Genomic DNA, 55,139 nt, shown 5'->3' with positions numbered 1-55,139 from the left:
AATAGCCCCATGCGCCTGCTCATCATCGAAGACAATCCCGACATCGTGGCCAACCTCTACGGCTTTCTTGAACCCAAGGGCTACATCCTCGACTCGGCCGCCAACGGCTACGCCGGCCTGGCCCTGGCCGCCCAGCACACCTATGATGCCGTGGTCCTCGACGTCATGCTGCCCGGACTGACAGGCCTGGAGATCTGTCAAAAACTCCGCAGCGAACTCAACAGCACCATTCCGGTGCTGATGCTGACCGCGCGCGACACGCTGCAAGACAAGGTCGCCGGCTTCGACAGCGGCGCCGACGATTACCTGGTCAAGCCATTTTCCCTGGTCGAACTCGACATCCGCCTGAAAGCCTTGCTGCGCCGCGCCAACGGCGCCGTCGGCAGCGCCGCCATCCTGCGCGTGGGCGAGCTGAGCTTTAACACCGGCACCTACCAGGCCAGCCGCGCCGGCCAGCCCCTGGCCCTGACCAAAACCGGCTACACCATCCTCAAATGCCTGATGCGCGAGGCGCCCAAGGTCGTGCCGCGCCACGTCATCGAACAAGCTATCTGGGGCGACGACCGTCCCGACAGCGACGCCTTGCGCACCCACATCCATGCCCTGCGCCAAGCCCTCGACAAACCCTTTCCCGCCGCCATGCTGCGCACGGTGCCGGGCCTCGGCTTCAAACTGGTCAATCCCGATGAAGCCGCGTAACTCCCTGCGGCGCCGGATCGCCGTGGCCTACCTGCTGTTCGCGCTGGGCTCGTCGCTCTTTCTCGCGGCCATCGCCATCGCGGCGGTGGAGGGGATCGAAGTCCACCTGGTCGACAACCGCCTGGCCGAGGCCGCCGCCTGGGCAGCGCCGCGCCACGCCGGCGGCTTGCCGGTCGGCATGCCTGCCGGCCTGAGTTTCCACCATGGCGCAGCGATTCCCGAGCCACTGCGCCATCTCCCCGAAGGTGTCGGCGACGTGCACGTCGACGGCATCGGCCTGCATGTACTTTCCGGCAAGGATGCAAGCGGCGATTACGTGGTGGTCGATCATGAAAGCGATTACGAAAAGATCGAACTGGTGGTCTATTCGATGTTTGGCCTCGGCTTCATCGGCATCATGCTGTTTTCGCTATTCCTGGGCGGTTTCATCGGACGCCGCTTCGTCACCCCGATCACGACCCTGGCCACTGCCGTGCGCGACAGTTCCTCCGAATTGCCGCTGCTGGACCGTAACGACGAACTCGGCACCCTGGCGCGCGCCTTCGCCGCCCATACCAGCGAACTGCGCATCTACCTCGAACGCGAGCGCCTGTTCACGGGCGACGTCAGCCACGAACTGCGCACGCCGCTGACCGTGATTACCGGCGCCGCCGAAATCATCATCGCCCAGCACGACGCCAGGCCCGCCACCGCCGCCGCGGCCGAACGCATCCTGCGCGCCGCCAACGAAGCCTCCGCCTGCGTCAACGTCTTGCTGACCCTGGCGCGTTCGCGCGACCGCATCGCCCACCCCGTCACCAGCATCGACCAGATCGCGCGCGCCGAAACCGCGCGTTCCCAGCCGCTGGTCGCGGGCCGGCCGGTGGCGCTGCGTTTCCTCGGCGGCCCCGCCTTCGCCATCGCCGCGCCGCCCGAGCTGCTGGTGGCGGCCGTGGGTAACCTGATCCGCAATGCCTGCCAGTACACGCTGCAGGGCGAGGTGTCGGTACGCCTCGGTGAAGGCCTGGTGCGGGTGGAAGATACCGGCCCCGGCCTGCCGCTCGCCGTGCGCGCCACCTTCGACCAGGAGCAAAGCGCGGCGCCCGGCGCCGGGTCGGCCGGTTCCGGCCTGGGCCTGGCCCTGGTGCGGCGCATCTGCGAATATCTCGGTGCCACCTTGCTTTTTAGTGAACGCGATGGCGGCGGCAGCGTTTTCGAGATACGCTTCAGCGATGCTTTAACAAATTCTTAACGCCCGCTTGACGCCGGCTTGATGTTCTCAACTGTATCTTCAATAGCGTGCCGTCCTGACGGATGGTGCCGCTCACCTGGAGACATTGTTGAAATTGAACACCGCACCGCGCATCCACGCTCCCCTGCTCATCCTGGGCACCTCGGTTTTCCTGCTCCTCGTATATAACGGCAACTTCTGGCGCACCTTCATCGGTGCGACCGGCGGCATCAGCCTGGCGCACCTGCCGCTGCACCTGGGCAGCTTTGCCTTGCTGGCGCTCCTGTTCAACGCCTGCCTGAACGTCATCAATTTCCGCTTCATCGTCAAACCCTTGCTGGTCGCCCTGTTCATGGCGAGCTCGGCCACTTACTACTTCATGAACGAGTATGGCACCGCCATCGACAAGTCGATGATCCAGAACCTGCTCGAAACCGATGTCCACGAAGCGGCCGAACTGTTGAACTGGAAAATGCTGGTGACCATCACCTTGCTCGGGATTATCCCGTCGCTGCTGGTCTGCCGCGCCAGGATCGCCTTTTGCGCCGGCAAGCGCGGGCTGGTCTTGCAGGTGGCCAATATCAGCGGCTCGCTCCTGCTCGCTGCGGGCTTGCTGTTCCTGTTCTTCAAAAGCCTGGCGCCGGCCCTGCGCGAGCACCGCGAACTGCGCTATCTGCTGGCGCCGACGAATTACATCCAGGCCATCAATGGCTACGTCAAACAGCAGCGCGCCCAATCGCTGGTGATCGCGCCACTGGGCATGGACGCCACCAAACGCGTGACGGGCAGCGGCAACCGCCAGCGCTCGGTTACCCTGATCATCGTCGGCGAGACCGCGCGCGCCGCCAATTTCTCGCTCAACGGCTATGCCCGCGCCACCAATCCCGAACTGTCGGCCCAGCCCGATCTGCTCAATTTCACCGATGTGCAATCGTGCGGCACGGCCACGGCGGTCTCGGTGCCCTGCGTGTTCTCCGCCCTGGGACGCGACAACTATTCCGACGACAAGGCGCACGCGCAGCAGGGCTTGCTCGATGTACTCTCGCATGCCGGCTTCAGCGTGCTCTGGCGCGACAATAATTCCGGCTGCAAGGGCGCCTGCGACCGGGTCGACTACGAAGACCTGTCCAAGCCGGAACCGGGCAACCGCTGGTGCGTCGACGATGAATGCTTCGACGAACGCCTGCTCGACGGCTTGCCCGAGCTGATCCGCAAGGCGCACCAGGACATGGTCATCGTGCTGCACCAGAAGGGGAGCCACGGGCCGGCCTACTGGAAACGCGCACCGGCCGCCTTCCAGCGCTTCGGCCCCGTGTGCCAGACCAACCAGCTCGAATCGTGCTCGCGCGAATCGATCGTGGCCGCTTACGACAACTCGATCCTGTACACCGACCATTTCCTCAACCAGGCCATCGAATTGCTCAAGGCCAGCGCCGAAACGGAACAGGTCAACACCGCCATGCTCTATTTTTCCGACCACGGCGAGTCGCTCGGCGAACACAATATGTATCTGCATGGTGCACCGTATGTGATTTCTCCCGCCGAGCAGCGCGAAGTGCCCTTGATGCTGTGGCTATCGGACGGGTTCCGCTCGCGCTTTCATATCGACCAGCGCTGCCTGGCGGCCCGCACCGGCCAGTCGTTCTCGCATGACAATGTGTTCCACTCGGTACTGGGCATGCACCGCATCAGCACGGCGGTCTACAATCCCGGCCTCGATATCTTCGGCCCGTGCACCCATGAGACATAAACGGCTTTGCTGTGCGCTGGCCGGCAGCGCCTTCGCCATCGCGTGGATCAACGCCTTCACCGATCTCGACCTGATGCTGGCGCGCGCCATGTTCGACCCGGCCAGCGCCACCTTCCCGTGGCGCCATGCGTGGTTTGCGGAAACGCTCAGCCACGTGTGGGCCAAGATGGTGCTGCTGACCCTGGCCGGCGCCGTGGTGCTCGCGGCCGTGTTCGACCTGCTGTGGCCGCGCCTGGCCTGGCCCGATCCGTTCCGCCTGCGCCTGCGCGTCGTCGCGCTGGCGGCCGTGCTGGTGCCCTCGTGGATCAGCGTGCTCAAGTACATGAGCGCCTCGCATTGCCCCTGGGACCTGGACCTGTTCGGCGGCGACGAGACCTATGTGCGCCTGTTCCAGGCGGTATCGCCCTACGCCTCGGTCGGCCACTGCATGCCGGCCGGCCATGCGTCGAGCGCGCTGTGGCTGGCATCCGTGGCGGTATTCTGGCTGCCGCACCAGCCGCGCACGGCCCTGCGCGTGGGCCTTGCCATGCTTGGCCTGGGTTTCGCCCTGGGCTGGGTGCAGCAAATGCGCGGCGCCCACTTTCTCACCCACACCCTGTGGTCGATGTGGTGGACTTGCCTGATCGTCAGCATCTTGTACCTGTGGCTGATCGAGCGGCAGGGCGTGGCTCGCCGCAGCGCACATATTCAACTGTCGTGAATCTGGCGGCGTGGCTTGTCCGTCGATGTCGGTAGCGGACTAGCGGTTCTGCAAGGCATCCTGCGCGCCCAGCCACGCGCGCAAGTCCGCCAGCGGGCGCGCCGCCTCGGTTTCGTTGAAAATCTCGTGATACAGATCGTCGTACACATGCAGCTGCGCCAGGCCGGGCGGCACGTGCGCGGCGAAACGGCGTACCCCATCCGGGTCGACCAGATGGTCGTCGCCGGCCGCCAGCAGCAATGCCGGCACGGTCAGCGTGGCGGCGTTCGCCTGGCAATACGCGATTGCGCGCAGCATCGAGCGCATCAGGCGCGCGCTGATCTTGCCGTGCACCAGCGGATCGGCTGTGTACGCCGCCACCACCTTGGGATCGTGCGACAGCCAGCGCGCCGACAAGCCGTTCGGCGCCGCCAGCGACGGCGCCAGCGCGTGCAGTACATCGAGCAGCAGCATTTGCGGGCGCGACAGGCGCAGCCCGAGTGCGGGCGAGGACAGGATCAGTCCGCGCAAGGGCGATACGGCGGACAAGGCGAAGCGCGCCGCGAACAGTCCGCCCATGCTGTGGCCGAACAAAAAGGGAGGCAGGCGAAAGCGCGCGGCAAAATCGTCGATCACGATTTCGGCATCTTGCAGCAGCGGATCGCCGTTGATGACATCGCCGCGTTTTCCCTGCGAGCGGCCATGGCCGCGGTGGTCGTAGCAGCGCACCGACAGGCCGCAGTCGTTGAAGAACGATGCCAGGTGGTGATAGCGCCCGCTATGTTCGCCCAGGCCATGCATGATCACCACGCTGGCGCGCAGCGGCGCCGCCGGCAGCAGGTAATCGCTTACAAACAGCGTTGTGCCATCGGCAGCAAGGAGCTGGTGGCTGTGCTGCGCCACCAGCGCTGGCATTACACGCCCCAGACCACGTCGTGGCCGCCGGCCTTGGCTGCGCGCAGCATTTCCAGCAGGGGATAGGCGCGCGTCGAAAAACTGACCACCTGGATTTCTTCGTGGTCGGTATCGTCGCCGGCTTCGTTGTGATGCGCATGGACATCGCGCTCGACATCTTCCGACACCGAATGCTGACGGCTCTCGTCGATTTCTTTTTCGAGAACCTGCAGGGCATGCGGTGCTTCCGCTGCCGTGATCACGCCCCGGTCGACATCTTTGTGGAGAAGGTCGAGGATGCGTTTTGCGTGTTCCTTGTACATCAAAACTTCTGATGCTGCTTTGGAGGTGAAGGTAATTAACATAGGAACTTTCTAATTATGCGTACGTAGTGAAACGATAACACGAACCGGCGCTGTCGGTCGTCCCGCCTTGCGTCGTGTGTGCCAGATCAAGCGGGTTTCTGGCGCAAACAACGTGCCGTTGCCGCAAACGCAATGAGCAGCAACAGGTTCAGGCCAGCACCGATCACGACCGCCGCCTTCCAGCCTGGCTGCGTCAGGCCGAGCAGCAAGGTAAAGCTCAAGCCGGCCCAGCCGACGCCGGTCAGGAGCTCGAACACGGTCGATGCCAGGTTGCCCTTGCCGCGCGCCTTGAAGTCGCCGCGCAGCCCCGGCCGGGCGCACCATGCCACCACCAGCGCACTGTTGAGCGCGCACAGGGTGCAGCTCAGCAGCATGGCGGCGGCCGCCGCCGGCTGGCGCATTGCCAGCCAGCACAGCGGCAGTGCGGCCACCGCCATCGGCGGGACCACCACCGCGGCCAGCTTGGCGCGCCGGATGGTGCCCTGGCTGCAAGGCGCGGCGCGCAGCAGGTCCGGCGCATCTTCCGCCGAGATCACGATCCAGCCCAGCGAGGCGCTGAGCGTGCCGCACAAAAACGTCAGCGCCGCGGCCAGTGCCGGCAGCGATACGGCGCGGCCGAGCAGCAACGGTGCCAGCAAGGGCAGCATGTACATCAGTTGCAGGCCGACTTGCGCGATCAGTTGCGGGTCGCGCCAGATCAGGCGCCACTCCTTGACCATGATGGTGCGCGCCAGGCCGCGCCCGAAGCGAAAGCGCAGAGCGCCCGGCGGTGCCTTGGCCACGCGTGCCGCGCCAGCCGCCTGCTGCACGCCATCGACGAAAAAGCCGTGCGTCAGGCGCGCCGTCAGCCAGAACACGGCGCCGCCCATGGCGAGCATCAGCAGCGCCGGCAGCGGCATGCCCAGCGCGGCCTTGGCCGGCAGCCACGCAATGCTGTCCGCGCCCAGGGCCGCGCCCTGGGCGAACAGTGGCAGCAGGCGCTTGACGCAGCGCTGCAAGGCCGGCCCGAGCGGGCTGTTGAATGCCTGCGCCAGCAAAAACATGGCGGCGCCCGAAACCGCGCCGAGCAGCTGCGCCGTCACGCGCGTGCGGCGCACGCCCAGCCAGCGCACCAGGGCCAGCGTGAGCAGCATCGAGAGCGACGACGACACCAGTGCCATGCCCGCGATGGCCGGATAAATGCCCAGCCAGCGCCACTGCCCCAGCACCACCCCGGCATGCGCGAACGGCGTCAGGAAAAACAGGTACAGTCCGGCGCTGGTGGCCGCGATCGCCGCCAGGCGCACGGTAAACACGCTGCGCGACGGGATCGGCGACGATAGCAGCAGGTCCAGGTCGCGCCGCTCGAACAGCGCCGTCACGCTGGTGTTCAAGCCGGTCGACATCATCATCGTGAACACCCCGGCCATCACCGCGCTGACCGTCATCAGCAGCGTGAGCGGGGGCGTGCCGCTGGACAGGCGGGCATCCGTGAGCGCCATGAACGCGAAGCCGTGGATCAGCAGCGCAAGGATCACCCACACCGCAAGCGCCTTCCGGTTCACGCCCGTGCGCTGCGAATCCCGGCGCGCGCCCAGGATGTCGAACATGAACAGGCGCAGCTCATGGCGCAGCAGCCACAGGGCGCTGCCGGCGCGCGCCATCAGCCTTTTCCCGTCAGGTGCAGGAACACGTCTTCCAGCGTGCCGCCCTGGGCCTGGCCGCGCAGCTGGTCGAGCGTGCCCTCGGCGATCAGGCGCCCGTGCTGGATGATGCCGATGCGCTGCGCCAGCCGTTCCGCCACTTCGAGGATGTGGGTGGTGAGGATCACCGTGCCGCCGCCGTCCACGTGCGCCAGCAGCAAGTCCTTGACCTGGCGCGCGGCGGCCGCATCGAGCCCGGTGAGCGGCTCGTCGAGAATGAGCAGGCGCGGTGCGTGAATCAGGGCCCCGGCCAGCGCCAGTTTTTGCTTCATCCCGCGCGAAAAGCCGTCGCTCAGTTCATGCGCGTGCGGGGTCAGCTCGAGCCAGTCGAGCAGGCGCCGCGCGCGCGGCTCGGCTTCATCGGCTTCGATGCCCCACAGGCCGGCCACGAATTCCAGGTACTCGGTCGGCTTCAGTTTGGCGTACAGCAGCGGGTCGTCCGGCAGGTAAGCCATGGCGCGCTTGGCGCCGGCCGGGTCGCGCGCCAGGTCGACCCCGAGCACCTCGATGCGGCCGGCGTCGGGCGCCAGCAGCCCGGCCACCATGCGCAAGGTGGTGGTCTTGCCGGCCCCATTCGGCCCGAGCAGGGCATACAGTTCGCCGCGCCGCACCGTCAGGTCCAGATGGTCGACCGCCGGGCGGCCGAAATGCTTGACCAGGCCAGTGAGCCGCAGTGCGTCGCCGTGTTCGGTGTTCATGGTCGTGGATTCCCGGCTTGTGCGCGGTTGAGGAGGAAGAACACCAGCGCGCCGGCCTGCAGCAGCACGGCGATGGCGAGCGTGGCGCGGAAAGCGTCGGCAGCGGGCGCGCCGTGCGCCTTGAACAGGTCGACCGCCACCCCGAAACCCCACTGGGTGGCAAAGGCGCCGATGAACAGTTGCAGGTTGTAGGCCGAGTTGGCGCGCCCGGCCAGCGCGGCCGGAAAGGCCAGCGCCACGTGCGACTGCACCAGGGTGGTGACCGGCACGCAGGCGGCCAGCACCAGCCAGAGCAGCCAGGCCAGCGGCGCGCTGGTGGCCAGCATGGCCGCCTGCGCCAGCACCATGCCGCCGATCCCGATGCCGATGATGCGGTGCGTGTTCCAGCCGCGCGCCACCAGGCGCGGCGCGGCCCAGCCGAGCGCCAGGTAGGACAGCAGCAGCACGAAATTGAATGCGAACAGGATCTGGCCGGTCTGCTGTGCGCTTTTCCCCAGCACCGTCGTCATCCACGGTCCGGCCCACAGGGTTTGCAGGGCGAAGAAAATGCCGTGATTAAGCAGGCCCGGCACCCCCATGCGCCAGAAATAGGCGCTGCCGAAAATGCGCCGGTAGCCGCCATCGGCCGCCAGCGCGCTGGCGCCCTTGGCCGCGCCGTCGTCGAACTGGCGTTCGACCGCGCGCAGGCAGAAAAAGATCGCCCCGGCGACGGCCAGCAGCAGCGCCGCCACCACCCAGAAGATGCCGCGCCAGCCCAGCGCCGGCAGCGCCAGCGTGACCGGCACGGTGGCGCTGAGCGCGCCCGAGGTGCCGGCCACCAGCATCCAGCTGGCCAGCTGGCTCTGGCGTTCGAGCGGGAACCACTGGCGGTACGCCTTGAAGGCCGCCATCAGGCAGGCCGATACGCCGATGCCGATCAGGGCGCGTCCGATCCACAGGCCGGCCAGCGAACTGCTCGACGCAAACACGGCCGCGCCCAGGGCGGCGCACAGCAGCAGGCCAGCCTCGGTGCGGCGCGCGCCGTATTTGTCGAGCCACACGCCGAGCGGCAGCTGCATGGCGCCGAAGCTGACGAAATAGGCCGACGACAGCAGCCCCAGGTCGGCGTTCGACAACTGCATTTCCGCCACCAGGGCCGGCGCGATGACGGCGTTGACCGCCCGCAGCGCGTACGACAGCAGGTAGCCGAAGGCAAAGCACAGGAACACGCGCGCCGCGCGCGCACCGCTCAGGGGGGCTGTCACGCGCTTACTGCAGCTTGAACGAGGACATGAACATGTCGACCTGTTCCTGCGACATCTCCTTCGCCTTGCCCATCACGATGACCTGGTAAAAGCGCTTGTTGCGCGATTCGAAATGGCCCACCAGGCGCATCGGCACGCCTTTCTGCACGCCGGCCGCGTCGATGTCGATGGCGCTGGCGCGCGCCGTGGCGCTGCCGGCGGCGGCCGAGGACTTGCCGCTCTTTTCGCTCTTGATGGTGGCGCCGATATTGCGCACCAGGGCCGTCTTCATGGCCGCTAGCGCCGCCTCGGCCTTGTCGGGATCGGGCGCTTCGCCGCTGCCGACGGCGAACATGGTGCCGTCGACCTGGGCTGCGGTCATGGTCATCTTGACTTTCATGCCGTCGAGGTCGACCTCGCGCGCGTGGGTGGCCGGTTTATCGGGGAACATCACGCGGAAGGGCGCGTCCGGGCTGCTGTAGTCGCGCCAGTTGAATTGGGGGCTGCACGCGGCCAGGGACAGGCCCGCGAGCAGGGAGATCAGAAGGGGTTTGAGGTGGGAGGTTCGCATCCCTGAATGTTATCAGGGATCTGCCTCGCCCTGATCGCTACGGCGCCGCTGGGCTGGTGCGCAGCAGCGCATACATATTGTCGCTGAAGGGCGTGGTGTCGAGCGCGCTCATGCGCACCACATCGAGCCCGGCGCGCGCGGCGATCGCGCGCAAGGTCTTGGGCGTGAAGTAGTTCACGTGGTCGGGCCAGCGAAAGCCGCTCCAGCGCGGCCCGCGGATCATCCGGTTGTAGCAGGCGAAATTGGGCACCTTGACGATGATGGTGCCGTTCGCCTTGAGCCGCTTGCGGCAGTTTTCCAGCACGTCGAGCGGACTGGCTTCGTGTTCGAGGTAGGACGCCATGACGATGACGTCGAAATAGTCCTGGTCGAAGCGCAGCACGCCATCGGTGGCCGAGGCGTGCACGCAGCGTCCGCCGAGGGGACGCAGCTTGTCGTCCGACAGCGCCGACAGCGCGCGCGAAATTTCCACCCCGTGCGGCGCGACCCGCTTGCGCAGGGCTGGCGGCAGCGAGGTCATCAGCGTTTGCAGCAGTTCGCCCCAGCCGCAGCCGACGTCGAGCACATTGATGCGCGCCGACGGCGAGGCGGCGATCAACTGGTTCAGGATGCCCAGCACCTTATTGCGCTTCAATACCTTGGCGCGGAAGCGCTTGAGCATGGTGCTGAAGGCGTAGCGGATCGGTTCGGCCTGCTTGCGGGCGGCCGATTCCTTGCTGAAGGTCACTTCGTAGGCGTAGGTTTCGCTCAGTTCTTCGTAGGCGGGCGGATTGGCCAGGAAGATGATGCCGGTTTCAGCGCATTGCTTGAGCACCCAGGGTGCCGGCGCATAGGCCAGGTCGTGTTCGCGGCCTTGCACGGCCAGTAAAGGAGAAATGCGCAACGGTGTGGCTTGAACCAAGGTAGGTCCCCCGACAGGGTTTGCTGGCCGCCATCGGAGTGCAGGGCGGGCATGCGGGCGGCGCCGGGTCGGCGCCGATGCCCGATATGCATACTACCATCAGGAAGTCTTCCGGGCGTTCAATTTTGTAAACAGGTTTCACGCAATGCCTTACGGCACTATCGATCGGCTGCCCGGTCTGCGATCTCGACGATGAAGTGCGGGTCGAAATCGACGTTTTCGGTGCCGCCGGCGCGGGTTTTGTAGCCGCAGGGATTCGATACCACCCGGCACTTGCCCACCATGTAGTCGACCGGATCGTGCATGTGGCCATGCACCCAGAGATCGGCCTGGCTGACCAGCTGGTCGAGGCGCGAGGCGTACGCGGCCGAAAAGCGCGACGCCTGGTAGGCCTCGGAGACCGAGCGCATCGATGGCGCCATGTGGGTGACGACCACGGTGGGGCCGGCGAACGGCTCGGCCAGCCGGGCGCGCAGCCAGGAGGTCTGGACCGCATGGAACTGGGCCGTGTCGGCGGCGCGCAGCTTGCGGTAGTTTTTCTGGGCCAGGCGGATGCGCTTGTAGTCGTTCATCACCGCTTCGGCTTCGCGCATGGCCCCCTGGCGGTGGTCGTCACCGAACAGGCGGAAATCGGTCCACAGGGTCGCACCCAGGAAGCGCACATTGCCGATGATTTTTTCGTCGCACGAGAGGAAATGCACATTGCCGGCCGCCGCGCTGGCCGCGCGCAGCTCGCCCTGGACGCTGTCGAGATTGTGGCCGTAGCCTTCGTGGTTGCCGTGCACATACAGCACCGGCAAGCCGGCGAAGCTGCGCGCGGCCCAGGCGACCGCTTTGGCGCCGGTGTCGATGTCGCCCGCCAGGATGACGGCATCGGGACGGCTCAGGGCCGGATCGATGCGCGGCGCCTCGTCGCGCCAGAGTTCGTGATGCAGGTCGGAAAGTATGAGCAGGCGCATGGTGCGGCACCATCAAGGAAGGGGATAGTCATAGTAGTCTATCGGGCTTCGCAGCGGAACCCAAGCGCCGCCCGGCAGCACCAAACGCCTTGCCGGGCGCACGGCAGCGCGCCGCCGGCCCGATACGCGGCGCCGCATTTTTTCGCGTATTGATCGCCGCGAGGGGGGGGCGGAAGGGGCTTTTCGGTGCGCGCAGCGATGGTTCCGACTATCCCTGGCCAGCGCGCGCCGCGGTAAACATGCGCGGCGCGGGGCAATGCCGAAAGTGCTGCCGATAATATGCGGGAAACAGCCGCATTTCCGGGCAATGGAGCACGCCGTATTTACTTTTTGTCTAATCCCCATGAAGGCTTCCTTAAAATAGCACAGCGGGACCGCAGCGGAGCTGCCCGGCGGCCGCAACGGAACAGGCTTGGTGAGCCGCAAATTCTAACAAAATCGATTAAAATCCATCTACATCTTCTATTGTTCGGTAACTATGTCAATTTTTTGGCTCATGTCGGATGGGAAATTTAACATGGTTGAAGCATCAATTGTTGTTTTCTGGATATATGTACAAGATCAATAATTGACAAAAAACAGTGCGCGATGGTTATATGTGCGATCGATGATTTGGGCACTGCAAATCACGCTAACGCGCCCGAGACACGGTTGCAAAATATAATTAATCCATGGCCGTTTTGCATCACGAGAGCAAAACGCGTTCATATACTTACAAAATGAGGAGCTTTGCAATGATGGTGGAGACAAGATTGTCGCGGTCGATTCGTCTGATGTTTATTGGCGGTATCGCGCTGGGTATGCAGATGGCCAATGCGCAGACCGCAGGCGACAGCATGCAGAAAGTGGAAATCACCGGTTCGAGCATCAAGCGCGCCGAAGCGGAAACGATTTCGGTGGTCCAGACGCTCAGCCGCAAGGACATCGAGCAAACCGGTAAAACGTCGATCGCCGAAGTCGTGCGCAGCATTTCGGCCGACAACAACGGCAGTATCAGCGGTTCCTTCACCAACGGCTTTGCCGGCAGCGCATCGGGCGTGTCCCTGCGCGGCCTGAGCGTGAGCTCGACCCTGGTGCTGATCAACGGCCGCCGCACCGCGCCGTACGGCTTTGGCGATGACGGCCAGCGCAGCTTCGTCGACTTGAATTCGATCCCGCTCGACGCGGTCGATCGCATCGACATCCTGAAAGACGGCGCATCGGCCATTTACGGTTCCGACGCGATCGCCGGCGTGGTCAACGTGATCCTGCGCCAGAACTATGTGGGTAAAACCATTTCCGCCAGCGCCGGTACTTCCGGCGAGCGCGACGGCACCGTGACGAGCATGTCGGGCGCCATCGGCTTCGGCGACCTGGACAAGGATAAATTCAACATCTTCGCGACCCTCGACGCGAAGCACCAGAAAGAAATCAAGCAGAACAGCCGCGAAAAATGGCTGGGCCAGGCGGATTCGCGTCCGTGGGGCGGCCGCGACCAGCGCAACGGCCATACCACGGCGGGCAACGGGGGCGGCAGCAGCTTCCTCGGTACCCTGCGCCCACTGAACGCTGCCGGCGGTCCTGCCGGCGGTGTCAAGAACATGCCAGGCAGCTGCGATCCGATCAACCAGGATCCAACCGGCGGTACCGCGCATGACAACACCGGCGGCGGTTGCTTGTGGGATCCGGTCCAATTCTCGACCATTCAGCCAGAAACCAAGAACCTGAACCTGTTCGTGCGCGGCACGCTGGCGCTGGGCGAAAACACCCGTGCCTACAGCGAAGTGGGCGTATTCAAGTCGGAAGCGATTACCCGCACCTCGCCGTCGGGCCTGACCGGCGCCGGCTTCGACCTGGTCAATGCACGCGTCAACAACACCAACACCGGTCCGGACCAGCTGGTCATGCCGGCCAACCACCCCGACAACTTCCTCGGCGTTGCCGCACGTCCACGCTGGGTCGATGCATCGCGTCCACGCGCCTCGGACATGGAATCGACGGTCACCCGCGTGCTCGCCGGCGTGAAAGGTAACATCGCCGACTGGGATTACGACACCGGCGTGCTGTACGCGGAAAGCAAGACCGACAAGACGCAAAACGGCTATTACCGTACCAGCTCGCTGCGTCAGGCGCTCAACAACGGCACCTTCCGCATCGGCAAGGGCGTCATCAATACCCCGGAAGTGCTGGCGCTGGTGTCGCCAACCCTGAACAACTCGGGCGTGACGAAAAGCACCTCGTTCGACTTCAAGGCATCGCGCGAGCTGATGGAACTGCCGGGCGGCAAGATGGGCATCGCCGTCGGTGCTGAGTACCGCAAGGAAAAGACTGATAGCCAATCGACTCCGTACACGGACATCAACGATATCGCTGGCCTCGGCTATTCGGCATCGAAGGGTTCGCGCGACGTGACCGCGCTGTACACCGAGCTGGCGGTGCCGGTCCTGAAATCGGTGGAACTGCAGTTTGCGCTGCGTACCGATGATTACTCCGATTACGGCCGTTCGACGACCCCGAAAGTGGGCTTCAAGTTCACCCCGACCTCGAACTTCGCCCTGCGCGGTACCTATGCGGAAGGCTTCCGTGCGCCTAGCGCCGCCGAAAACGGCGACAGCGCGGTAGCGGCGTTCACCAATATTGCGAACGATCCGATCCGTTGCCCGGTTACCAAGCTGGCCCTGGACTGCTCGAACCAATCGGTTGGCGCCATCACCATCGGCAACAAGAACATCAAGCCGGAAGAGTCGAAGAGCTACAGCCTGGGCATGGTGCTCGAGCCGATCAAGAACGTGAACCTGTCGCTGGATCTGTGGCAAATCGTGCGTACCGGCGAAATCAACGGTTCCGATCCTGGCGCTGTCGTCGAGAACCCAGCCGGCTACCCTGATGCGCAAATCGTGCGCGGCGAAGCCACCACCAACTTCCCGAACCTGCCGGGTCAGATCCTGATGGTCAAGGCGCCGTACCTGAACGCCGGTGAAACCAAAACCAGCGGCGTCGACCTCGACCTGCGCGGCCGCATCAACCTGGGTTCGAGCGGCAAGCTCAACTCCGGCATGACCGTCACCTACATGAAAGAGTTCACCCGTACCAATGCCGACGGCACGGTACTGGAGTTCGCTGGCACCCACGGCGACATCAATCTGTCCGGTAACGGCGGCACGCCGAAGACCAAGGTCCGCTTCACCCTGGGTTGGGAAAATGGTCCGTTCCAGCTGACCGGCAACGTCAACTACGTCAGCAGCATCAGCAACACCAACCAGGTTGGCGGCGAATGCCTGGATGTGGATGAAAACGACGTCGCCCTGCTGAACTGCCGCATCGCCTCGTTCACCACCATGGACACCTTCGGCAAATGGGCTGTTTCGAAGAACTTTGAGCTGACCGCGTCGATCAGCAACCTGTTCAACAAAAAAGCACCGCTGGATGTGCAGACCTACGGCCGCGTCAACTACAATCCGTCGCTGCATCAGACGGGCGCGGTTGGCCGTTACTTCACGCTGGCAGGACGCTACACGTTCTAATACTTAGTTGGTTGGTCGTAGCGCAGCCGGATCGGCTGCCGTCCACTCTTCGGAGTCGGACGGCGGTTGCTCCGGCTGTTTTTTTTCGTCCTCATATCGATATCAGGGAGGGGCGGCATGGCTGCATGGCAGTTTGCATTTGTCGTGATCCCGGTGGCGGGGATTATCAGGGCGCATGGCCGTATGGTGGAGGTGCTGCCTGAGTACGCGGCACGGGTGGATGACGCGTCGGTCGATGCCGATCAGGTCTTTCCGAATTATTGGGAAGGGTTCGATAACACGGCGATGCAGGTGGTGGCGGCAAGCGTATTGCCGGTCGCAACATCGTGGTGTGACGAGGCGGCGATGTATGGCAACTCCGAAACGGATGATATCGAGATATGGGAAGACAGCGTGAGGGTCCGGCTCGATTGCGGCAATCTCAATTTCGCGCTGCTTGCCGCAGTGCTTAATGCTGTCCGTGCAGCGAACTGCTGCGTTGTTCTATGCGCGGGTGGTCGCATCATCTCGCCTGTGCTGCAGCTGGTCACTGATGCGCTGCACGCGTCAGCTGCAACCCGGTTCGTCAACGATCCCGGAGGCTTCGTGGACGCCAGGGGGGCGCAATTGCAAGGCAGGTTCTTAAGCGTCCTGAATCGATTGGGAGCCTGTATTCCAGTAGATCTCACGGCGCACGCAACTCACCATGAGTCTCGCGCTCTTCCAAAAAATCAAATAAGTCAGAGAAGACTACAATAAAGTTAGTCGGTACTCTGAGAATTTAGGCCCAATAAACATGAAATTGTGGAGCCAGCCCAAAAAGCTGTTTGTTAAGTCGATGGCAGACTACGGGGCTAGCGCTACCGTCCATGGTCACAAGGTGGTCACGCGCGTTAGGGGCGACAGCATCGCCGGCCATGGCGGGACGCGGGCAGCCAGCAGCCGGAAGAACCCGCAGGCATGGAAGTTCGATATGCGGGACTGCGGGGACGATGCCCAAGTGCGGCCGCTGACGGCGCGCCAGTACAAGGACCAGGCTACCAACTTTTCTCCTCCCGGGCCGTGGCGTTGCACTTGTCCGCGCACGCTCAAGCACCGGGCGGCTCAACATGGCGCATGAGCGCATCGCGTTTCCCATGCCGGCCTCGTGCGAGGTGGTGTTCGACGTCTTTCACTACCATCGCTGGCGTGCGCGCTGGGACAGCCTGGTGTCGCACACCGAGGTCGACGGCGGCGCGCCTTGCCCCTATGTCGGCGCGGTCAGCGAGAATGTCGGCGGCGGCCTGCTGCGCGCGCTGTCGATGCGCACCGAGTTCGTCAGCTACCAGCGCCCGCGCCTGGCGGCCGCGCGCATGCTCGGCACGTCCTTTCCATTTTCCAGGTGGGCGGCCTCGATGAAACATGAGCCCGCTGCCGGCGGCGGCTCGGTCCTGATCTACACCTACAATATCGAAGCCGGTCCGCGCGTGCTGCGCTGGCTGATCGAGCCTGTGGTGCAGCATGTCTTCCGGCGCCAGACCATCAAGCGCTTCGAGCGCATGCGTGCTTTCCTTGCCACCAACGCCGCCGAGGTGGAAGCGTGGCAGCGCAGCTATCACGGCGCTGGCCCGGCCGATGCGCAGTGAGGCTTGCGCGGCATGCCGCAGCGCCCGCTCAGGGTTCGCGCAAGCCGCGCCGCAGCTGGATCGCTTCTGAAATGTGATCGGCAAGAATGACCGGCGCGTCGGCCAGGTCGGCAATGGTGCGCGCCACTTTCAACACCCGGTGATACACGCGCGCCGACCAGTTCAGGTGCAGCATGGCTTTGCGCAGCAACAGTTCACCGGATTGGTCGAGGCGGCAATGGCGCTCCACGTCCCCCGTGATCAGCGCCTGGTTCGGCTTGCCCTGGCGTGCCAGCTGGCGCTGGTGGGCCAGCGCCACGCGCGCGGCGATGATGCTGCTCGCTTCGCCATCGGCATCGGCCAGCAGGGTGTCCGGCTGCAGCGCCGCCACTTCGATCTGGATATCGATGCGGTCGAGCAATGGCCCGGAAATCCGGCCCTGGTAGCGCAGCACCGCGTCGCTGGTGCAATCGCACTTGCCCGAGGGATGGCCGAGAAAGCCGCAGGGGCAGGGATTCATCGCCGCGATGAGCTGGAAGCGCGCCGGAAAATCGGACTGGCGCGCCGCGCGCGAAATCGTCACCCGGCCCGACTCCATCGGCTGGCGCAGCACTTCCAATACACGCCGGTCGAATTCCGGCAGCTCGTCGAGAAACAGCACGCCGCAATGGGCGAGCGAAATTTCGCCCGGGCGCGGCACCGCGCCGCTGTGATATTCTTAAATAAATGCGACACTTGACCCGATTTTTCAGTTACTTAGGATGCTATTTTGGAAAATTCTGCGACAATAATTCATCAATTAGATGCGACTGACTCCGAGATGAATCGAAATAACTGCGACGAGGCCATGCCGCGACAGACGCGAAAGATCAAACCGACCCGCCGTAGCGTCTCGGGAGTCCATCCGTTCCGTGGAGAGTCGTCTATCCCGTTCGAATCGACCCTTGAAAGGGACTTTCTTCTCAGGGCAGAATTCTTTACAGATATCCTGGACGTCATCCCTCAGCCAGTCCAAATACCCTTCATTGGCATGAATGGCCAAAGTTACATATACACGCCGGATTTTCTCGTGTACTACAAGCTTGGCGGCAAAGACTATTGCAACTATCCGAAGCCAATGTTGGTGGAGGTAAAGCCCGAGGCCGACTGGCGAAAAAACTGGAGAGAGTGGCTACCGAAGTGGAAGGCCGCACGCCGCTATGCAATCGCCCAGGGCTGGATTTTCCATGTTGTCGATGAATCAAGAATTCGCGACAAGGTTTTGGAGAATGTTAGGTTTCTGGAGCGCTACAAGCGCATGTCCTTTGCGCCGGCAGATAGCGAAGTCGTTGTTTCCAGCGTGCAGGAGATGGGCGCGGCACCCATACATTACCTACTCGCACGGCACTTCATGGGGATGTATCGGGGTGAAGGGGTTGCGCATCTATGGTCGCTGCTTGCTGCCCGGCGCCTTGACTGCGACATATCGCAACCTCTCAATGAATTCACTCAAGTATGGATCCCGCATGCTTAACGACGCTGATACTTTGATGCCCAACGATGCCTTTGAACCCGTCCGTGACCGCGTAGACGTGAGTGTCGGGGTGCTAGTGCGCCGGGCCGACGATGTGTACCGCATTGCGCAGGTGCTCGATTTCGAATCCTTGATCGGCGTGGACGTGGCGACAGGCCGTAGCACTGCCCTGCGGATTGGAGACCTGCGGCCATTGACGCGAGATAGACATTGTGAGCAGCCGTCCGGAATGGATATGGCCGAGATCGCCGATGAAGACTGGCGCATAGCTCAGGAGCGCCTGGCGGCCATTAAACCACTACTGGGCAGAATGCATATCGGGCGGGAAGATGTCGAGCTACGCGGAACCGAACTTGGAATCGACCCGGCCACGCTATATCGTTGGCTTCGACGTTACAACGCATATGGGGTGGCGACGGCACTAATCCCGCAAAAGCGCGGGTGGAAAGCCGGCAATAGCCGTATTGGATCGGAGACGGACGCCCTGATCGAGCAAGTCATTCGAGACTTTTACCTGACACCGCAGCGCCCGACTGCTCAGAAAACAGTACTAGAAGTTCTGCGAGCCTGCCAGGCCAAGGGGGTCAAGGCGCCAAGTGCTTCTACCGTCCGTGCACGAATTTCTCAAATCGCAGAGAAGGAGCAACTACGGGGTCGAGGTTACAAGGAGCAGGCCAAGAATAAGTTTTTCCCAGTGCCGGGTGCCTTTCCACACGCTGACTTCCCGCTGGCGGTGATGATGATCGATCATACGCCAGCCGACATCATCTTAGTCGACGACGTGTTTAGAAAACCGATAGGACGTCCCTGGATCACACTTGCGATCGACGTCCATTCCCGGATGGTTACAGGCTACTACCTTTCGTTCGACCCCCCATCCGAAACATCGGTCGCCATGTGTGTGGCGCATTCGATCCTGCCAAAGGAGGATTGGATGTTGCTGCACAAGGTTGAGGCTGAATGGCCGGTGTGGGGAGTTCCAAAGACAATTCACGTCGATAACGGCGCCGATTTCCGTTCGAATAATTTCCAGCAATCCTGTTTAATGTACGGAATCAGCTTGGAATTCCGGCCAGTGAAGCAACCCCGGTACGGCGGTCATATCGAACGCATGTTGGGCACGTTGGCGCGAGAGATCCACGCCTTGCCTGGTACGACGTTCTCGTCGGTCAAGGACAGGGATGGGTACGACTCGGAAAAGCACGCTACCATGACGAAGTCCGAGTTCGAAGAGTGGCTGGTGACTCTCATTTGCAAGGTCTATCATCGCCGCCTGCACACTACGATTGGTTTGACGCCAACACGCAAGTGGGAAATTGGGATATTCGGCAACGCCGAGATTCACGGGGTGGGTGTGCCGCCGCGACCCACAAACAGCCTCGCCATTCTGCTGGATTTTTTACCTTACTTCCGCCGCACAGTGCAGACGTTCGGCGTGACCATTGACGGTCTCGCCTACTATGCCGAGGCGTTACGGCCGTGGATCAATGCTCAAGATCCAGAGACGAAGAAAAAGAAGGATTTGGTCTTCCGGCGAGACCCACGCGACATCAGCACGATATGGTTTTTCGATCCGCTGCTAAAGCACTATTACAAGATACCTCTGGCCGACCTTGCGCTGCCGTCCATGAGCATCTGGGAATATCAGCAGGCGCGGGACAAGCTCAAGCAAGAAGGCATTGCGAGCGTGGACGAACACCAGATTCTCCGGGCCATCACGGAATTGCGTAGCCGTGTGGACGAAGCGATGGAAAAGACCAAGACCGCACGGCGGCAGGCCCAGCGCCGGAAAGAGCATGCCAAGAAAATTTCGCCCGCTCAACCTTTACCTGCATCCTCGCTGCCACCTAAACCGTTGGCCCCGATGGGGATGGATGATCTGCTCGACGGCGACATACAAGATTTCGGAGACATCGCATGAGCAACTACGAACATATCCATCCTGACTTTCGGCATGTGATGGCACTGACGGACACTGAACGCTTGAGCTTCATGGATCATCCTCGCTGGATCGGCCATAAGGTCGCCCAACATATTCTCGATACCTTGCAAGGGCTTCTTCTCAAGCCGAGCAGGCCCCGCATGCCGAATTTACTGATCGTTGGGGACTCTAACAACGGCAAGACCACGATCATTGAGCGATTTCGGCACCTGTGCGGACAAGGATACGTGAACGAAGATGCTGAGCCGGTGAAGCCCATCATTGTTGCCGAGGCGCCGCCGAGCGCAGACGAGAAGGGTTTGTACATTTCTATCCTGGAGCAATTTTTCGCGCCCTATCGTGCAACGGATCCAACGTCGAAACTGCGGTACCAGGCCATTCACTTGTTTCGGTCCTGCCACGTGCGGATGCTCATCATCGACGAGATGCACTCATTGCTGACGGGCTCACCTGTCAAACAGCGCGAGGTAATGAACGCCATCAAGCTCATGTGCAACGAGCTGGCCATACCGATCGTGGGGGTAGGCACGCGTGAAGCGGTGCGCGTGCTGCATAGCGATCCACAGCACGCAAGCCGGTTCGATGTTTTGAGCTTGCCTCTGTGGGAACTGAATGCCAACTTTCAGCGACTGCTGGCCGGGTTTGAAAAAGTTTTGCCATTGCAGCAGCGCTCGAACCTGCATTCGCCCGAGATAGCGAAATTGCTCCATACGATATGCGAAGGAAACACGGGTAACCTGCATCGACTGTTGCTCGAATGCGCCGGTGAGGCAATCAAGTCGGGTAAGGAGCACATAGACAAGTCCATCGTCGAAAGCAAAGCATGGTTACGGCCCACACGTGGCATCCGGGAACTGGTCGGGTAGTGAGCCGCTGGCCGGTTCCAGTCGCGCTCGCACCAGACGAACTTTTCTCCATGTGGCTCGTGCGGGCGGCCCTGGCTCAGGGCGTAGACCCGCTGGTCCTTGCCGGCCATCTTTGGCCGAAGTGGCGCGTCTGGACGATTGACCTGGACCGGGGTATCAACGATGAACGCATGAGTACACTCGCTCGTGAGTCCGGCATCGATGCAGAAAAGCTAAGGGAAGCAATGCTTCTGCCGATCGCCCTGGTGACAGGGCTGGAGCGGGAAGCTGCAAGCGCGATATGGCACTGGGTACTCGCTTTGGGATCTCGTAACCGGAAGCGGCGGGGCGGATTGCAGTACTGTTCCCTTTGCCTGGCCGATGATGTCCGGCCTTATTTTCGCCTGCATTGGCGCTTAGCGTGGCATACATGTTGCGCCGTTCACAAAGTTAGCCTGCGTGATCGATGCTGCCACTGCCAATTCCCGATCGAACCGAATCGGCTAGCGGCCACCGATGCGATGACCTCCTGCTCCAACTGCAGGGGAGACATTCGCCACGGCCCGGCGCTGCCAGCCGCCGATGCCGCGCTTGCGTTTCAGGATTGCGCTGACCGCGTGGCGCTCACTGGAACAGGAAGTTATGGAATCCATCTGCTGCAGGCGAAGGAGTGGTTTCGTCTCGCTCGCTATTTTCTAATGCTCTTGCGTTGCGCGGCCAGGCGTCAAGTATCTGGCCTCGGAAAATGCCTTGCTGGTCTGGATCCTGGCGTTTCCCGCTTGCGCCCGCCCGTCACCGGCCTTGGCTTTGAAATGCTGCCGACTTTGGAGCGCTCAAGGTTCCTCGAAGGCGTCGGGGCACTAATTATGGCCGGACCTGAGAAGCTCCGAAATGCCGTGATAGCCGAGTCGATGAAGGATACGTCACTGCGTCAGGGATGGCCCTCGCTACCGTCACACATCGATAGCCTCGTGCGCGATCTTCCGCAGCTGGTACGTTCACGAAAGGCAAAAGGAAATGCAGCGGCCGCGTCGATGTCGAGGCAAACTATATTGTATAAATGGGCACGCCTACAACGGAAGATGCGACGGGCTTCATGAACAGCGATCAAGCACTCAAACAGCTATGTGACGAATGCGGCAGAGGTATGTTGAAGGCGCATCGCGTTGAGGCAGGCCGGCGCTTTTGCGGGACCTGCTATCAACGGGTATTTGAACGGCGCCAATGCGCCAGGTGCGGCGTTCAGTCCCGTCTGCCGAAGGGCAATCAGGACGCACTATGCCGCGATTGCGTGAAAAATGCTCCGTGCGCACGCTGCGGAAAAATCGAATACAAGATTGGAAAGATCACACTCTTCGGCCCGGTCTGCAACAGTTGTTCCGTCTACTTTCGACCACCAAAGCTGGTTGCGGTGTCGGTTGTGCAGGCCGAGGGGCAGCGTGGATTGGGTACCGGTCGTGCGCCAAGACCATCCGATCGCGGGACATGCCAGGATTGCCGACGCCATCGTAGTTTGTCAACTTCTCTTGCGGGTCGACGCCTGTGCGCTGCCTGCCTCACGGTGAGCTGTATTCCGTGCCCGTGCTGTGGCATGTTCATGCCGGCCGGTCGGGGGAATTCTTGCGAAGCTTGCTATTGGAAAGATACTTACCTCAAGCGGCTTCGGCTTGATGAGGCGGGGCTGTCGAGTTCGCAATTTGTCCAACTATTCCGCGCATTTGGCATGTGGCTCCTGGAGCAAGTGCCGGCGCAAAAGGCGGCGCTGACCATCCATGGCTATTTTCCCTTTTTCTATGAAATGGAGAAGCGCTGGGGCGAGATCCCGCTCTACTCACAGCTCCTCATCTATTTCACCGCCGAGGGCTTGCGTCGGGTTCGGCTTCCAATGCGTTGGATGGCCGAAACTGGCCAGGTTGTCGTCGATGCACAGGAGCGCGAGGATGCATCCGATTTGCGCCGCGTCGCCGCTATAGTAGCGTCCCTGCCTTCAGAAACGCCGGCCGGACGAGTCTTAGCCGCATACAGTCGCGAGCTCCAACTGAAGGTGGCAGCACATCGTGTATCCATCCGGACAGTGCGTCTGGCGCTACGCCCTGCTGCGTCCCTCTTGGCGACCTGTGAGGAGAACGGTTTTCAGTTGCCGGAGCAGACAGCACTAGACCGCTACCTTCTCAACGCCCCTGGCCAGAAGGCATCGATTACTGGCTTCGTCTCGTACTTGAACAGCCAGCATGCGGCGAACCTCGTCATCCGAGTGGACGAGCAGAAAACACTATTGCTGCGCCGCAGGCGACTTGAGGCTGAGCTGGTCAGGCTTCTTGAGGGCGAACGGCGCGACGAGGAATTCAAGTCCGAATGGATTTCGATATCGCTGGCATATTTTCATGGTTTGCCCGGCCGGGTCGGGAAGGGGCTGAAGGGTATGTCCGTATCCACCGATGCCGAAGGCAATTTCTCTGTTGTCTGGGATGGGAAGACCTATTGGTTCCCTCACTGGGACTATCGCTCTGGGACCGCATCAGCGCCAGATTCTACGGTGGCTGGCAAGTCTCTCAAATGAAGCGACAAGGGGCGGGATGTCTCAGCCGTAACAGGCAAGCCAAGACTGGCGCGTAAGGTTTCCATGTCGTCCACGAACGTCAGGGCGCTGGGATATCCAACATGCATGGCATCTTTGCGCGGACAGTAAGTTAGAGCATTACCAGCTAAGCGATTTTTGTCGAGACGGACGCCATTGACTCTTCTGCGGTGTCTACGCCGGTTCAAGAGGCGAGCATAGGGCTGGAGATCGCATACGTGGTGTTGTGCACGAAGGGAGTGAGCTGGTTGCCCGCCAAGAGCACCGAAAGCTCTTTGTCGGCGACGCTCTCTTTTGGGAGGCGGGCCAGCAGCGCCGGGGTCACCAGCACAAGCCCAATTCGCGAATTCGCTAAGCCCTTGTCGATGGCGCGCATCATCGGCACACCGAGGCCAAGGTCTTTCTCGCTGAACCAAACTTCGACACCAGCTGCTACGAGCAAATTGTGCAGATCTTTGGCTAGCCCGTTCGGGTCGCCCCACGCGTGGCAGAGGAAGACGTCACGCAGATCAGGTTGCTCCACTGCTCGTTCTCGACGTATTCGCAGATCGGCGTGAGCGTCTGTACCTCGGCAGCCGTGTACTCCACAGACGAACCTGTCCGCGACCAGCGGGACCATCGCGGCCCGCTGCTTCGTCCGCCCCCGGTGTCCCCGACGAGGACCAGCGCAGAACGGGCCAACTTCGCTGGTCTACCTTGGTCAACAAGGGCGGCCGCTCAATTCACTTTTTTCGTGAGCGAACTCGAATGCGATTCCATATATTTTCAGCAGCCGCTCCCGTGGCGCCCTTGTTTTATATAGAACAGGCCACCGTCACTGTGCTACAATTGAGGGATGGTAGGGCTTTAAAACCGACAACATATCTTTTTGATCATGATGTCCTAAGGCCCGCGTAGCTTTCGGCCTGCGGGCAGTTGGCGCAAAATATACCAGAGGGGTGGACGCGCTAAAGACCCTGTCCTGACCAAGATGCTGACTTGGCTGGTCTGATTATTGCAGCGAACACGCCCACGTATGTGGGCAGTTGTTTTTCTAGGGATAGGATTTCATGCCGGAACCTACGCCGGGCACTGTCACAGTGCTCAACAAACAAGAAGTTCGCGATCAACTCGCCGCTCTACTGCAAGGGCATGGCGCGACAAGAATTACAGGCTCGCGTCTTGCACCCTTAATCGACTCGCTGCTGCCTACTGGAACCACTCATCGGCTATTCGTTCAAGGCGGGAAGACAGCCAACTTGCGCGCCTTTGTGGAGCAATATCTCGAAGGTTTGGTGGACGTTACCACGGATAGAAGTGGAACGGATCCGATCTACAACATTCCCCCCGCATCACCAGTCACAGGCAAGATTCGAACGCGTGGGATGTTGTGGAAAAGCTTTGTAGCGGTTGCGCCAAGCCGCCAACTGTACTTTGACAGATCGACATCGGAACTTAACGTTCGCGAGTCTTCGGCTGCCGCCTCGGCCGAAACCCCAACAATACACTCAGTCACCATCGCCGAATTTGAAGCCATGCGAGGCATGTTCTTGACGTCGTTAGATGAAGCCGGTGAGGTAACGCCCGAATTAGTGGCGCTTTTGAGCTGTGAGGTCTCGGCAACCTACCAAGCTTGGATTTCCAGACTAAAGTCGACAACGCCTCGATTGGACCGTCGATGGCAGGAATTCCGGAGTGATGCAATCGTGCATTTGTTCGGTTTACGCTTGGCCGATCTCAAAGTCCAGGGGGATCGCATTGAAGAGCTCAAGGTTCAGCTATTGCGGGACTTCGAACAGGCACGAGTTGGGAAAGTGGAAGCAGAGCCGGCCGCTGCTCCAGAAAGCGGCGTTTTTTCGTCTGGCGGACCGAAGGAACCCAAGGACAAGCATGCGCGCGAATTGCTGCATGCTGTAGTCGATCGGATGACGATGGAGCAAATGCAGAGTTTGAACATACCGTTCTCGATCGTCCTGGAATTGATTAAAAACTCGCCTCAGTAAAAGGTTCGAACGCAATGGTGCAACTAATCGTTGCGGTTGGCCCTGACCACGCGCAAGAACTGGCGGCCGACCTCGAAGAACGAACGGCAGGTAGATGGCACGATCAACTTCTCATCGTCAGCCTCGGCGACGATAAGGTATCCAACAACGCTGATATTGAAGACCTCACGGTCAGATATTCGGTTGTTCCGATCATTGTGATGGCCAGCATGACATCTGCTTCGCTAGAAGCGTCTCCGATGATTCGGCGCTTGACCAAGGATCATGTCTCTCAACAAGTCAATCAATGGCTTAGGAAAAGCGGATTGTCGTGGCGCGAAAATGCCGAAGCATGTAGCCGCAGGGGGACTTTTGCTTGGACGGATTGGGGCGAATGGCGTAAACAGTTCGAATTGGTCGATCCAGATAAAGGGGCACGTGTTGCTGCTGCTATCTTGGCTCAGCTTCAGATTGCAACAAGTCAGGAAGTTGCGAGTTGGTTTGATCGTCTCGAGGCAGTCGACCACAGCGTTTACTACATCGGGGCAGATCCACATAGCGGTGACCACGCTCTTGTGAACGTGTTGGCGAGCAGGATTGACGGCGTCAATGTGAGCGACGTTCAGTCGATGCCTGTTCTGGCTCCAAACAGCAAGGTACGCTACTACGGTGATGCGTCGTGGAGCGGAGGGGAGATCGAACGACGAATCTCATGCCTGTTTACGCCGTGCGCGCACAAGAGGCATGCACTGTCCCCAGAGGCCATGCTGTTCATCCGGATGGCGTTTATAACCGACGTGGGCGAAGCGAAACTACATGAGGCGATCGCGCAACTGCACGACGAGGGAAAGTGTCGCCGTACCAGAGTGAAAATCTCGGTCCCGGATGGTCACCGTCTGGAGGTGGATCCAAGCGGCGTCATGAAAGGCCTGGCCTTCCAAAATCTACATATTCTCAATTACGTCGCCCCGGGCGATGACGGTTATATGCGAGCGTTGTGTAAACGAATTGGTGGAAGGATCGCTAGGGGCCGCGAACTCGGAACCGATGATATCGCTTCGACCATTGCTTTCGAGTTTAGTCTTCCCCGCGCGATGCTGCCTGTGCTTATTTACGGCGGTCGGCCAGTTAAAGCCGCTGATGGTTCTGAGTTCATATGGAAACCGCTGATGACGAGTAAACACGTCACGAAGCCAGCCCCCAATGCCGAAGAAGCCCATTGCGTTGCGTGCCCACTCCAGCCACTCCGGAGGCCCCAGCCAGAGACGACACTAGCGGCACCGCTGCACTTGGTCAACATGATGCCACTCCCGGCAGGGAGTAATCCCTGGCATAACTTCCGCAAAAAACTTGCGAGTCTCATCCAGAACATATTTTGATGGGTAGACGAGGTCGAGGTTGGCTGCCTGGAGGCGCATAAGGTAGTTGTCCAGCCCTCTGTCTAGCCTAGGGAGCAAGTACTGGACTGTGGCGCCCAGCTCTGTTGCGAGGGTACGTCGGCCCGCTGCTTTGTTTACGCAAAACGGCAAGGATCATTGCAATCCTGACGGGTTCGACCGAAGACCGGGCAAATGGTAAACGCGGCACGCCATTTCCTATTGAGGGCGACCAAAGGTGCGAGGTGTGGGGGACGGGAGGTGCCAATGTACTGTGCGATTACGATGATGACTATGAAAGCGTCACGAAGTTCCCACATGTACGATCGCCGGAGCTGACCCTGTTGGTGTGGGACCTCACCCTGTTGGTGTGCTGGACGAGCGAGCTGTGCTACAACTTGAAGCGCCGTCGTGACAATTTGTGGGCTTCGCGCGATAAGTTGGGCTATTATCTACTAGGCAATCCTTTCCGGAGATACGATGCGTACCTTGATCGCAGCAATGCTGGTCCTGTTAGTTACGACTGGCTGTGTGACCCATTACCCGGTGGCAGAAACCAAGCTTCCGTTCACCTACCCCCTGGCCGACTGTAATCCAGCCGCCCTGGCGGCAGCCCAGGCCCAGGTTCTCAAGCCGGCCGGCCAGCAACAGCTGTCCCAGGCATCGGTGTGCGTCACGCGGCTGCTGGCGCCGGCCACGGCACAGGTCCTAAGTGTTGACGACAAGGTGCGCCTAGAGGCGCAGGCCTTGTCGCTTGCCGAGAGCGAGCTACGCACCGCACTCGAAACCCCGTTTTTTCCTGCCGACCGCGCCCGATCGCATTTCGGCATCGCCCTGTCGGGCGGGGGGACTAAGGCTTCCTCGTTTTCCATCGGCGTGCTGGCGGGACTTGCCGATGCGGGCCTGCTCGACAAGGCCGATTACATCAGTACGGTGTCAGGCGGCGGGTACGCTGCCTATTTCTATTACGCCCATCGGATCTTTCCTGCGCTGCGGTCCGGGCCGCGCACGCCAGTGAGCAATCAGGACCTGTTTCGCGATTGCCTGTCTGATCCGGAAGGCTTCGCCGAAGAACCAATTGGCGCGAGGATTCGTTCCACCAACTACTGCGGTCGCCTCGACCTGGCCAGCCGAGCCGATACTGCGGCCCAGAGGGCACAGGATATCCGCTATCAGGCCTTGCTCAAATGCTCGCAGGACTTGCTGCGCCCCGGTTGCTGTCACATGACCACCACCGCCGGCATGGATTCTGGTATATCCCTGCACGCGCTGCTCGGCACAGTGGGTTCCATTCCGCATGCGAATGTGGCCAGTACCGCCTTTGACCGGGGCTATTTTCTCTCGCCTTCCGGGCACGCCTACCGGCACGGCATCGGCCTGGCCTACGGTGCGACGTTGACGCGCAGCACGCCCCTGTCGGAAGTGGCCATCACGGATGCCGCACGCCGCTGCGGGCAGAGTTCTCCGGGGCTGATGGCTATGCTCGACTGCCAGCCCGATGGTCCCGGTCACGGCCCGGCTCCCATCGCGCTCACCTTCGATGAGTTGCGACTCGGCTTGCTCAAGCGCGGCCCCGCTGGCGCGCGCCTGCCATTCTGGATCATGAGTGCGGCCGCGCCCCAGACCCGCAGCGTGTTCGGCTGGATGACAACCGGGAAGGATGATGTGACCAACAGCGATATGTTCGAGATGACGGCGGTGAGCCATGGCTCGGGGCGCTATGGCTATGTGTCGGCCTCGCCTGCGATTCATGATCTCTCGGTGCTCGATTCCGTGGCCGCTTCTGCCGCCTTCCTCGACGCGAACCAGTTGAAATACAAGAACAGGTATCTGCGCACTTTACTCGGGGTGGGGCAGCATGTCGCCAACCTCGACTGGGGCTATGACATTGCGAACTACAATCTCGGTGTTGAGCGCCGGCAATTGCATCGCCGCTTGCCGTTTCCCTTGTATTGGTTCGACAAGCGGATGGTGGACGCGCCCGCAATCGAACATCCATCACCGGAGCTCAAGGACCGGCATCGCTCCGTGTTCATCCGCCTGATCGATGGCGGCAATGCCGAGAACCTGGGCGCCTATTCCTTGTTAAAGCGCGACGTCAAGCATCTCTTGATTTCCGATGCTGCTGCTGACGAGAACGGTCTGTTCAAGGATATCTGCGACTTGGGGCGACGCTTGAGATACACGCCCGGCGATGTGCTTCCAAAAAACCTGTACCTGCCTGGCCTGGAGGATTTTGCGGGTCACTGCGGCAAGGTCGACGACAAGGACTTTGCCTATGATATGCAGAGCTGGTTTGCCCACCACCCGGTCCTGTTCGGCTGCATCCGTCATCAGGCCGTCGCTAGCGGCTCGGACGCCTGCAAGGAGCTGGGCGAAAAGGACGTGCGCCTGTTCATTGCCAAGCCGGCGATAAACTTCCGCCACTTCATCGCCAACCAGATGAACGGGCGGATCGGTGGCAAGCTGGCTGAATGCTACGTCCGCGGCGTGGATACGCTCGCGCCGACATCGTTGCTCAATTGCGATAGCGCGATTTTCTTGAAACTCAATCACGGTGTGGAAAAAGGTGTCAGTCCCGGCTGCCCGATCTTCCCTCAGCATTCGACCTTACTCATGACGGCGAACTCGTCGGGGACCCTGTTCGTGGCCTACCGCGAGCTGGCGCGTCAGTATGTCGCACAAACTGCCGCCATACTCGCCAAGCTCATCGCGGGCGATGCGACGGGAGCGCGCGATTTCGACAGCGTGATCGCAGACCAGGCAAAGAAGCCGCTGCCAGCGAACGGCACAAAGTGCGAGTGATCTGAGCGGCCTTCGGACGTCCGGCAAAAACCAGCACAGGAGAGGGTCAAGGCGGAAGAGATCGTCGGCGCGCCCGAGTCACTCCCGACTTGCCCACCCATTCGGCCAAGGTAGAACGTGCCGGCGTGACGCTCTGGCGCGCGGCGATCTGTCCAATTCGGTACAAAGGCAGGTAGTTCGCGTACTTGCTCACTGTCGCCTAAGCCAACAGGCCGCCATCGATTACGTCCGCTGGCACGGGGGCCGCCGTCACTGTTTCGCAGCCTCGGCACGCATACTGCGGGCGGACTTGGCGGTGCACGAAGAAGCGGGCGGGCTCCACGTCGAGTTGTTCGCTGACGTCTTCGCCAATCTTGACTAGGTCCTTGCCGCAGCGGCCGCACTGGCACGATTCGGGTTCGTAGCGGTGTTCAATACGTGGCAGCTCCGGCGGCAAGGCTTGGCGGCCAGCGCGTTGGCGTGGCGCTTTGGGCTTTTTGCCTTGCAAGCCCTGCAGCTCGTCTTCCATCGCCGCCAGATCGGCGTCGACCGTCTCTTCGAACAGCTCGTGCTGCTCACCGGACTGAACTTCACTCTTATTGCCGAACTGGATGCGCTTTGCGTATTCCGGCGAACGTGACCAGTCATTCCGGTGATCGTGACCGCTGCGCATGAAATGGCGTTACTCATTGATGACCCAAGTGAGGTTGTCCCCGACCCCAGGCAAACCAGTGACGGTCCCTCCACGGCACAAAATCCGTTCCACTAGCGTTGCATAGACCGTCTAGTGGCGAATACGAAGCGGTTTGGAACGGACTGATGTTAGAAAGAAGTGAAAAAATTTCCAATAACACAGGAAAAAATTTGAATTTCGGATAAGCTTGGGGAATTCATACCTTAACTGCGCTTTTAAATGACTACAGAACTGCAAGCCCGGCTTTCAACTTTCGTGCAATGGTGCCATGCTCACATCTTAGGTGATGAGAAAGGTGAAGCTCAGATTTTCTTAGATCAGTTCTTCCGAGCGTTTGGTCACGGTGGCTTTAAAGAGGCAGGCGCCACATGTGAAACAAGGATAAAGAACGAAAAAAATAAAACGAGCTTTGCGGATCTGGTTTGGCGTCCGGTCGTTCTCATTGAGATGAAGAAACGTGGCGAGAATCTCGGTAAGCATTATTCGCAAGCCTTCACATATTGGACGAGATTAGTACCTGATCGTCCGAACATGGTAATACTCTGCAATTTTGACGAGTTTTGGATTTACGACTTCAACTCTCAAATGGACTCACCAGTTGACATAGTAAAATTGATCGATTTGCCTCATCGATTCGGACCGCTGACCTTTTTATTGCCGCAACCGATTGCTCCGGTCTTTGGGAATCATCAAGAAACAGTGACTCGTCAAGCAGCTGATAAGCTTGCACATCTCTTTAAGTCTTTAGTTGGGCGAGGAGTAGATCGAGCGCTGGCTCAGCGTTTCTCTTTGCAAGCTCTAATGGCACTTTTTGCAGAAGATATTGGATTAATAGAGAAGTATTTTTTCGCGAGATTACTGGAAGACTGCAATACTCCCGAGGCCTCTTACGACCTACTTGGTCGGCTTTTTATGGAAATGAATACTCCTGGCAACACGCCGGGCGGTCGATTTAAAGGTATTCCTTACTTCAATGGTGGACTTTTCTCGTCGCCAGCACAAATCGAACTTCACCAAGAAGAGGTTATGTTGTTGCGTGAAGCCGCTAAGTTCGACTGGTCCAAAGTTAGGCCGGAAATCTTTGGGGTAATTTTCGAACACAGCATGGATGCCGATGAGAGGCGAGCTTTTGGAGCGCACTACACTAGTCCGCTCGATATTATGAAAGTCGTCGGCCCCACGATAGTAGAGCCTTGGACCCAGAAAATAGAGTCTGCAAAGACATTGTCGGAACTCGAGCGCCTCTTGCTCAAGATAGAAAATTTTAAAGTACTTGACCCAGCATGCGGCTCTGGCAATTTTCTTTATATCACATATCGCGAACTTAAGCGGCTGGAAGCTCGGATATACGAGCGAATGGGAACATATAAAAGTATTGACTCCTCGCAACGGCCCATGGGATTTTTATCAACGCGGAATTTTTTTGGGATTGATATCAATCCATTCGCTGTTGAGCTCGCCAAGGTTACAATGATGCTAGCGCATAAACTTGCGATAGATGAACTCCACATACAAGAGCAAGCGCTACCACTCGATAATCTCGATGCTAATTTCTATTCCGGCGACGCATTGATCAATCCGAGCGGACAACAAACACCTTGGCCCGATGCGTGCGTGATTGTCGGAAATCCTCCGTTCTTAGGAGCGAAGTTGCTCAAGCCGAAACAAGGCGTGGAGTATGTACGACGACTGCGAAAAGCCTACCCAGAAGTGCCAGGTATGGCCGATCTCTGCGTTTATTGGCTTTGGAGGGCTGAGCGCCACTTACGCCCAACAACGAGTGTCGAGTGGGAAATTGGTCGCGCAGGATTAGTGGGAACACAAAATATCAGGAATAACGCCAGCCGGGTGGGAGGACTTGATCACATCACGGCGGTCGGTACCATTGTCGACGCGGTCCAAAACCAGCCCTGGTCAGGCGAAGCCGCCGTACATGTGTCAATCGTGAATTGGATAAAAACAAAAGAAATAGAGCTGATTCCAAAAGTTCGACGACTGTGGTTTGAGCATAAAAAACAAAAATCGACGAGTAAGGCCAAGACAGAAAATGATATAGCACATAAGTTTGAGCTCGACATGCGCGAGGTCGATAATATTAACTCTAGTTTGTCTGATCAGCTAGATATTAGTTCGGCAGTTCGGCTTGTATGCAATATCAACCCACCGATTGCTTTCCAAGGAATTACCCCGGGACACAAAGCATTTGTGTTGTCTGAAGCTGAGCGCAACAGCTTGCCTAAACCCGAACTGGTTCTAACTTCCCCATATTTAGTAGGGGACGAAGTATTAGGGGGGGTAGCCGAACGTCGTTATTTGCTAAATTTCGAAAAACGCACTGTTCTAGAGGCGAAAAGCTATCCTTTCGCTTTCCAGCGAATAGAGAAAAGAGTGCTGCCGGATCGCATAGCAGCAGCGGAGAAGGGGAAGGACGACGCAGGAATAATGCGCCCACATCATCGACAATTTCTAGAACGTTGGTGGCAACTGTCGTGGGCGCGAGCCGAGATGGTAAGCGTTATTTCACCTCTCAATAGATATATCGCTTGTTCGCGGGTAACTAAGCGTCCTATATTCTTTTTCGTCAACGCCGCCATACAGCCAGGTGATGCGCTACAGGTTTTTTGTTTATCAGATGACTACAGCTTCGGAATTTTACAGTCAGCAGTACATTACGACTGGTTTCATGCAAAATGTTCAAATATGAAAGTTGATCCGCGATACTCATCAGAGTCAATATTTGATACCTTTCCATGGCCGCAAAAGCCCCTTTTAAGCCAAATTAGGGCCGTAGCGGAAGCTGGACGGAAAATCCGAGAGGTTCGTAATAATGCGCTTAAGGCCGTCGAAGGTGGACTAAGAAATCTATATTCCACATTTGATCTTCCAGGAGAAAACCCTCTGCGCACTGCACACCTGGAGCTCGACAGGTTAGTGAAAAAAGCCTATGGATTCTCGGAAAAGGATGATCTAAAAGAAAAATTATTCATGCTGAATCAGCAGATAGACGAAGAAAATAGGGATGGCGCCATCAGCAATGGTCCGGGTCTGCCAAAGCAATTTTCCGACGATCCATTTTTTATTAGTGAGGATGCGTTTGGTGATTAATTTGAAAAACTTTCGACAATCCTAACCCTAACGAATCCATGCATATAAATTTTGTAGAAATCCGCAATTTTCGCCGCTTGGCAGCGGTACGTATTGATTTAGCTTGCAACACTACGCTATTTGTTGGTGCCAACAACAGCGGGAAAACGTCAGGAATGACGGCTTTGCGGACGTTCTTGATTGAGCGAAATAGGTCCTTCTCAATGAATGATCTGCCAGTTAGCACGTGGAGGCAGTTCGACAAACTAGGAGAAAGATTGGAGGCTGAGGGTAGTTCAGCAGCCACCAGTTTTTCTTGGCAAGGATGCCTGCCATCATTGGACGTGTGGCTACAGGTTGAAGTCGAACAACTTCATAGGGTTTCTCATTTGCTGCCCACGTTAGGTTGGAACAAAGAGCTGATCGGCGTACGCCTTCAATTAGAGCCAGTAGAAGCGAATGAACTCGTCCAACGCTATTGTGCGGCTCGCGTTCTAGCAAAAGACACAACGGAACAAGCGAGAAAAGAGTTAAAGACTGCAGTGGATCCTGATTATACGGTTCAGTTATGGCCAGCATCTTTCAGCGAATTTATTGCAAAGAATTTGAATAGCTTATTCAAAGTCAAGTCCTATCTTCTTGATCCAAATAAGGAAAAACCTCCTGTTAGCGGGGTCGCGCAGCCACAAACGTTACCTAGCGGTTTGGAAGGCTTTTCCGAGGAGCCCTTTTTAGGATTAATTCAGATTGACGAAATCAATGCGCAACGTGGTTTTAGTGATCATACGCCGCCATTTTCCACTGCCGGATCCGCTTCGACCGGCCAGCCAACAGAGCGTCGTCGTCTTTCAGAGCAGCTGAGAACTTACTATTCAAAACATCTTGATCCTAGCGAGAGGCCCGAGCCGTCCGACGTAGAAGCGCTCCAAGCGATTCACTCAGCACAAACCAAATTTGATGACCGACTAAAACATGGTTTTTTGGGGCCGATTCGGGAACTGGAGACATTGGGTTACGCTGGATTAAGTCAGCCTAAGATTAATATTTCTACGCGGATTCGTCCTACAGACGGATTAAATCATGAATCAGCGGTGACCTATGAAATTTCATCGTTAGAAGATGTTGAATCAAAATATTCGTATAATTTGCCGGAGCAGTCGAATGGACTTGGCTATCAAAATCTGATATCTATGGCTTTTCGACTGATAGGCTTCCGTGACGCATGGATGCGAGTTGGGAAAGCTAAAAATACAGAGGCTGCTAAAGAGGACGATGCGCCAGCGTTAATTCACTTGGTTCTGGTGGAGGAGCCGGAAGCCCATTTACATGCGCAAGTTCAGCAGGTATTCATCAGAAAAGCGTCAAAAATATTGCGTAATCACCCAGATCTATTGGAAAGCAAATCGCACATTACCCAACTGGTGGTGAGTACACATTCGAGTCACATCGCGCATGAGACGGATTTCGCAGATATGCGATATTTTCGGCGCGAACCAGCGGCAAAGATGCCAGGTTCAGTTCCAACTTCTTCAGTAATAAATCTTTCCGAGGTTTTCGGAAAAAAGGACAACACAGCAAAATTTGTAAGTCGTTATTTGAAGGCGACTCACTGTGATCTATTTTTTGCTGACGCCGCCATCTTCGTAGAAGGTGCAGCTGAGCGAATGTTATTACCGCATTTCATTTCTGGCCACTTTCCAAACTTGGATAGCTGCTACATTACAATATTGGAAATCGGCGGCAGCCACGCACATCGATTCCAGTCTTTATTAGAGCATCTCGGGCTAAACACCTTAATGATAACTGACCTCGACTCTGCAGAGCCAACGGGTTGTCACAAAAAAGCAAACCCGAAACGAAATTTCGGGTTAATAACTGGTAGCTCCGTTATTAAAACATGGCTTCAACCTAGTGGCAATATAGATTCACTGCTGGATCTGCCTGAAGATAAAAAAGTTATAACAAAAACAGCGACTTTCTCCGTCCGTATTGCTTATCAATCGCCAGTAGACGTTGTCGTAAAAATCCCGCACTCTGCCAAAGAGGCTTTGGCTAGAACTTTCGAGGATGCACTCGTTTTGGAAAATATTGACCGGTTCAAGGTTCTTGCTGGTGATAATTTAATTGCAGATTTCCGACGTGCCATCAATACATCTGCGAGTTTAGATCAACTAACTAATTCTTTGTTTGTGATTTTGGATAAAACCAAGAAAAAGGCGGAATTTGCTCTTGATATCCTTTTCTCTACCGATCCATCAGAGCTGAAGATCCCGACTTATATTCATAATGGATTGGATTGGTTGCAGGCCTTACTGATTCTGAAGCAAGATGAGATCGTTTCGGTAGAAGTTTTGAGTATTTTGGAGTCAGCATGAGCAGTGCTCTCGATATGGCTGACGACTTGGTGGACGGGGCTGCTGACGATCAAATCGCAAGCTGCCTTGGCCAAACCACCCTCAGAAGTTTTTTTCTTTTCGCTGGCGCTGGTTCTGGAAAAACTGGATCGTTAGTAAAAGCCTTAAAATTTCTACTTGCGACGCAAAGTGATCGATTATGGTTGCATGGCCAACGGGTCGCTGTCATCACTTATACTAATAAGGCGCGATATGAAATTGCAGAGCGTTTGGGAAATAATTCAATTTTCTATGTTTCGACCGTGCACAGTTTTGCATGGTCTCTCATCGAGGGTTTTAACAATGATATTAGGGAATGGCTACGCGAGAACCTAACCATTGAAATTGATAAACTTACTGCCCAGCAGCTAAAAGGCAAAGAAAGCCAAGCGTCGATTGACCGAGGTTTGTCGATAATATCAAAAAACAAAAGGTTAACTCAGCTCGACGCAATTTCGGAATTCATCTATAGCCCTGATGGTGATAATCGTACCAGAGATTCGTTGAATCATTCGGAAGTCATAAAAATTGCAACAAACTTTCTTTCTAGATCGATTGTTCGAGACATATTTGTAAACAGATTTCCAATTCTATTAATTGATGAAAGCCAAGACACCAACAAATCGCTTATCGAATCACTGATTTCTGTCCAGCAAGAAAGAAAGAATGTTTTCTTGTTGGGGCTATTTGGCGATATGATGCAAAGAATTTATAACGATGGTAAGGCAGATTTAGATAGCGGTTTACCTGATGATTGGGTTACGCCCATTAAGAAGATGAATCACAGGTGCTCATTAAGGGTAGTGACTCTTCTAAATAAGATCCGCATGCCGGTGGATGGTAGAGAACAGACAGCTCGAAAAGATAAAGCAGAAGGCGTAGTTCGACTATTTTTGGTTCCAAGTCCAGCGCAAGACAAATCAAGCATCGAAAAACACATTTTGGGTCGAATGGCTATTGCAGCTAAAGATAATTCTTGGAACAACACTGGCTCAGTAAAAACACTCATACTCGAACATCACATGGCCGCGAGACGTCTAGGATTTTTAAGTCTTTTTGAGGCCCTTTCTGCTTCCGATAAATTGAAATCCGGTTTAACGCGGGGGGATCTGTCCGGCCTTACTTTTTTCTCCAACACTGTCCTTCCAATTACCGAAGCCATTGAAAACCAGGACCAATATCGTCTGATGGCTCTTCTCCGGGCCAACTCACCGATACTTGACTCGAAACTATTGGGCCAGAAAGATGTCGATACACTTAGTCAGATTAGCAAGGCGCGGGCAGCCGTGGACGTTCTGGCCGAATTATTAGATTCTTGTAATTCAGTGACTTTTTCGCAAATTCTTCAATGCGTACGCTCGTCTTCTTTGTTGGTAATTCCGAATAGTCTTCAAGGATTTGAGACTGTCGAGGGCTTAGGAGTGAATGTATCAAATGGGTCCGAGCTGGAGGATCCGGTGATATCAGCTTGGCGCACGGCCTTGAAAACTCCCTATAAGCAGATCAAAGCATATAAGATATATATGGACGGGAACGCCGAGTTTGATACCCACCATGGGGTAAAAGGTCTTCAGTTTAAAAGAGTTTTTGTAGTGATGGATGATAAAGAAGCCAATGGTTCAATGTTTTCCTATGAGAAATTATTTGGTGCCAAAGCGGGAGCTAAAGCGACCGACACAACTCGGCGATTATTTTATGTGACCTGTAGTCGTGCTGAAGAAAGTTTAGCTCTGGTCGCTTACACCGAGGATCCAGACGCGGTTCGAAATTTTGTAGTCGCGGAAAAATGGTTCTTAGACCAAGAGGTTATAATAATTCAGTGAGCGTAGTATTTTCAGAAGTAGGCTTCAGTTGAATTGGCATAGAACACCTGTAAGTTATATGGCCGATACTCGATAGTCACTTGTCATCGAACACCTCCGGCCACAACAGGCAGTCCGGAGAGTGTTAGATTGCAGTTGCCAAAGAGGTGATGCCTCCAAACACACGTTCAGTCACGCTTGGACGAGAATATTGCCAGAGGGTATCAATGGTGGTACTCGCGATCAGCTAACGGGTTTCAACTTATCAAGCGCGGCAATCACCATATGTTCACACGGCAAACACCCAGGTGAGAGCTTCTTTGAGTGGCGATGAGAAAATGAATCCGCTGTACCAGGACAGCTTCCGGTCAAGCGCTTAAACACGCCGTCTTCGTGTCGGATTCTCGCTAGCAATTCGCGCAACCAAGGGACCAGCTGATTTTCATTTTGGAGGCGGAATACTAAACCTTGAAATGACTCTTCTGCTTCTTTGACTTCGCCGTCGTCTGTGGTTATTTTTCGCGGCTTACGCATGATTTCTACAATATATGTCGGACCATCCGACAGCAAAAGCCGTACTACTAATACCCCTCTTAGCAAGGGAATGGATTGATCAAGAAATGGAAAGCGCCGCGCTGTTGAAGTCGCATCGTCGCTATCTTTGAAAGGCTCAATGCCATTTAACTTTGGAGGCTCGCTGGTACCGTAACCGTCTGCAATTGTGAACCAAGAGACCGCTCTTATTAGGTCTGGTCGAGTCTCTTTTAAATTAACCATTGCACTCCACATATCGAAGAGCATACCAGCGGATTCGAAAATTGGAACTGCATGAATCGATGCGTACGCAACACCCTTCCCACTGCCGTGCGCTTCGCCGCCGGATATTATTGTCGCATCGGGTCGAATACTCTTCGGGCCGGCTTTGGTAGTGGCTTGATCTGCTCGAATTTTCACTACCGGACGGCGCTGGCCTATGATTCGGAATCCGACGTCTTGGACTTCAATTTCTCCCGCGTCATGGTCAGGGGACAGGTCTCCCGTCAGATCGAGACAGTCGGGAGGCTCTAGGAGTACCCGATCTGGAGCACCCGCCCAAGCTTCGGGGCTTCCTTCTGGGGCTGGATTTTCTGCGTCACTACTGTTTTCCCGCGAGAGAAAAATGGGGGAACCAATTGGTTCCGTCATGCCGAGTACACGTAACGCCAAAAACGACTTTTTCTCATTGAACGGAATTCCTTCGACCGCTATCGTAGCTGGCCCCTGGAACCATGGACCGATTTTAAGAAACGCTGGACTTGCTTGATTTGGGACGAAATGCGCCGCCAAGTCTGCGTTTATGGTTTTTGCAACCCGCTGCGTATACATATCGTATTTGGCGTGTGCCAAGAAAACGGCGTCATCGTCATAAAGCCGTTTTCTCAATCGGACCTGCCACTTGGCAGGTTCCTCTGGACAGTCTAGTGGAGCAAAAAACCTGTACATCGCCGTATCGTGTCCTGGTCCGTCCCATCTGTACGTCGCGAGTATGCGCCTTACTTCACTTGAAAACCCGAAGCAACGGGCGAAAAATTCTGTGCAGGGGATCAGAAGTCTGCCACCTTGGGGTAGTTCGAACTCGATTAGCCAGTTCCTGTCAATGGGATACTTCAACGGGTAAAGCTCCAAAGGAAAAGGGGCCTCTGCGTAGTTCCGTATCGCATTTTCGAACGACGTAAAACGCCAACGTCCAGAAGTAAAGTCAACTTTGAATTCCTGCGGATCGAATATGGCCTCCTCGTTGCTACGGTCGTTTTGCCAAATAGATCCTATTCGTATCTGCCCGAGCGCCCCAACTGGGACTTCCTTCAAAGCAAATTTATCTGATACGGTATCACCGAACATTTTTCGAAAAGCGACAAGCACCAAGGGCTGCGTGGCGTCATTGCGATTCTTCTTGAAGCCGCAGTACCAAGAGGCGATTAGTTTTTCGTCTCCCGCTCCGAGAGATTTCCGAAGCCGTATGACGGAGTTTGTACGTCGGATTCTGTAATGGAACTGACTTGGCATTGGTAGAGCCGCGCCAGTTCTCAATGTAGCGAGGTTTCCTGAGCTGGTGGCGGCCGAAGTTTACGGTATGATAATTATCGCAGCTATTTCCAAAACGTCGCAGTTATTTCAAAAAGTCACAGCCGCCGCCCACCAGGGCCACGGCGGAGGTGGTGTGATGCGGGCTGCGGAAGGGGCGCACCTTCCAGTTGTCGGCTGAAAAGCCACCGGTGAGCGACTGCACCGCCGCCGATTCCAGCGCTTCCTGGTCCGTCATCGGCGGCAGCAGGCCGGGAAAGCGCGACGCCAGCATGGTCTTGCCGGCGCCGGGCGGCCCCACCATCAGCACGCTGTGCGCGCCGGCGGCGGCCACTTCGAGCGCGCGCTTGCTTGCGCGCTGGCCTTTCACATCGCAAAAGTCCGGATAATCGGGCAGGCGCGTGAGCGCGCGCGGTTGATGGCGCGCCAGCCGGCATGGATCGTCGCAGGCGGCAAAATGGGCGCAGACCTGGAGCAGCGTGGCGGCCGGATAAATGACGGCGTCGGCCACCAGCGCCGCTTCGTCGGCATTCGCTTGCGGCAGGATGAAAGCGCGATGCGCGCCGGCTTCGCGCTGCATGGCGAAGGTGATCGCCAGCGCCCCCCGGATCGGGCGCAGCTCGCCCGACAGCGACAGTTCGCCGGCAAATTCGTAGCGCCCCAGTTCCCGCGATGGAATCTGGCCCGACGCGGCCAGGATGCCGAGCGCGATCGGCAAGTCGAAGCGGCCGGACTCCTTGGGCAGGTCGGCCGGGGCCAGGTTGACGGTGATGCGGCGCGCCGGGATCTGGAACCCGGCATTTTGCAGCGCGGCTTGCACGCGGTCTTTCGATTCGCGCACTTCGGCATCGGGCAAGCCGACGATGGTAAATTTGGGCAAGCCGTTCGCCAGATGCACTTCGACGCTGACGGCGCGCGCTTCCATGCCGGCCAGGGCGCGGCTTCGCAATACGGCAAGGCTCATACGATTCCTGATCAGTGCGTGAAATTGTCGATGGTGCGGCCAGCCTGGCCTGGTCCGCTTGATGCGAGCCAAAGGTGTGTGCCAGGATAGTCAACATGGGGATGCTGGCAGTCATTTGCCGACCGGAGGTACAAATCCGTCCAGGGGATTGACGTTTTCGGTACCGGTCTCTTGTGGAATCCAAGCCAGATGTAGTGCTGAGTCCGTGCCCGAATGCCGGCATCGGCCTCGTTACGTCCCTGACGCCGGTGTGCCGGTGAGCGATAGCAAAAAAGGCTTGCGTTCGCTCCGCAACTTACTATAGTATTTGTACTGCTTTGAACTAGTACATAAGGATGTTTTGCTTGATGGACATGACAATTGATACTGCCAGCATTGAGCCAGTGTATGAGCAAATTGCGCACCAAGTGCGCCAGGGCGTGCTCACGGGCGCTCTGCGGCCTGGATCGCCCATTCCCACCATTCGCCAGTTGGCCCATGATCTGGACTTGAATGCGAACACGGTTGCCAAGGCCTACAAAGTGTTGGAAAGCGAGCGTGTCATTCTTACTGCCGGTAAGAAAGGTACTTTCATCAATCGCGATGCGGAAGTTGAAATCCGCAATCGCAACATGCGCGATGGTGTGCGCTCAATGGCGGCGTTAGTGAGTTCGCTGCATGAAAAAGGACTCGCGGCAGATCATATCCGCGCGGCCTTCCTGGCCGCGATCGCGACCATCGAGCAAGCCTAGCAATGGACTCGGAAAAATAAAAGAGGGGAAGAAAAATGCTTCAATCAGGGATCTATCTGGTAGCGATCATCCAGATCGTCATGCTGTACTGGCTGACGGCCAGGAAGACGTTGGGCTTAATTGATGACACGTTCTTGTCGAAGAATCGCGCGTGGGTTGAGCGGAACCCCTCCTTCAAAACGCGGCATCACGAGTCAACAATGGCGAGCTTATCGTTTTACGCCCTGGGCTCGGCCTGGCTTGTGCTGGTCGTGCTTGCGGGGGGCGCAGGCGCAGCCATTCCTGCCTACTTGACGTTCGCGCCAACCATGGCATGGCTTGTCCTCATTCTCATTTACGCCGCCGTTGCCAAGCAGCGCATCGGCCACAACATCCCGCTGCCTGCCAAACGCAGCGTGTTGTTCGCGCGGCGATCACTGCGCGATTTCGTGAGCCCGATGTGGACCACGACGTGCTTCGTGCTTTTTGCTGTCGCGATCGCGTTCTATGCCGTCGGTTACGCACGCGGTCTTATCGCCACCGACGTCTTCGTCGGCCGAATGGCTGGATTTGCGATCATGTTGCCGACCGCCAGCGTGACCCTGCTTTACTGCTTGCGGCGAAAACATCAGCCGATTGACGACGCATGGGGCCCCTCCTACCGGCGCATGGAGGTGCGAGGCAATATCGTGGTCCTGTATCTGTGCCTGGTGCTCGTTGCGTGGTGCATGCTGCAGGACTTTTTTGCCGCTCCACCCATCAGCGACGTGGCCTTCTTTTCGGGAGTGAACCTGATGATGCAAGCCGCCTGGCTGCGATTCTTCAACAGTCCGGCGGTAAAACAGTTACTGCTTCGCGTTTGAATTTTTCCGCACCAGGTCTCTGCCCGGACAAGACGAGCCACCGAATGTGGCCGTATTCGCCCCAGCCGAAGTCTTCCATGCGAACCACGTCCAGCCTCGATGCCCGCGGCAGCAAGCGCCGCGAGCCGCCAGTTGGACATATCCTCGCCAAAGCGGCAGTCATGATCAGCTTCCGCAATCGAGCCGGTACAGTGGAGGCGTCCCATTTTCCTGCTGGCTGGCCAAGGTCAGGAATTCGAAAAAATGATGGTCGATGTCATCGAGTTGCTCGACAACTGCATTGTGTAGCAGAAACATCAGCTCTCCTGCAGAGAACGCCACACCATCCGCCGCGGAAAGCGTCACGATGGGCTCGATCTGGTCATCGCCTTCCCAGCATTCGTATTGCACGCGGATCTGGGGGGCTTGCAATTCCAGATGGCCCGGGTTCCAGGATGCGATACCACGAATGTCCTTTTGATATGCTTCGAACTCCGCCTCAAATACCTTGCGATCAGTAAAGATGGAACCGCTAAAGCTCCAGCAGCAGTCGCGCATCAGCGTCTTTGGATTCGCCATTTTCCGTCGTTCCCGGAAGGTTGGAAGAGGGCAGATTATGGCATCCCGATTTCCTCGCTCACATTTCTTTTTCCTATCCCATGGCTGGCCCAAGCGGCTCATCTTGCGAGCCGGGCCAACAGCAGCGGCAGCGCCGCCCGCCCGGGTGGGGAACAAGATAAACAGTGCGCGCCGACTTAGCGCATACAATGCATCCATACACCCGCCGCCGCGACAGCGCGCGGCGGCGCTCGCACACGCTTTCAGAGAACAGGAATATCGATGGATTTTGACGTAGCGGCATGGGAACAGGAAATCGGCAGGCCAGTACCACCCCTCATGGCCAAATTCTTCACATGGCTCGCGCCCTATGAATACGGGGATCTCGGCTACTTCGAGCTGGCGCCGGAAAACCTGGCCGGCGGTACCGCCTGGGAAGGCATGGAGCGCTGGGGCGCCGACACCTGGGGCTTCATCAGCCTGCCCGATGGTTCCCTGATCGGCCTGTGCGAAGCGGTGCAGCCGCCCGCCGTCGTCCACATCGGTTCCGAAGGCGAACTGAGAACCCTCGCCGAATCGTTCGAAGCCTTCCTGCTGGCAATCGACGCGGGCGAAACCGAGACCGAGATCGACCTCGCCGACGATGACCTTGAACCGGAGCAAGTCGCAGCGCGCAAGGCATTCACCTCCTGGCTCAACAAGAGCAAGATCGCCGCGCCGGCCGTGAGCGGGCAGTTCGACTTTTCCGCCTATGCCGCCGGCGACCCGCCCGAACGGCGCGCCCCGCCAACGCAACAGGGCGCCGCGCCCGCCCTGGACCCCGCCTACCTGGACCACATCGACGGCATGGGCGAGCGCCTCAGGATGCTGTGCAGCCTGGTGGGCCGCACGGCCGCCGATCCCGAACTGTGCGCCGTCGCCGGACAGGTCTTCGGCAAAGCGCCGCCCCAGTCCGTCGGCAATGCCAAACACGATGACAGCATCTGGCTGACCGCGAAAAAGGCCGACGTCAGTTTTCTGTTCAGCCGCAAGGTGTTGAATCCGAACTACGCGCCCGTACCGATCGGCAACAAGGCCATCTGCCCCTTCCTGGAGAGTGTGTTTCTCGGCGACGCCTACAGCGAGCCAGTCCTGTTCGGCTTGCACGGCGACGCGCTGTGGGACGCCATTGCGCTCAAGCTGCCGCAACTGTACAAGGAAACCGTCGACGAGGATGGCGAACTGGAAAAGGCATGCACCGTGCCGCTCGATGCGGCGCGCGACACCGAACTGAGGCTGTGGATGAACAATGGCCGCACCAATGCCTGTGTGCAAATCGCACAGGGACGCGAACTGGCATGGCCCGAAGCCGCCAACCAGGTCCACAGCGGCGCGGGCCTGTTCCTGCAATGGGCACTGGAAAACGGCTGGCTCGAACGCGGCATGTTCCCCGGGCAGGACGAGCTCATCGACGCCATGCGCCGCAGGGAAGCGCGCCCCTCGCAACTGGTGCGGCTGGGCCTGACGCGCGGCTTGTGGGACACCCACCTGGCGGACGAACCCGGCCTGCGCCAGTTCGCCTATGTGTACTTCCATAACATGGACGGTATCTGGATCAATGCCGACCTGAAGACCATGTTCGGCAAGCGCCAGGGCCAGTATGGTCATGACGAGCCCGTGCTCGACGACGATCCGGCCGAGATCTGCGACGCCCTGTTCGCCGTCTTCAGCACCCAGTTCGCTGGCTGGAAAAAGGCCAATCCGCAGGAACTGGCCTGAAGTAGCGCCGGGCCGGCAGCGGCCCGGCGGCTTGCTTCACTTGCCGTCGCGCTTGCCGATCAGCGCCACCAGCCCCGCGGCCAGGCTGCCGCGCCAGTGGTAGTAGTCGTGACCGCTGGCAAACTCGTGGTGCGTGACCCGGTAACCCTTGGCACGCAGCACATCGCGCAGATGACGGTTTGAATCGAGGATGCCGGCCGCGCCGTTGCGCCCGCTTTCAAACAAGCCCGCTTCAAGCAAGAATTCCACCGGTTTGGCGGGCGCATCTATGAAACGCCGGGTCAGCCATTCGGCCTCGCTTTCCTGTCCTTGCCCGTCGGGCGACCACCAGAACGAGCCCGACTGGCTATATACCTTGCCGAACAGTTCGGGATGGCGCAATCCCGCGTACGCCGCCGCCAGTCCGCCATAGCTGGCGCCGGCGATGACGGTCTGGTCCGCCGTTGCCCAGATGCCGCGCTGCCTGGCCCAGGGCATCAGTTCCTCGGCCAGGAAGCGCGCGAACGCCGGATTCGGCGGCAGTTCGGCCGAGCGCGTGGCATTGCTCGGGTTGGCGATCAGGATCGCCGCCGTCGGCGGCAGCGCGGCGGCGGCCACCAGGTTGTCGAGAATGGTAGCGCTCGGCACTTCGCTCAGGTAGGTTTCGGCGTCGAACAGTACCGCCAGCGCATTGCCGGCCGCGCCGGCCTGGTAACCGTGCGGGCGGTACAGATAAATATCGCGGGTGTTGCCCAGCGCGCTGCTGGACAGGCGCAGTTTTTCCACGCTGCCGGGCGTGACACCGGGGCGCGGCGCCACCCATGCCTGCGGCGTCGCGCCCGGCAATTCCAGCACCGAGGCGCCGTCGAAGTTGTCGAGCGGCTGCTCCGGAAAACTGCGCCGGTTCAGCGGGTCGCGCTGGGCGGTCGCCAGGATCGCACGCCGCCGCACCATGGCCGGCGCGTCGAGTTCGGGGACGTCGGGCGCCAGCCGGTAGCTCAGGCGCGTGCCGGGCGGCACGCGGTAGCTGCGGAACCACACGTCGCTGCGGCCCAGGCGCTGCATCTCGTCATGGTCGGACGATGGCCCGCCGAGAATGCGCACATTCTGGCGCGCACCGCGCCACAGGAAGGTCACCAGCGGCTGGGACTGGTTCTCGCCGCTCATTTCGACCAGCGGCGCGCCGGCCTGCTCGACCTCGCGCCAGAAAGCGCCGCTGTCGCCGCCCGCCGCCAGCGCCTGCTGCAAGGCTTGCAGGCGCACACTGGCAATCTCTGGCTGCGCAGCGCGCTGGGCAGCGCGCGGCACCACCTGCAGCAATTGCAGCTGATAAGTGCCGCTGCGGGGCGCGCGCACGTCCAGCGTGTACGGTCCGCGCGCGCCCGCGACGAACATGAATTCCTGCTCGTCGCGCTGGCCCTTGGCCAGGACCTGTGCGCGCTTGCCGCCGGCGTCGAGCAGCACCAGGCGCATGCCCGGGCCGCTGAGGGTGCCTTGCACATAGTCGCCTTCGGCCAGCCGCACCGGATAAGCGCGCGACTGCTGCGCTCGCAAAGTGCCGCTGAACCGCGGCAGTGGGCTTGTGTCGGCCGCAATGGCACTGTGGCTGATGAGCAGGGCGGCCAGCGCGCCCGTGAATAAAAAGGAGAGTGTCATATCAGAACTTCGCCAGCATCGACAGGAACACGCGCCTGCCTTCTTCGTTGAAATCGGCCGAGCTGTCGCGCTGCCGGCCCTTGTCGCCCACGTTGAGCACGCCGGCACCGACGGTGAGGGCGCCGACCCGGTATGCGGTACTCAGGTCGGCTACCCGGTAAGCCTGCTTGCGCACCAGGTTCTGGCCATTCGACGGCACGCTCAGGTATTGCGCGCCGATGTGGCGCACGCTGGCGCTGGACGGCCATTGCGCATCCGGGCGCCAGTCGAGGCTGAGGTTGGCGTTCTGGCGCGGACGGTAGAGCAATGGCAATACCCGCGCGTTGCTGGTGTTCTTGGCGTCGGTCCAGGTGAGGTTCGCGCGTGCCGACCAGTGGGTCGAGAATGTGGCGTGCACGCTGCTTTCCACGCCCCGCGTACGCACGCGGGCAATGTTTTGGTAAGCGAAGATGGGACGCCCGTCCGCCAGGAAGCCGGCAAAATTGGCATAGGTTGGCGCCAGTACCCGGTCCGAGGTGCGGCTGCTGATGTCGATCATGCCGCTCAGCCGGTTGTCGAAGGCGGTGATGCCGCCGCCGATACGCCCGCCATCGAACTGCAGCCCGAGTTCCTTGCTGGTGCTCGTTTCCGGCGCCAGCGCGGGGCTGCCGACGATGTAGCAGCCCACCGTGGCGCTGCCGCAGGATACCGAACCCCAGTTGGTGCTGCCTTGCAGCAAAGTCGGCGCGCGGAAGGCGCGCGCCCAGCCGCCCTTGATGGTGACCGTGGGCGTCAGCTGATGGACCAGGTAGACGCGCGGGCTGTGATGCCCGCCAAAGTGTTGATGGTGGTCGTAGCGCTCGCCGATGGTCAGCTTCAGGTCGTCGCGCAGGGCGATCTCATCTTCCATGAACAGCGCATATTGCGCGATTTGAATGTGCGGGTCGCTGCGGTAGCCGGCCATGCCGTGCAAGCCGGTGATATTGGCCGGATCGTGCAAGCGTTCGCGCCGGCTGGTGTCGTGCCCGAGTTTGATGTCGTGCCCGCTGGCCGGCGTCCATGCCAGGGCGGCGCCAAGGGCCCGGTTGGCGATCAGCGGGAAGCCCGGCTGCGCCACGCCGTTGACGGCGGCGTTCAAGCCCTGGTCGCCCTGGCGCTTGTCGTACGACGACGATACGCGCAAACCGAGCACGTCGGCGATGAGCGGACCGCTGGCGCTCAGGCTGGCCGAGCGTGTGTCGCCCGCGGCGCTGTTGTCCGGCTGCACGGTGTCGAGCTTGAGCGCGGCGCGCCAGATCGTGCCGATCTTGCGCGTGATGATGTTGACCACGCCGCCGATCGCGTCCGAGCCGTACAGCGCGGACATCGGTCCGCGCACCACCTCGATGCGCTCGATTTCCGCCACGGGCACCCAGCCCGTGTCGAAGTCGTTGCCGCGAAAACTCACATTGTTCGAATTGACGCGCTTGCCGTCGACCAGGAACAGGGTGTACGCCTGCCCCAGGCCGCGCAATTGCACGCCCGCCACCTGGTTGCCGCTGCGCGAGAGCGACACGCCTTCGATGCTACCGAGCAGGTCGGCCAGTTCCAGCACGGGACGTTTTTCCAGGTCGGCGCGGGTGATCACGGAGATGCTGGCCGGCGCATCCTTGAGCGTGTGCGCCAGGGACGAGGCGCTGACCACCACCGTCGGCAGTGCGGCCGGGTCGGCGCTAGCGCCAGGCTCGGCAGCCGCAGCGGCGGCGGGATGGAGGGACAAGGCAGCGCAGGCGAGCGTGGCCAGCGGATGGCGCACCAGGCGCAGGACGGGGAACTTCATGGGATTCTCCACAGGCAGGACAGGCATTCGCGGAAAGGATGCGAATGATTCTCATTTACTTTGAGACCTGGATTATGTCACACTGGCAATCTTCAAAGCTTTGCGAAAACCAGAAAAATGTATGATCGGGCAGATGGCGCAGGGGAGGCAGGGGCTGCGCGCGGCATGGCGCGGCGGGTGACGCGCGCCGACCTGATGCGCAGCGCCGGGCTGCTCGGCGCCGATTACACCTTCCACGACAGCGGTCCGGCCGAGGAAGCGGTGCTGGAGGGCTTGTTCGACACGCTGCACCTGCACCTGCGTCCCGGCCTGATCCTGCACGCGGCGGCGGTGCGCGATCTGCGCGACCTGTCCACCAGCAACAGCCTGTATCCTGGTATCAAGATCGTGGTGGTCATCGATGGCGGCACCGATCTGTCGTTCGGCCACCGCCGCTTCGCGCTGGGGCCGGACAGTGCCGGGCCGGGCGCGCGCGCAGCGGGGGCGCTGGTCAACCTGGCCGAAACCGATTGCTTCAGCCGGCGCTGGCAGCGCGGGCGCCACGAAAAAAAGGTCAGCCTGACCCTCACGCCCGAGTGGATGGCCGTGGCCGGCCTCGACGCGCACGGCGCGCCGCCGGCGCTGCGCACCTTCCTGCGCGAGCACCTCGCGTGCCAGCCGTGGATGGTGTCGGCGCGGGCGCGCCAGCTGGCTGCGGAGATCCTGGCGCCGCCTTCGTTCTTGCCGGGGTTGCAGCGCCTGAGGCTGGAAGGGCGCTGTATCGCGCTGGCCACGGAAGCGCTGGCAAGGTTCGCACCCGCGGCCGACGCGGCGCCGCCATTGCGGGCGGCGGACCGGCGCCGGCTGGCGCGGCTCGAGGAGCTGCTGCGCAGCGATGCCGGCGCGCAGCTGTCGATGGCCGCTATCGCGCGCGCGCTGGGCACCAATCCCAGCTCCCTGCAGTCGCTCACGCAGCGCGAATGGGGCACCAGCGTCTTCGGCCGCCTGCGCCTGCTGCGCATGGAGCAGGCGCGCCTGCTGCTGGCGGGCGGCGCCGGCGTGGCACAGGCGGCGCGGGCGGCTGGCTACGCGGCGGCGAGCAATTTTGCCACGGCATTCAAGAAACAGTACGGCGTCAGCCCCCGCCACGCCCATACCTTGCGCTGAAAGGCAGGCACCCGCTCGCCAAGCGAGGTCATGCCCGCTTGCTTCGCGTCGATAGCGCCGGCCCTGGCGTGCCATCGCCGCCGCAGGCAAAAAAAAAGCAGCCGGATGGTTTCCGGCTGCGGGCATGTGGTGCCGGTGTTCGAGGTCACCGGACTAACCTGTGGCAAATGCAGGGGCATGTCACCGACATCACCAGAATAAGCCAGTCAGATGACCGCAGCATGACGTACGGCTAACGGGACGCGAGCGCGCCGCGTTCTTGCCGGCGTGCTGCGCATCGCCTCAGGCCAGGCTGATGGCGTCGAAACCCTGCGCTTCCGGCGGCCCCGCCAGCAGGGGCATGACCGCGACGATCGGGCCGCGCAAGGCGGGGGCGCTGTCGCCGGCGAGGCGGTCGGCTTCGGTCTCCCACAAGGTAATCGACATGCCTTTGCCGCTGCCCGGATCGGTCAGGAGAAAGGTTGCCTTGAAGCCTTGCAACTGTTGAAGAACCGGCAGCACCGCATCGTTGTACAGCGCGACGACTTCGCCGATTTTTTCCGGCTTGGCTTGAACATGGGTAACTCTTGCAAACATGGTGTGCTCGTTGGGATGAAAAACGACCGGACGGGCTTGCTGCGCCCGAACCATACAGTGTGTATGGTTGAACTATACACGATGTTTGCGCGTTGTCGGGTTTACTGGCGGTAAGCTATGATGCGGACGCATCGAACCGCATGCAGCGGCGCCTTCCCAGGCGCCGGCGTCGTATTTTTTCGGAGTCGCCATGCCGTCCCCCCGTTCCGCAGGACAAAATCGTTTATCGCGCGAGGCCTGGCTCGACTTTGGCCTGGCTGTGTTGCGCGACGACGGTCCGCACGCCTTGAAGGCCGATCCGCTGTGCAAGCGCATGGGGGTGAGCAGGGGGAGTTTCTATTGGCATTTCGAGAGCGCCGGCAGCTTTGCGCTGGCGGTGCTCGAGCGCTGGGAATCGATCGCCACCGACCAGATCATCCGCGCCATCGAAGAGGCCGAAGCCGATGCGCTGGCGCGGCTGCGTTGCCTGTTGACGAAGGTGGGGGAACTCGATATCGGCCTGTATCAGGCCATCAGCACGCTAGGCGCGCAAGACCCGGGCGCGGCCCAGGTGCTGCGCCGCGTGCATGAGCGCCGTGTGGCGTTCGTGGCGAGCCTGCTGGCGGCGCTCGGTTTCGACGCGGCCGAGGCAGCCACGCGGGCACAACTGATCTATGCCTGGGCCATGGGCGAACTGCTCACGCGCGAACCGGGCCGGCATGCCTTTTCGGCAGCCCAGATCGATGCGGTCGAGCGCCTGCTGATCCGGCGCTAGCCCAGACGCAGCTCAGGGCTGCGGTTTGGTGGTTACCAGGCGTTCTTCGAGTTCGGTGACGCGCTGTTCCAGTGCTTCGAGCTTGGCGCGGGTCTTGGCCAGTACCTGGGCCTGGATATCGAATTCCTCGCGCGTGACCAGGTCGAGCTTGGAAAAGCCCTGGGTCATCATGCTCTTGACGTTCTTCTCGATATCCTTGGCCGGCGAACTCTCGATGGCCTGGTTGATCTTGCCCTGCAAGTCGTTGAAAAAGCTGTTCATGTCCATCGCAATCCTCGTGAAATCGGTAGCGCACCGCAGCGGTGCGGCAGGTGGGCCAGTTTGGTGCATTCGCGCCGGCCGCGACCGGAATCGCGGTTGTTTTACTGTTTATTAACAGCAAGTTGGGGCCGCCGGGCGCGAAAACAAGTTGCGCCCTAGCGCAATCGTAGCTGGCATGACTTCTGCTACTGGATAAGCAGTGTGCATGCGCCAAGCTTCATTTTAAACCCCAACCGCCGTCTCTGTTAAAAAACCATAAGGGAACCGTCATGAATAAGCTGTCCACCCGATTGTCTCTCGCCGCCGCGCTGACCCTGGCGCTGGCTACCCTGGGAGCGCCGCTGGCCCAGGCTGCCGAAGAGCCCGTGCCCGACAATGTGGTGAGCTTCAACGCCGCCCTGACCAGCGACTACCGCTACCGCGGCCTGTCGCAAAGCCGCATGAAGCCGGCCGTGCAGGGCGGGGCCGACTACACCCACAATCCGAGCGGCGCCTATGCCGGCGTATGGGCCTCGACCATCAAGTGGACCCGTGACCTGGGCGGCGACGGCAATGTCGAAATCGACCTGTACGGCGGCAAGAAGGGGGAAATTACCAAAGGCGTCAGCTACGACGTGGGCGGCTTGTACTACGGCTACCCGTCCAATGGCCTGCATCCGAACGCCAACACGTTCGAACTGTACGGGCAGGTCGGCATGGGTCCGGTCTCCCTGAAGTATTCGCATTCGACCACCAATCTGTTCGGCACCACCGACAGCAAGGGCAGCGGCTACCTGGATTTGAGCGCCAATCTCGACCTGGCCACCGGCCTGGTGCTCAACCTGCACGTGGGACGCCAGCGCGTGGCCCACAACGATGCACTCAGCTACAACGACGCCAAGATCGGCCTGACCAAGGATGTCGGTTTTGCCACGGTCGCGCTGGCCGTCATCAGCGCCAATACCGACATGTATGTCAGCCCGGTCAACGGCAAGGACCTGGGCCGTTCCCGCGCCGTGCTGACCGTGTCAAAAACTTTCTAAGAGGCCAGGTATGAAAATGATCACCGCCATCATCAAACCCTTCAAGCTGGACGAAGTGCGCGAAGCGCTGTCGGCCATCAATGTGCAAGGGATTACCGTTACCGAAGTCAAGGGCTTCGGACGCCAGAAAGGCCATACCGAGCTGTACCGGGGCGCCGAGTACGTGGTCGATTTCCTGCCCAAGACCAAGATCGAAGCGGCCGTGGACGACGCCATCGTCGAACAAGCCATCGAAGCCATCGAAGGCGCTGCGCGCACCGGTAAGATTGGCGACGGCAAGATTTTTGTCTATAACCTGGAACAGGTGGTGCGGATCCGCACCGGCGAAACCGGTAACGAAGCACTTTAAGCTGAGGGGAACACTGATGAATAAAACGATAACAAAGTGGCTCGCCGGACTAGCCGTCCTGTGCGCAATCGGCGGCGTGTTGCCGGCCTCGGCCCAGGACGCGCCCAAGCCGGACACGACGGCAGCAGCCGTCGCGCCGGTCGAGGCACCCGCCACCGCGGTGGCCACGCCCGCCGCCAGCACGGCCAGCACGGCCAGCGTCGCCGCGCCCGCCGCCGCGCCCGCACCGGTGCCGCATAAAGGCGACACCACCTGGATGTTCATTTCCACCGTGCTCGTGATCCTGATGACGATTCCCGGGCTGGCGCTGTTTTACGGCGGCCTGGTGCGCACCAAGAACATGCTGTCGGTGCTGATGCAAGTATTCGTGGTGTTTGCGCTGATCATCGTGCTGTGGTGCATCTACGGCTATTCCGTTGCCTTTACGCCGGGGAACGCCGTGATCGGCGGCTTCGACCGGGCTTTGCTGTCCGGAATCTATGATCCGGCCAAGGGGGCGTTTGCCTACGCCGCCACGTTCAGCAAGGGCGTGGTCATTCCGGAGTTCATTTATGTGGCCTTCCAGGGCACGTTTGCCGCGATTACCTGCTGCCTGATCGTCGGCGCCTTTGCCGAGCGCATCAAATTTGGCGCCGTGATCGCCTTCATGGTGCTGTGGTTCACCTTCGGCTACCTGCCGATCGCCCACATGGTCTGGTTCTGGACCGGTCCGGATGCCATCACCGACGCCGCCACCCTGGCATCGGAAACCGCGAAAGCCGGCTGGCTGTTCCAAAAAGGTGCGCTCGATTTCGCCGGCGGCACCGTGGTGCACATCAATGCGGCGGTCGCCGGCCTGATGGGCGCCATCCTGATCGGCAAGCGCGTCGGCTACGGCCGCGAAGCCATGGCCCCGCACTCGCTGACCATGACCATGATCGGCGCCTCGCTGCTGTGGGCCGGCTGGTTCGGCTTCAACGCCGGCTCGGCCCTGGAAGCGGGCGACATCGCCGCGCTGGCCTTCATCAACACCCTGCTGGCCACCGCCTGCGCCACCCTGTCGTGGGTATTCGGCGAGTGGATCACCAAGGGCAAGCCATCGATGCTGGGCGCCGCCTCCGGCGCGGTGGCCGGCCTGGTGGCGATCACCCCGGCGGCCGGCTTCGTCGGCCCGATGGGCGGCTTGGTCATTGGTTTGCTGGCTGGTATTATCTGCCTGTGGGGAGTGAACGGCCTCAAGCGCCTGATCGGCGCCGACGACTCGCTCGACGTGTTCGGCGTGCACGGCGTGGGCGGTATCCTGGGTGCCTTGCTGACCGGCGTGTTCGCGGCGCCGTCGCTGGGCGGACAAGGCGTTTTCGACTACGTTGCCAACAAGGCATCGGCGGACTATTCGATCGGCGGCCAGGTGCTCACGCAGCTGACCGCGGTCGGCACCACCATCCTGTGGTCGGCCGTGGTGTCCTTCGCTGCCTACAAACTGGTGGACCTGGTGATCGGTCTGCGCGTACCGGAAGAAGAAGAACGGGAAGGGCTCGACATCACGAGCCACGGCGAATCCGCCTACCATTCCTGATTCACATTTTTGCTCCGGCCCGCGCAAGCGGGTTGTTCCAGGCGCCCCGCGGGGCGCCTTTTTGCTTTCCAGGACACTGCCAGGGCTTTAAAACGCCGGTTCCGCCCCGACTTGTGCAGTTCATCATTTTCATCAAGCAGCCTTTAAGGACGTCTTATTCATGGTTCCCCACCTCGTCACAGCCCTGACCGGACCGCTGCTCGACCTCGAAAAGAAAATCCTGGCGGCAACGCCCGCCATTGAGCGCTGGTTCCGGATGGAGTGGCAGGAGCACACGCCGCCGTTCTATTGCTCGGTCGACTTGCGCAACGCCGGCTACAAGCTGGCCCCGGTCGATACCAACCTGTTCCCTGGTGGTTTTAATAATCTTGCCACCGAGATGCTGCCACTGGCGGTGCAAGCCGCCATGGCCGCGATCGACAAATATTGCCCGGACGCCCGCAACCTGCTGCTGGTGCCGGAAGGCCACACGCGCAATCCGCATTACCTGCAGAACGTGGCGCGCCTGATGCAGATTTTCCGCCAGACCGGACTGCACGTGCGCCTGGGTTCCCTGTCGCCCGAGATCACCCAGCCGACGCCGCTGGCGCTGCCGGACGGGAACATGCTGGTGGTCGAGCCGCTGGTGAGATCAAGCAATGGCCGCCGCGTGGGACTGAAGGATTTCGATCCCTGCACCATTTTGCTCAATAACGATCTGTCGGCCGGCATTCCCTCGATCCTGGAAAATATCCACGAGCAGTCGCTGCTGCCGCCGCTGCACGCCGGCTGGGCGCTGCGCAGGAAGAGCAACCACCTGGCCGCCTACGATGAAGTGGCCAAGAAGTTCGGCAAGCTGATCGATGTTGATCCGTGGATGGTCAATCCCTTCCACAGCAAATGCGGCGCGATCAATGTCGACGAAGACCAGGGCGCGGAATGCCTGGCCGACAATGTGACCATGCTGCTGGCCAAGATCCGCAAGAAATACAAGGAATACGGGATCAAGGAGCAAAAGCCGTTCGTGATCCTGAAACCGGATGCCGGCACCTATGGCATGGGTATTTTGACGATCAAGGATGCCAGCGAAGTGCGCGAACTGACGCGCGCCCAGCGCCAGAAGATGTCGGTCATTAAAGACGGCGTGGAAATCAGCGACGTCATCATCCAGGAAGGCGTGCCGACCTTCGAGAACATCAAGGATGCGGTGGCCGAGCCGGTGGTGTACATGATCGACCGCTATGTGGTGGGCGGCTTCTACCGGATTCACGCCGAGCGCGGGATCGACCAGAACCTGAACGCGCCGGGCTCGCAGTACGTGCCGCTGGCGTTTGCCCAGCAGCATGCCGTGCCGGATTTGAAGGCCAAGCCGGGGACGGCGGCGCCGAACCGCTTCTATGTGTATGGCGTGGTGGCGCGCCTCGGACTGCTGGCGGCATCGCTCGAGATGGAGCGCACGGATCCGAATCCGGAGGTTTA

The 55,139-nt window shown here is 59.6% G+C and carries 42 protein-coding genes and 3 pseudogenes; 27 read left to right on the top strand and 18 right to left on the bottom strand.

Going from position 1 to position 55,139, the window contains the following annotated elements; all coding sequences use genetic code 11:
* Positions 1-9 precede the first annotated feature (9 nt).
* From PO883_RS26985 to PO883_RS26970, 4 genes are all read left to right on the top strand, one after another.
* Complete coding sequence (locus tag PO883_RS26985) at positions 10-699, top strand: response regulator transcription factor (protein ID WP_289312506.1); 690 nt, start codon at positions 10-12, stop codon at positions 697-699.
* On the top strand, positions 686-1,930 hold the full coding sequence (locus PO883_RS26980; protein ID WP_289312504.1) for a HAMP domain-containing sensor histidine kinase: 1,245 nt from the start codon (positions 686-688) through the stop codon (positions 1,928-1,930). The genes PO883_RS26985 and PO883_RS26980 overlap by 14 nt, the downstream gene beginning before the upstream one ends.
* A gap of 88 nt (positions 1,931-2,018) precedes the next feature.
* Positions 2,019-3,659, top strand: coding sequence for a phosphoethanolamine transferase (locus tag PO883_RS26975; RefSeq protein ID WP_289312503.1), 1,641 nt, complete (start codon positions 2,019-2,021; stop codon positions 3,657-3,659).
* Positions 3,649-4,359 (top strand): phosphatase PAP2 family protein, encoded by a 711-nt coding sequence (locus tag PO883_RS26970; protein WP_289312502.1) that lies wholly within the window; start codon positions 3,649-3,651, stop codon positions 4,357-4,359. The genes PO883_RS26975 and PO883_RS26970 overlap by 11 nt, the downstream gene beginning before the upstream one ends.
* A 39-nt stretch (positions 4,360-4,398) precedes the next feature.
* Here the strand turns inward: PO883_RS26970 and PO883_RS26965 are convergent, their stop codons facing one another.
* From PO883_RS26965 to PO883_RS26930, 8 genes are all read right to left on the bottom strand, one after another.
* Positions 4,399-5,253 (bottom strand): alpha/beta hydrolase, encoded by an 855-nt coding sequence (locus tag PO883_RS26965; protein ID WP_289312501.1) that lies wholly within the window; start codon positions 5,251-5,253, stop codon positions 4,399-4,401.
* Positions 5,253-5,597 carry a DUF1840 domain-containing protein gene (locus PO883_RS26960; protein ID WP_289312500.1) on the bottom strand — a complete coding sequence of 115 codons (345 nt, stop codon included), beginning with the start codon at positions 5,595-5,597 and terminating at the stop codon, positions 5,253-5,255. The genes PO883_RS26965 and PO883_RS26960 overlap by 1 nt, the downstream gene beginning before the upstream one ends.
* A gap of 86 nt (positions 5,598-5,683) precedes the next feature.
* On the bottom strand, positions 5,684-7,240 hold the full coding sequence (locus tag PO883_RS26955) for a hypothetical protein (protein WP_289312499.1): 1,557 nt from the start codon (positions 7,238-7,240) through the stop codon (positions 5,684-5,686).
* On the bottom strand, positions 7,240-7,977 hold the full coding sequence (locus PO883_RS26950; RefSeq protein ID WP_289312498.1) for an ABC transporter ATP-binding protein: 738 nt from the start codon (positions 7,975-7,977) through the stop codon (positions 7,240-7,242). Before PO883_RS26950 ends, PO883_RS26955 begins: the two co-directional genes overlap by 1 nt.
* Entirely contained in the window at positions 7,974-9,221 is a 1,248-nt protein-coding gene (locus PO883_RS26945; RefSeq protein ID WP_289312497.1) for an MFS transporter, read from the bottom strand. Before PO883_RS26945 ends, PO883_RS26950 begins: the two co-directional genes overlap by 4 nt.
* A gap of 4 nt (positions 9,222-9,225) precedes the next feature.
* Positions 9,226-9,771, bottom strand: a complete 546-nt coding sequence (locus tag PO883_RS26940; RefSeq protein ID WP_289312496.1) for a hypothetical protein — start codon at positions 9,769-9,771, stop codon at positions 9,226-9,228.
* 37 nt (positions 9,772-9,808) lie between these two features.
* Positions 9,809-10,672 carry a bifunctional 2-polyprenyl-6-hydroxyphenol methylase/3-demethylubiquinol 3-O-methyltransferase UbiG gene (locus PO883_RS26935; protein ID WP_289312495.1) on the bottom strand — a complete coding sequence of 288 codons (864 nt, stop codon included), beginning with the start codon at positions 10,670-10,672 and terminating at the stop codon, positions 9,809-9,811.
* Between the two features lie 158 nt (positions 10,673-10,830).
* Complete coding sequence (locus tag PO883_RS26930; RefSeq protein ID WP_289312494.1) at positions 10,831-11,631, bottom strand: metallophosphoesterase; 801 nt, start codon at positions 11,629-11,631, stop codon at positions 10,831-10,833.
* A 773-nt stretch (positions 11,632-12,404) separates the two neighbouring features.
* Between PO883_RS26930 and PO883_RS26925 the strand changes: the two genes are divergently transcribed.
* From PO883_RS26925 to PO883_RS26915, 3 genes are all read left to right on the top strand, one after another.
* A complete protein-coding gene (locus PO883_RS26925; protein WP_289312493.1) occupies positions 12,405-15,134 on the top strand; it encodes a TonB-dependent receptor in 2,730 nt (909 codons plus the stop codon).
* Between the two features lie 117 nt (positions 15,135-15,251).
* Positions 15,252-15,872: a hypothetical protein gene (locus PO883_RS26920; protein WP_289312492.1), complete on the top strand. Its 621-nt coding sequence runs from the start codon at positions 15,252-15,254 to the stop codon at positions 15,870-15,872.
* 350 nt (positions 15,873-16,222) lie between these two features.
* Positions 16,223-16,738 (top strand): SRPBCC family protein, encoded by a 516-nt coding sequence (locus PO883_RS26915; RefSeq protein ID WP_289312491.1) that lies wholly within the window; start codon positions 16,223-16,225, stop codon positions 16,736-16,738.
* A gap of 28 nt (positions 16,739-16,766) precedes the next feature.
* Here PO883_RS26915 and PO883_RS26910 read toward each other — a convergent pair.
* A pseudogene (locus PO883_RS26910) lies at positions 16,767-17,423 on the bottom strand (ATP-binding protein); the annotation flags it as partial.
* Positions 17,424-17,486: 63 nt separating this feature from the next.
* Between PO883_RS26910 and PO883_RS26905 the strand changes: the two are divergent.
* From PO883_RS26905 to PO883_RS26885, 5 genes are all read left to right on the top strand, one after another.
* The gene (locus tag PO883_RS26905; protein ID WP_289312490.1) at positions 17,487-18,230 is read left to right on the top strand and encodes a TnsA endonuclease N-terminal domain-containing protein; all 744 of its coding nucleotides are present in this window, start codon (positions 17,487-17,489) and stop codon (positions 18,228-18,230) included.
* Positions 18,223-20,151, top strand: a complete 1,929-nt coding sequence (locus PO883_RS26900) for a Mu transposase C-terminal domain-containing protein (protein WP_289312489.1) — start codon at positions 18,223-18,225, stop codon at positions 20,149-20,151. Before PO883_RS26905 ends, PO883_RS26900 begins: the two co-directional genes overlap by 8 nt.
* Positions 20,148-21,038, top strand: coding sequence for a TniB family NTP-binding protein (locus tag PO883_RS26895; RefSeq protein ID WP_289312488.1), 891 nt, complete (start codon positions 20,148-20,150; stop codon positions 21,036-21,038). Before PO883_RS26900 ends, PO883_RS26895 begins: the two co-directional genes overlap by 4 nt.
* On the top strand, positions 20,996-22,117 hold the full coding sequence (locus PO883_RS26890) for a TniQ family protein (protein ID WP_289312487.1): 1,122 nt from the start codon (positions 20,996-20,998) through the stop codon (positions 22,115-22,117). Before PO883_RS26895 ends, PO883_RS26890 begins: the two co-directional genes overlap by 43 nt.
* A gap of 491 nt (positions 22,118-22,608) precedes the next feature.
* The gene (locus PO883_RS26885; RefSeq protein WP_289312486.1) at positions 22,609-23,577 is read left to right on the top strand and encodes a hypothetical protein; all 969 of its coding nucleotides are present in this window, start codon (positions 22,609-22,611) and stop codon (positions 23,575-23,577) included.
* A gap of 202 nt (positions 23,578-23,779) precedes the next feature.
* On the opposite strand, the gene PO883_RS26880 is transcribed toward PO883_RS26885, so the two are convergent.
* On the bottom strand, positions 23,780-24,118 hold the full coding sequence (locus tag PO883_RS26880) for a toll/interleukin-1 receptor domain-containing protein (RefSeq protein WP_289312485.1): 339 nt from the start codon (positions 24,116-24,118) through the stop codon (positions 23,780-23,782).
* Positions 24,119-24,644: 526 nt separating this feature from the next.
* Here PO883_RS26880 and PO883_RS26875 point away from each other — a divergent pair.
* The 3 genes from PO883_RS26875 to PO883_RS26865 all read left to right on the top strand — a co-directional run bounded on the left by PO883_RS26875 (position 24,645) and on the right by PO883_RS26865 (position 29,737).
* Positions 24,645-25,577 (top strand): hypothetical protein, encoded by a 933-nt coding sequence (locus tag PO883_RS26875; protein WP_289312484.1) that lies wholly within the window; start codon positions 24,645-24,647, stop codon positions 25,575-25,577.
* Positions 25,578-25,591: 14 nt separating this feature from the next.
* Positions 25,592-26,935, top strand: a complete 1,344-nt coding sequence (locus PO883_RS26870; RefSeq protein ID WP_289312483.1) for a hypothetical protein — start codon at positions 25,592-25,594, stop codon at positions 26,933-26,935.
* 477 nt (positions 26,936-27,412) lie between these two features.
* Positions 27,413-29,737, top strand: a complete 2,325-nt coding sequence (locus PO883_RS26865) for a patatin-like phospholipase family protein (RefSeq protein WP_289312482.1) — start codon at positions 27,413-27,415, stop codon at positions 29,735-29,737.
* Positions 29,738-29,816: 79 nt separating this feature from the next.
* Here PO883_RS26865 and PO883_RS26860 read toward each other — a convergent pair.
* A pseudogene (locus tag PO883_RS26860) lies at positions 29,817-30,335 on the bottom strand (IS66 family transposase zinc-finger binding domain-containing protein); the annotation flags it as partial.
* Positions 30,336-30,629: 294 nt separating this feature from the next.
* Here PO883_RS26860 and PO883_RS26855 point away from each other — a divergent pair.
* Genes PO883_RS26855 through PO883_RS26845 form a run of 3 tightly spaced genes read left to right on the top strand, consistent with a single transcriptional unit; the run spans position 30,630 to position 37,710 of the window.
* Entirely contained in the window at positions 30,630-33,515 is a 2,886-nt protein-coding gene (locus PO883_RS26855) for a DNA methyltransferase (protein WP_289312481.1), read from the top strand.
* A gap of 38 nt (positions 33,516-33,553) precedes the next feature.
* The gene (locus tag PO883_RS26850; protein WP_289312480.1) at positions 33,554-35,869 is read left to right on the top strand and encodes an AAA family ATPase; all 2,316 of its coding nucleotides are present in this window, start codon (positions 33,554-33,556) and stop codon (positions 35,867-35,869) included.
* Entirely contained in the window at positions 35,866-37,710 is a 1,845-nt protein-coding gene (locus tag PO883_RS26845) for a UvrD-helicase domain-containing protein (RefSeq protein ID WP_289312479.1), read from the top strand. The genes PO883_RS26850 and PO883_RS26845 overlap by 4 nt, the downstream gene beginning before the upstream one ends.
* 222 nt (positions 37,711-37,932) lie before the next feature.
* Here PO883_RS26845 and PO883_RS26840 read toward each other — a convergent pair whose 3' ends face one another.
* Together PO883_RS26840 and PO883_RS26835 are read right to left on the bottom strand one after the other, a co-directional pair.
* Complete coding sequence (locus PO883_RS26840; protein ID WP_289312478.1) at positions 37,933-39,591, bottom strand: hypothetical protein; 1,659 nt, start codon at positions 39,589-39,591, stop codon at positions 37,933-37,935.
* 265 nt (positions 39,592-39,856) lie between these two features.
* Positions 39,857-40,717 (bottom strand): annotated as a pseudogene (locus tag PO883_RS26835) (YifB family Mg chelatase-like AAA ATPase); the annotation flags it as partial.
* A 347-nt stretch (positions 40,718-41,064) separates the two neighbouring features.
* Here PO883_RS26835 and PO883_RS26830 point away from each other — a divergent pair.
* Together PO883_RS26830 and PO883_RS26825 are read left to right on the top strand one after the other, a co-directional pair.
* Positions 41,065-41,448, top strand: a complete 384-nt coding sequence (locus PO883_RS26830; protein WP_289312505.1) for a GntR family transcriptional regulator — start codon at positions 41,065-41,067, stop codon at positions 41,446-41,448.
* Between the two features lie 35 nt (positions 41,449-41,483).
* On the top strand, positions 41,484-42,290 hold the full coding sequence (locus PO883_RS26825) for a hypothetical protein (protein WP_289312477.1): 807 nt from the start codon (positions 41,484-41,486) through the stop codon (positions 42,288-42,290).
* Between the two features lie 165 nt (positions 42,291-42,455).
* Here the strand turns inward: PO883_RS26825 and PO883_RS26820 are convergent, their stop codons facing one another.
* A complete protein-coding gene (locus PO883_RS26820; RefSeq protein WP_289312476.1) occupies positions 42,456-43,046 on the bottom strand; it encodes a hypothetical protein in 591 nt (196 codons plus the stop codon).
* A 63-nt stretch (positions 43,047-43,109) separates the two neighbouring features.
* On the opposite strand from PO883_RS26820, the gene PO883_RS26815 reads away from it, so the two are divergent.
* Positions 43,110-44,585 carry a hypothetical protein gene (locus PO883_RS26815; RefSeq protein ID WP_289312475.1) on the top strand — a complete coding sequence of 492 codons (1,476 nt, stop codon included), beginning with the start codon at positions 43,110-43,112 and terminating at the stop codon, positions 44,583-44,585.
* A gap of 36 nt (positions 44,586-44,621) precedes the next feature.
* Here the strand turns inward: PO883_RS26815 and fes are convergent, their stop codons facing one another.
* On the bottom strand, positions 44,622-46,220 hold the full coding sequence (fes, locus tag PO883_RS26810; RefSeq protein WP_289312474.1) for an enterochelin esterase: 1,599 nt from the start codon (positions 46,218-46,220) through the stop codon (positions 44,622-44,624).
* 1 nt (position 46,221) lies between these two features.
* Positions 46,222-48,018, bottom strand: coding sequence for a TonB-dependent receptor domain-containing protein (locus tag PO883_RS26805; RefSeq protein WP_289312473.1), 1,797 nt, complete (start codon positions 48,016-48,018; stop codon positions 46,222-46,224).
* Positions 48,019-48,135: 117 nt separating this feature from the next.
* On the opposite strand from PO883_RS26805, the gene PO883_RS26800 reads away from it, so the two are divergent.
* Positions 48,136-49,164 carry a helix-turn-helix domain-containing protein gene (locus tag PO883_RS26800; RefSeq protein ID WP_289312472.1) on the top strand — a complete coding sequence of 343 codons (1,029 nt, stop codon included), beginning with the start codon at positions 48,136-48,138 and terminating at the stop codon, positions 49,162-49,164.
* Positions 49,165-49,446: 282 nt separating this feature from the next.
* Here PO883_RS26800 and PO883_RS26795 read toward each other — a convergent pair whose 3' ends face one another.
* A complete protein-coding gene (locus PO883_RS26795; RefSeq protein WP_289312471.1) occupies positions 49,447-49,740 on the bottom strand; it encodes an antibiotic biosynthesis monooxygenase in 294 nt (97 codons plus the stop codon).
* A 190-nt stretch (positions 49,741-49,930) separates the two neighbouring features.
* Here PO883_RS26795 and PO883_RS26790 point away from each other — a divergent pair, with 190 nt between their 5' ends.
* Positions 49,931-50,494, top strand: a complete 564-nt coding sequence (locus PO883_RS26790; RefSeq protein WP_289312470.1) for a TetR/AcrR family transcriptional regulator — start codon at positions 49,931-49,933, stop codon at positions 50,492-50,494.
* A gap of 12 nt (positions 50,495-50,506) precedes the next feature.
* On the opposite strand, the gene PO883_RS26785 is transcribed toward PO883_RS26790, so the two are convergent.
* Complete coding sequence (locus tag PO883_RS26785) at positions 50,507-50,761, bottom strand: accessory factor UbiK family protein (protein ID WP_289312469.1); 255 nt, start codon at positions 50,759-50,761, stop codon at positions 50,507-50,509.
* A 263-nt stretch (positions 50,762-51,024) separates the two neighbouring features.
* On the opposite strand from PO883_RS26785, the gene PO883_RS26780 reads away from it, so the two are divergent.
* From PO883_RS26780 to gshA, 4 genes are all read left to right on the top strand, one after another.
* Positions 51,025-51,777: a TorF family putative porin gene (locus PO883_RS26780; RefSeq protein ID WP_289312468.1), complete on the top strand. Its 753-nt coding sequence runs from the start codon at positions 51,025-51,027 to the stop codon at positions 51,775-51,777.
* A gap of 10 nt (positions 51,778-51,787) precedes the next feature.
* Positions 51,788-52,126, top strand: coding sequence for a P-II family nitrogen regulator (locus tag PO883_RS26775; RefSeq protein WP_054266216.1), 339 nt, complete (start codon positions 51,788-51,790; stop codon positions 52,124-52,126).
* Positions 52,127-52,142: 16 nt separating this feature from the next.
* Positions 52,143-53,681 (top strand): ammonium transporter, encoded by a 1,539-nt coding sequence (locus PO883_RS26770; RefSeq protein ID WP_167089565.1) that lies wholly within the window; start codon positions 52,143-52,145, stop codon positions 53,679-53,681.
* A 160-nt stretch (positions 53,682-53,841) separates the two neighbouring features.
* The coding region (gshA, locus tag PO883_RS26765; RefSeq protein ID WP_289312467.1) for a glutamate--cysteine ligase at positions 53,842-55,139 on the top strand (1,298 nt) is incomplete at its 3' end.

This window comes from Massilia sp. DJPM01 (assembly GCF_030348125.1).
GTDB classification, from domain to species: Bacteria; Pseudomonadota; Gammaproteobacteria; order Burkholderiales; family Burkholderiaceae_D; genus Telluria_A; species Telluria_A frigida.
The sequence above is the reverse complement of the archived record's forward strand: the minus strand, read 5'-3'. Positions and strand labels throughout refer to the sequence as shown.

What these genes read in the sequence shown, in the direction of transcription:
- PO883_RS26785 (WP_289312469.1), bottom strand. Translation starts at nt 50,761, where the DNA reads ATGGACATGAACAGCTTTTTCAACGACTTGCAGGGCAAGATCAACCAG.
- PO883_RS26875 (WP_289312484.1), top strand. Translation starts at nt 24,645, where the DNA reads ATGCCGGAACCTACGCCGGGCACTGTCACAGTGCTCAACAAACAAGAA.
- PO883_RS26900 (WP_289312489.1), top strand. Translation starts at nt 18,223, where the DNA reads ATGCTTAACGACGCTGATACTTTGATGCCCAACGATGCCTTTGAACCC.
- PO883_RS26890 (WP_289312487.1), top strand. Translation starts at nt 20,996, where the DNA reads ATGGTTACGGCCCACACGTGGCATCCGGGAACTGGTCGGGTAGTGAGC.
- PO883_RS26815 (WP_289312475.1), top strand. Translation starts at nt 43,110, where the DNA reads ATGGATTTTGACGTAGCGGCATGGGAACAGGAAATCGGCAGGCCAGTA.
- PO883_RS26915 (WP_289312491.1), top strand. Translation starts at nt 16,223, where the DNA reads ATGGCGCATGAGCGCATCGCGTTTCCCATGCCGGCCTCGTGCGAGGTG.
- PO883_RS26845 (WP_289312479.1), top strand. Translation starts at nt 35,866, where the DNA reads ATGAGCAGTGCTCTCGATATGGCTGACGACTTGGTGGACGGGGCTGCT.
- PO883_RS26790 (WP_289312470.1), top strand. Translation starts at nt 49,931, where the DNA reads ATGCCGTCCCCCCGTTCCGCAGGACAAAATCGTTTATCGCGCGAGGCC.
- PO883_RS26895 (WP_289312488.1), top strand. Translation starts at nt 20,148, where the DNA reads ATGAGCAACTACGAACATATCCATCCTGACTTTCGGCATGTGATGGCA.
- fes (WP_289312474.1), bottom strand. Translation starts at nt 46,220, where the DNA reads ATGACACTCTCCTTTTTATTCACGGGCGCGCTGGCCGCCCTGCTCATC.
- PO883_RS26820 (WP_289312476.1), bottom strand. Translation starts at nt 43,046, where the DNA reads ATGGATGCATTGTATGCGCTAAGTCGGCGCGCACTGTTTATCTTGTTC.
- PO883_RS26825 (WP_289312477.1), top strand. Translation starts at nt 41,484, where the DNA reads ATGCTTCAATCAGGGATCTATCTGGTAGCGATCATCCAGATCGTCATG.
- PO883_RS26970 (WP_289312502.1), top strand. Translation starts at nt 3,649, where the DNA reads ATGAGACATAAACGGCTTTGCTGTGCGCTGGCCGGCAGCGCCTTCGCC.
- PO883_RS26775 (WP_054266216.1), top strand. Translation starts at nt 51,788, where the DNA reads ATGAAAATGATCACCGCCATCATCAAACCCTTCAAGCTGGACGAAGTG.
- PO883_RS26885 (WP_289312486.1), top strand. Translation starts at nt 22,609, where the DNA reads ATGTTCATGCCGGCCGGTCGGGGGAATTCTTGCGAAGCTTGCTATTGG.
- PO883_RS26920 (WP_289312492.1), top strand. Translation starts at nt 15,252, where the DNA reads ATGGCTGCATGGCAGTTTGCATTTGTCGTGATCCCGGTGGCGGGGATT.
- PO883_RS26960 (WP_289312500.1), bottom strand. Translation starts at nt 5,597, where the DNA reads ATGTTAATTACCTTCACCTCCAAAGCAGCATCAGAAGTTTTGATGTAC.
- PO883_RS26865 (WP_289312482.1), top strand. Translation starts at nt 27,413, where the DNA reads ATGCGTACCTTGATCGCAGCAATGCTGGTCCTGTTAGTTACGACTGGC.
- PO883_RS26925 (WP_289312493.1), top strand. Translation starts at nt 12,405, where the DNA reads ATGTTTATTGGCGGTATCGCGCTGGGTATGCAGATGGCCAATGCGCAG.
- PO883_RS26965 (WP_289312501.1), bottom strand. Translation starts at nt 5,253, where the DNA reads ATGCCAGCGCTGGTGGCGCAGCACAGCCACCAGCTCCTTGCTGCCGAT.
- PO883_RS26980 (WP_289312504.1), top strand. Translation starts at nt 686, where the DNA reads ATGAAGCCGCGTAACTCCCTGCGGCGCCGGATCGCCGTGGCCTACCTG.
- PO883_RS26795 (WP_289312471.1), bottom strand. Translation starts at nt 49,740, where the DNA reads ATGTTTGCAAGAGTTACCCATGTTCAAGCCAAGCCGGAAAAAATCGGC.
- PO883_RS26770 (WP_167089565.1), top strand. Translation starts at nt 52,143, where the DNA reads ATGAATAAAACGATAACAAAGTGGCTCGCCGGACTAGCCGTCCTGTGC.
- PO883_RS26930 (WP_289312494.1), bottom strand. Translation starts at nt 11,631, where the DNA reads ATGCGCCTGCTCATACTTTCCGACCTGCATCACGAACTCTGGCGCGAC.
- PO883_RS26870 (WP_289312483.1), top strand. Translation starts at nt 25,592, where the DNA reads ATGGTGCAACTAATCGTTGCGGTTGGCCCTGACCACGCGCAAGAACTG.
- PO883_RS26780 (WP_289312468.1), top strand. Translation starts at nt 51,025, where the DNA reads ATGAATAAGCTGTCCACCCGATTGTCTCTCGCCGCCGCGCTGACCCTG.
- PO883_RS26850 (WP_289312480.1), top strand. Translation starts at nt 33,554, where the DNA reads ATGCATATAAATTTTGTAGAAATCCGCAATTTTCGCCGCTTGGCAGCG.
- PO883_RS26830 (WP_289312505.1), top strand. Translation starts at nt 41,065, where the DNA reads ATGGACATGACAATTGATACTGCCAGCATTGAGCCAGTGTATGAGCAA.
- PO883_RS26955 (WP_289312499.1), bottom strand. Translation starts at nt 7,240, where the DNA reads ATGGCGCGCGCCGGCAGCGCCCTGTGGCTGCTGCGCCATGAGCTGCGC.
- PO883_RS26800 (WP_289312472.1), top strand. Translation starts at nt 48,136, where the DNA reads ATGTATGATCGGGCAGATGGCGCAGGGGAGGCAGGGGCTGCGCGCGGC.
- PO883_RS26855 (WP_289312481.1), top strand. Translation starts at nt 30,630, where the DNA reads ATGACTACAGAACTGCAAGCCCGGCTTTCAACTTTCGTGCAATGGTGC.
- PO883_RS26805 (WP_289312473.1), bottom strand. Translation starts at nt 48,018, where the DNA reads ATGAAGTTCCCCGTCCTGCGCCTGGTGCGCCATCCGCTGGCCACGCTC.
- PO883_RS26940 (WP_289312496.1), bottom strand. Translation starts at nt 9,771, where the DNA reads ATGCGAACCTCCCACCTCAAACCCCTTCTGATCTCCCTGCTCGCGGGC.
- PO883_RS26985 (WP_289312506.1), top strand. Translation starts at nt 10, where the DNA reads ATGCGCCTGCTCATCATCGAAGACAATCCCGACATCGTGGCCAACCTC.
- PO883_RS26950 (WP_289312498.1), bottom strand. Translation starts at nt 7,977, where the DNA reads ATGAACACCGAACACGGCGACGCACTGCGGCTCACTGGCCTGGTCAAG.